This window comes from Citrobacter sp. Awk 2, assembly GCF_028069815.1.
Lineage (GTDB): Bacteria > Pseudomonadota > Gammaproteobacteria > Enterobacterales > Enterobacteriaceae > Citrobacter.
Genome location: NZ_JANEWL010000005.1, coordinates 1 through 57,671, shown reverse-complemented (window position 1 = coordinate 57,671; position 57,671 = coordinate 1). Strand labels below are relative to the sequence as shown.

Genomic DNA, 57,671 nt, shown 5'->3' with positions numbered 1-57,671 from the left:
TACAAAAAATGGTGCGACGACTACTTCTTTCTGAAGCACCGTAACGAGCAGCGCGGCATTGGTGGGCTGTTTTTTGATGACTTGAATACGCCAGATTTCGACCACTGCTTCGCCTTTATGCAGGCGGTCGGGCAAGGTTACACCGAGGCGTATCTGCCGATCGTCGAACGCCGCAAAGCGATGATCTGGGGCGAGCGCGAGCGCAATTTCCAGCTTTATCGTCGCGGACGCTATGTGGAATTTAATCTGGTGTGGGACAGAGGCACGTTGTTCGGTCTGCAGACCGGCGGGCGCACCGAATCGATTCTGATGTCAATGCCGCCGCTGGTACGCTGGGAATATGACTGGCAGCCGGAAGCGAACAGCCCGGAAGCCGCCCTTAGCGAATTTATTCAGGTCCGCGACTGGGTGTAATTGCCTGATGGCGCTACGCTTATCAGGCCTACAACCCGTAGGCCGGATAAGACGTAAAGCGTCGCATCCGGCACAATTCTTTCATCACGCCCACTGACGCATGCGCTGATGCAGCGTCAGCGAGGGTTTTTCCGCAAACAGCTGCTGGTAATCGGTAGCAAACTGTCCTAAATGCCAGAATCCCCACTGCATCGCAGCGTCTTTCACCGTCGCACTTTGCGACCACGGGCTAATAAGCTCCCGGCGCACAGCATTCAGACGAATACGCTTTAACCAGGCATTCGGTCCGATACCCAGGATCGCGTGAAACGCGTTTTGCAGCGTGCGACGACTCACATGTAGCTGGTTACACAAGTCGAGCACGGTCAGCGGTTCTGACATATTTTCCAGCACATATTCGCGCGCACGCGACAGCAGGCGGCGATAGCTCTGATGGCTGATGCTTTCAGCGGTCATAATCGGCTGAGCGTCTTCCAGCATCGTGCCCATCGCCAGCAACAGGTTATCACCCAATACTTTGCGCACCGCCGGCTGATGAAGGTTCTCAGGATTTTCACTAAACGTCGCCAGCGCCTGTTGCACAAAGCCCCATAACGCAGCTTTGTGCTGTTCTTTGACTTCCAGCGCCGACTGGTTGCGCAGCATATGCAGCACCCTTTCCGGGTTATGCAGGAAGTTGGCCTGACGCGCAATCGCCTCTTCCGAAATGACAACCCCCAGAATGGTGTAATCATCTGGTGTGCTCAGCTCAAACTCTGTTCCGCCTGGGCGGGTCGCAATTTCAGCACTGCCAAGGCATTGCGTACCAATAAACCCCTGCTCTCCGCGCGTAGCCGGAATACCAAACCAGAACGAATTCGGCCAAACCAGGCATGACTGGCGCAGCGCAAGACCGGTGTATTCACGGAACACCTGAATATCATCAAGCAGGATTTCCGTGAACTCGCCATGAAATTTTCCCGGATGCAGTTGATCATAAATCTGCTGCCAGGCAGTAATCGTCAGGGCATGCTCATACACATCTGTTGTTCGCCGTTGGTGAACGTTGTCCACCTCCACCTTCGGCGTAAGTTTAACGTCTTCGGGTAATGCTTCATGATAAAGATGGTGCAGGTTTGCAGTACGGGTCTTTTTCATGATCTTTTAAGCCGGAAGCTTCAATGAAGCCCCCGGCCCTCCGACAGGTTAATTTTTTAAGCGATAGCGACTACTGCGTTTACGCAACGCTCCGTCAGAAAAGAGCTGTTCCAGCGCATTTCTGGCTTTATCAAGTGACCAGCCAAAGTGCGCGGCCACTTCCCCTGCCGTCATTCCTTGACGGGTTGATGCCAATAACGCCAGGAGCTCATCAGAAGATTCAGATGTCACAGGCGCTTCCTGCGTCTTTTCCGCTTTGGCTTCTGGCATCATTTCTGGCTTCGGTGCGGATTTCTTCGGCGCACGTTTAAAACCGCCGATCAGCCACTGGGTGTCATCATCCGGCCGCCCTATCTCCTTACGGCTGATAACACGGCCTGTACGCGCAGCAGCAGCACTGCCAGCATCCAGCGCAGCACGGCACGCCGCCAGATCGCCTTCCACCACCAGCGTCAGCCTGCCAGGATCGAGCACTTCGTGGCTAAGCAGTCGCACGTTCGCAGCTTTCAGCATGGCGTCCGCAGCATCAACAGCCGCAACCATGCCATCCACTTCCAGTAATCCCAGTGCATTGATCATCACAACCTCTCTTACGCGCGTTGTACCGGATTACGGGCAATATCCAGAACGGCATCGGCAAAGGCGTTACACGCGGCTTTACAGGCGGCCTGACTACCGGTCAAAAACGCCGCTGAGTAGTTGGTTTCTGACGGTGGTGGAACGTAGGTCACCAGCTGTACATCGGCAGATTTCAGTGCAGCATCAATACCGAATGTCGCTTCCAGCGGCGGTGCCACCAGATAGGCCATGGGATCGCCAAGTCGACATCCCGCTGTCGCGGAAAGATACGACCCCGTGCGCGATACGACGTGCGCCAGGAAGGCGGTATTTTCTGCGTCATTTGCCCACTGGAACGCCGCGCCACTTTCAATATTGGCAACCATGGCGTCCAGGCCCGCGCGAACTTCAGCCGGGTTCGGTCCGCCGAGCATAATCAGCACTTCACCTGCCGTGGGAGAAGGTCCGTGTGCCGCACCGGCATACAATGAGCGGCCATAAACCACTTCCACCATCGCCTGTTTGGTCGCCTCGTCTGCGGCAATATACGCCACGTCATCAGAATCTGCTGTGATGAGCCCGAGGCTACGTATATGTGGCGGTAATTTAAGTTCGCGAGCAAAACCGTCATTTACCGAGGCAATCACGCGCATCGCGGTGACTGAGGGTCTTATCAAATCTAATGCTGGCATGATGCCTCCTTAACGGGTCATATTGATGCCGGATGCTTTTTGCTCCAGCATGCGCTTGGCCAAATCGACGATTACCGCAGCCGCTTCTACCGGAGGCGTACCGCCCTGGTGAATGTTCGAGATACAGGTGCGGTCAGCTTCAACGGTAGTCGCCACGCGCGGTGAATACACCGCGTAGCAGGAAAGGCTCTCCGACTGGCCTAAGCCCGGACGTTCCCCCACCAGTAGGATCACCGCTTTCGCCCCCAGCAGTTCGCCAATCTGATCTTCGATTTTTACGCGACCATAGCGAACAAAGAACGGCGTACCGACCTTCAGCCCGGCTTGTTTTAAACCCGACAGCAGCGGCGGCAGAATCTCTTCGTAGTTGGCGGTGATCGCATCGGTAGACAGGCCATCAGAGATAATCACCTGCACATCCGGGTTAGCCACACACTGCGATTTCAACGCTTCAATGGCTTCCGCACTCAGACGACGCCCCAGATCCGGGCGTGTCAGATACAGGTTTTTGTCACTGATTTCTGAACGAACTTCCAGCAACCCTTGCGCTTTCACCCACTCTTCCGGCACCTCTTTTAAGACCGTATCTTTCGAACGCGAATGGTCCGCCAGGAAACGCAACAACGCCTGAGTACGCGGGCGAGGACCGGCACGACCGGTGCACACGCGTGCTGCAGTACTGCGACGCAGTTCAGTCAACACGTCCGCACGGTGTGGATTTTCGACACCAATCCACGCTTTGGCTTCAGCAGAACCCAAGTCCATCGCACAGCTTTCACCTGTCGGCGCAGCACACTGTGTGGTGCTGCATTTCGCTTCCGGTGACGGTGCCTGAGCCTGCGGCTGTGACTCACCCATTGACGCCATTACGCTGCGTACAATTTCTTCAATCTGTTTTTGATCCATCGTGTGTCATCCCCGCGTCATCAGAAGAACAGTGACGGATCGCCCGCCCGTTTGGTCAGGCGACCGTTTGCCATAATGCCCATGGTTTCCAGCCAGCGCTCAAACTCCGGCGACGGACGCAGGTTCAGCAGCTGGCGCACGGTCGCGGTATCGTGGAATGCAGTGGTCTGGTAGTTGAGCATGATGTCGTCACCGAGCGGCATGCCCATGATGTAGTTGCAGCCAGCGGTGGCGAGCAGAATCATCAGGTTTTCGTTGAGGTTCTGGTCAGCATCAGCATGGTTGGTGTAGCAGCAGTCACAGCCCATTGAGATGCCGCTCAGCTTGCCCATGAAGTGGTCTTCCAGACCGGCACGAATAATCTGACGGTCGTTGTAGAGATACTCTGGTCCGATAAAGCCCACCACGGTGTTCACCAGGAACGGATCGTAGTGACGCGCCAGCCCGTAGTTACGCGCTTCCATCGTCACCTGATCGGCACCAAAGTTAGCGCCAGCAGAAAGCGCAGACCCTTGCCCGGTTTCGAAGTACAGGCAGTTTTCCCCGGCGATACGGTTAAACTCCGCACCCACGGCACGCGCTTCATCCAGCATCGCCAGCTCAACGCCAAACTCTTTTAAGCCTTTTTCACTGCCGCAGATACTCTGGAAAATCAGCCCGCCCGGCGCGCCGCGACGAATTGCTTCAATCTGCGTGGTGACGTGCGCCAGTACGCAGCCCTGGGTCGGAATATTAAATTTGTCGATGACGCCATACACGGTATCGAGGACGCGGCTTAAGTTCTCCACATCATCCGTTACCGGGTTGACCCCAATGACCGCATCACCCGCACCGAAGGAAAGACCTTCATAGATCTGAGCGGCGATACTCTGTACATCGTCACGGGTATCGTTCGGCTGCAAACGGCAGCTAAAGGTGCCCGGCAAGCCAATGGTGGTGTTCGCCTTTTTGATCACCGGCATTTTCTTGCCGCCGTAGATCAGGTCCGCGTTGGAACAGATTTTGGCCACCGCAGCAACGACTTCCGACGTTAACCCTTTGCGCGTAAACGCAATGTCATCGACAGAAGTTTCATCACTCAGCACATACTCGCGCAGCTCACTGATACTCCAGTTTTTGATGCGGTTATAGGCCGTTTCATTGACGTCATCCTGAATCAGACGCGTTACGCAGTCTTCTTCATAGGAAATCACCGGGTTATTGCGGATATCCGCCACCGTCATTTCCGACAACACCTGCTTGGCAGCCACACGCTCCTGCGAGCTTGTTGCGGCCACTCCTGCCAGCACATCCCCCGAACGCAGTTCGTTGGCTTTTGCCAGCACCTCTTTTACATCCTTAAACTGATAAACATTGCCGAACAATGTGGTCTTTAGTTTCATAAGTCGTTCCCTCAGGAAGGAAATGCGAGTGATTTCACCGTCACCGGCACAACCGATCCGCCAAAAAGAGGCGTACCAATGTCGATATAGTCCCCCGCCCGGACAACCACCTCATCGATGACTGCCAGCGGGTGTTGCTGTAACTGTGGGCGTAACAGCATGCCCAGGGCTTTACCAAAATCCTGCTCGGCTACCACCAGCAGGGGATGCGGATTCGGATAACGCGCGACGAAGGCCAGCAGCGCGTCAATCACCGTTAACAGCGCGGCGTAGCGCACCGGTAACGAACCGGGCAGCGCAAGCACATAAGCATCCGTTTGTGGATCCAGATCGAGCTGCATCAATGCCTGTTGCCAGGCAGCAACCAAATCGGACTCATCCACCGGAATCGCCACCGGCAGATTGCGCAGCGGAAGCTGAACACCCTCCAGCCAGATGGTGCTGCCCGAAAGCGACAGCGTATGCGCACCAGCACCAATCACCGTGGCGCGCACGGTTTGCGCCGGGAACTGCACGTTCATCTCACGCAGACGCGGGTGCTCATGCAACGCCGTGGCGAGCAGCGGCCCGATATCGGAAAAACAGAACGGATCGGCAGGTTGGTTGCGGTAGCATTCGCCCACTCCGCCGGACAACGTAATCACTTCCGGTTTCACGCCCGCAGGCAGCAGACCGGTTTGCATCAGCGCCTGCGCCAGTGGTGAAAGCGTGCCTTCAATCACTTCCACAATCAGCGCCGCCATCCGTCGCGCCACCTGAACCAGTTGCGTGGCGTTAAGCGAACGCGCATCGGTGCCAGGGCCAAAAACGTCATCGACAATCATCTGTCCCGGCTGATGCGCGTGAACCACGCGCCCCTGGCCGTCCGTTTCCAGCAGACGCCCTCCGACGTTCAGGCAGGCTGAACCGCTGACTTTCCCCGCGTCGAACAGCACGTAATTCGACGTCCCGCCACCGATGTCGATATTCAGAACACGGCACAACTTCTGCTCTGACAGGGTCTGGGCACCCGCACCATGGCCAGCAATCACCGATTCCAGATGTGGACCGGCACTGGCCACCACGAAATCACCCAACGACTGGGAGAGCATCATCACCGCCGGACGCGCATTGCGGGTTTTCGCACTTTCCCCGGTAATGATGATCGCGCCGGAATCGACGGTTTCTGGTGCGATACCCGCCGCCTGATACTGGGCGAGGATCAGCGCTTTCAGTTCGGCTTCTTTCAGCCCGCCCTGCTTATCAACGGGGGTAAAGAAAACCGGGCTTTGCCAGCTAATTTCGCGTTTGATAAATTCGTAGCGCGGCACCTGCGACACTGCCGCACGGTTAACCAGCTCAAGGCGAGAGAAGATCACCTGAGTGGTGGTGGTGCCGATATCGATACCGACGCTCAGTAGCTGGCGAGTATTCACGATTGCGCCTCCGGGTTGGTTTCTACTTCTGCTGGAACATCTTCATCTTTCGGTACCAACAGCATAGCCACACCAATCGCCGTCACGCCGCCAATCAGCTTGCCGACAATCATCGGGAAGATCATGGCGTTCATGTTCGCTGCGGCGAAGCCTAAGTGGTCACCCAGCGCGAAGGCCGCGGAGACCGCAAAGGCGCAGTTGATCACTTTGCCGCGGGTATCCATATTCTTCATCATGCCGAACATTGGGATGTTGTTCGCCAGCGTCGCCACCATACCAGCAGCCGCAATATTATTGATTTTTAACAGGTTACCGACGCTCATCAGCGGTTTTTCAAACCAACGAGTCAGCAGCAACACCATTGGGTACGCACCGAGCAGCACGCAGGAAATAGAACCGATAACTTCGATGGCGCGCATCACTTCACCCGGTTTGTCGCCCGGAGCCATGAAGATAGGATCAAGACCCGGGATCAGCTCCCAGCCGAGCAGGAATTTGACCACCGCAGCTGCCAGGCCGATGGTGATCAGCGCCACCAGGAATTTCGCGAAGATCTGGAAGCCGTTGATCATTTTTTCCGGGATGAATTTCAGTCCCAGCGCCACCAGCACGGCCACGATCAGCACCGGGATCATATTCATCAGGATCAGCGCGAAGGTGAACTCCACCGGCTGCCCGTTGATTTCGACGCCGGAGTACATCGCAATCAAACCGCCCGCAATACAACCAATCGGAATGGTGACGATACCGGCCAGCACGCCCAGCGCCAGATAACGACGGTCAGACGGTTCAATAATCCCCAGCGCAACCGGAATGGAGAACACCAACGTCGGCCCCATCATCGCCCCAAGGATCAGGCCAGAGTACAGCCACGCCGCAACGTCGCCGCCCGCCAGTTCTTTCGCCAGGAAGAAGCCGCCCATATCGCACGCCAGCAGCGTTCCGGCAAACATCGACGGGTTCGCGCCCAACATTTCGTACAGCGGAATAATTACTGGCCCGAGCACATGCGCCAGTACCGGTGCCAGCGCGGTCATACCAACCATCGCCAGACCCAGCGCGCCCATCGCCATAAAGCCTTCTTCAAACTGGCCGCCCGATCCCTCAATACTCTTACCGAACTTACCGAGGAAGCGTGCCGAACCGCCGAACTGCGACAGGATCCTGTCCACGGCGGCAATCAGCATAAAGAACATCATGATGTACATGATGATTTCGTTAATTCCCATAGCCCCTACTCCCTGTCATTTGTGATTTGTAGGCCGGATAAGACGTTTACGTCGCCTCCGGCATTAACGCCGTGTTATTGCCGGATGGCGGTGCGAGCACCTTATCCGGCCTACAGGCATTACCCGGCAGCCGCGTACAGGTCGATAATCTGTGCCTGTGTGGCGGTGCGTGGGTTACTGCGAATACAAATATCCTCCAGCGCGGCGTGAGCCCATGCGCTGTAATGCTCAGGCTTTGCCCCAACGTCAGAGAGTCGTTTGGTCTGGCCCACCTCGTTAATCAGATCGCTAACCGCACTGATGGCGTCACGATCGTCCGATTTCTTATTGGTTAATGCCCGCCCGATATGGCTGAAGCGTTCGCGACACACCATGCGATTAAACCCCATTACCGTGGGTAGCAGCATGGCATTAGCCTGTCCGTGCGGGATGTGCAGCGTCGCCCCCGGCTGGTGCGCCATTGCGTGGCATAAGCCCAGCCCGGCACTGGAAAACGCCATTCCGGCCATACAGGAGGCCAGTAACATGCTTTCGCGTGCCGCCAAATCCTGACCGTAGCCGACGGCCTTCGGCAGCGATTTGCCGATCATCGCAATCGCGCCAATCGCCAGGCTGTCGGTAAACGGCGTCGCGTTCAGCGCGCTGTAGGCTTCAACCGCATGGGTCAGCGCATCAATTCCGGTCATCGCCGTCACGTGCGCGGGCACACCTTCCGTCAGCGCTGCATCAAGAATCGCCACATCCGGCATCAGGGTTGCATGCGCCAGCACTTTCTTCAGCCCGGTTGCGGCATCAATAATCACCGTGACGTTGGTGGTTTCTGAGCCTGTTCCGGCGGTAGTCGGTACAGCAATCAGTGGCAACCGTGGACGTAACACGCTGCGTTCGTCCATGTCAGCCAGCGTCTGGGTCGGGTTGGTCACCAGCAGTGCGACCGCTTTGGCCGCATCCAGTACGGAACCGCCACCAAAGGCCACGACGCCGTCGCACTTCGATTCACGCAGTTGCGCGACCGCCGCGCAGACATCCGTGATGCACGGCTCGCCCACCGGGCACGGCCACAGCGTCATCGCCACACCTTTCATCGCCAGGCTACGCTCAAGCGAGGCCGTCATTCCCGCCTGATGCAGGAAGCTATCCACCATGACAAACATATGCGTCAGTCCGCGTGTTTGCGCTTCCTGCCCGCAGGTGCTGAGCGCACCCAACCCGCACAATGTGACAGGGGGAACACTAAACGTTTTAACGCGTTGCAGATTCAGGGTGTCGAATGCCTGAAAGAGCGCGGTCTGCAATTCAGCTTGCATAGATTCCTTCCGCTTTTTCTTTTCCGCTATTTGCAATCGCCAGCGGGGTCATGAACAGGCTGTGCTGAGGTAAGTGCACTTGCAGTTCCGGAAAACGCTTACGGAACAGCTCATCGACTCCCGGCTGCATGCAGGAACCACCGGCCAGCCATAAATCGGTAACTCCCTGTCCTGCAATATGGTGAGCTACGATTTCCGCCATCTTTTCGTAGACCGGCTTCACCACCGGCCAAATTTCTTTACCGTTGCTGCGCTTGTACTGCTCAGCTTCTTCGAGCTGAATGCGGCGATTTCCGGCCAGCGTCAGGGAAATGTGGTGTCCACCGGTCGCTTCATCGGCGGAGTAGGTCACTTTGCCCTGTTTAACAATGGCAATTCCGGTAGTACCACCACCAATATCCACGACCCCGGCGTTATCAAGTTGCAGCAGATCCGCAACCGCGGTCGGCTCGTCTAACACATGACTCACGTCAAGCCCGGCGGATTCCAGCACGTTGATGGAGATACGCGGGTCGGTTCCCGGTGGGAATGAGGTCGCCGCATGGGTAAAACGGCAACCTAACTGTTGTTCAAGCGTATCGAGATGGCGACGAACGATGGTCACCGCACCGAAGAAATCCCAAACGATGCCATCGCGCACAACATCAGCCCAGTCCAGACAGACCGCAACCGGCTGCCCGTCGCTGTCGACAACCATCGACACCACATCACATGTCCCCAAATCAACGCCCAGCCACAGCGGTGATTCGCTCACGGCAGGTGTCTGGTTACATAGCGTTGCCGCTTTTTGCAGTCTGGGTGTGAGCCAACGTTGTTCGTCGTGCGCCATCTCTTTCTCCCTATAGCCTGATGGACTAACTGTTATACGATGCGAAACGCATCCACCAACACACAGCGACGCAGACGCACAAACGTGCGCGCACTGGTCACCCCTTCCCCGGTTGGCGTGGTAATGGTCATCGTGGTCCAGCCTTCGCCGCCGAGTCCCAGGCCTGCAATACACGGCCCATTCTTGACGAAAATGCTGGTATCAATGGCGTTAGCCATACGGTTCATATTGTCGATGTTGCGTGAGTGCATTGCCGCCGTGTGGTGGCAACCGCCTTCAAGCGCGACGGCCAGATCAATGGCCTCATCAACGTTGGCAACCCGCACCACTGGCAGTACCGGCATCATCAGTTCGGTGACAGCGAATGGATGCGTGGCCGGAGTTTCGACGAATAACAACCGGGTTTGATCCGGTACGTTCAGGCCAATCGCCGCAGCGATTTTTCCAGCGTCACGCCCGACCCAGTCACGGCTGACCGTACCTTTGCCGCGCTCATCAACATTTTTCAGCAGCACCGGTTGCAGTTGCTCAGCCTGGGCCGCCGTCAGCTTGACCGCATGCTGGCTTTCCATCAGACGCATCAGTTCATCAGCGACGCTATCGACCACGATCAGCACTTTTTCGTCGGCGCAGATGATGTTGTTGTCAAACGATGCACCTTTGACGATTGACTGCGCCGCGCGTGCCAGGTCAGCCGTTTCATCAACCACCACTGGCGGATTACCCGCACCAGCGGCAATCAGACGTTTGTTGGTGTGTTTACGCGCAGCGTCCACTACGGCTTCACCGCCGGTTACCACCAGCAGGCCGATACCAGGGTACTTGAACAGACGCTGAGCGGTTTCGATATCCGGGTTGGCAACGGTGACCAGCAGATTCGCCGGGCCACCCGCAGCAACCACCGCCTGGTTGAGCAGGGTGATGGCGCGCTGAGAAACACGTTTAGCCGCCGGGTGCGGAGCAAAGACCACGCTGTTACCCGCAGCAATCAGGCTGATGGCGTTGTTAATGACGGTTGCCGCCGGGTTGGTGGACGGTGTCACCGAAGCCACTACGCCCCACGGTGCGTTTTCAATCAAGGTCAAGCCGTTATCGCCGGTCAGAACCTGTGGAGACAGGCATTCCACACCCGGTGTGCCACGGGCCTGAGCCACGTTTTTGGCAAATTTATCTTCAACGCGTCCCATACCGGTTTCACTAACGGCAAGCTCCGCTAATTCTCTGGCGTGTTTTTCGCCCGCTTCACGAATAGCGTGAATGGCCAGTTGGCGCATAGCGACGCTTTTCAGCCCCTGCTGGGCCAGTTTTGCGGCCGCCACTGCGTCATCCAGGGAGGCAAAAACGCCCATTTCTTGAACGGCACTAACGGGCTGGCTGCTGTCTTTCATTTTCAGCAGTACCGCTTTCACGACCTGTTCAATATCCTGTTGATTCATGATTTTCTGCCCTATTTATGGAAGATCACCTGACCACCTGCCACCACTTCATCGACAATGCCAATCACGCACAAATCGACAGGCGATGATTCGTTATGGTGCGCCTGACGGGCTGAGCTTCCGCTGACCAGCAGCACCCACTCTCCGTTTCCCGCTCCGATGCTGTCGATCGCAACAGCACACTGCCCGTCAGGATTTCCCTGGGCATCAATCATTTCCACCATCAGCAACTTATCGTGCGCGAGTCCCTGATGGCGTACGGTACAAACGATTTGTCCTGTGACGATTGCCAGTTTCATACCCGCCTCCGTGGCATATTTCAGGTAAAACCTCCCCCTACCCTCCGCAGAAGGTAATGTGAAAAGGAGAGAGGGTGACGCCAGCAATGATGTGGCGTCACATGGACTACTTACATGTCGTTGCTGTCGCCTTTAAAGCTGATCGGGAAGACTTCTTCCAGATCGCCATGCGGGCGCGGAATCACGTGTACAGAAACCAGTTCCCCAATGCGCTGTGCTGCAGCAGCACCCGCATCCGTTGCTGCTTTACAGGCCGCCACGTCGCCACGAACCATTGCAGTAACCAGACCACCACCGATTTGCTTCACGCCAACCAGTTTCACGCGTGCCGCTTTAACCATTGCGTCAGAAGCCTCAATCAGTGCAACCAGGCCCCGGGTTTCAATCATTCCTAATGCTTCCATTGTGCTTTCCTCTTAAGTAGAAGGGGTCCAGAACGGGACCTAAACAACCAGTGTTTGTGAGGCGTCTTCACGACTCACGTCAGTCTGGCGCGGCACTGCTGCCACCAACGCCAGTTCGATAATTTCCTGCACGCTACAGCCGCGAGAAAGGTCATGAAGCGGTGCGGCAAGCCCTTGAATCAACGGACCGACTGCACGATACCCTCCCAGGCGCTGAGCGATTTTGTAACCAATGTTGCCTGCCTCCAGTGACGGGAAGACCATCACATTGGCATTGCCGTGTAGCGGACTGGCAGGCGCTTTTTGCGCGGCGACATCCGGTACAAAAGCGGCATCAAACTGCAGTTCACCATCAACGGTGAGCTGCGGTGCGCGTTCACGAACGATGTCCGTGGCCTGCTGCACGTTGGCAACGTTGGGATGGCGCGCACTGCCATTACTTGAAAAGGACAGCATGGCGACACGCGGTTCTTCTCCGGTAATGGCCTGCCAGGTCTGCGCACTGGCAATCGCAATATCCGCCAGTTGTGCAGCAGTTGGCTGCGGCACCACGCTGCAATCGGCAAACCCTAATGACGGCCCGAGGTACTGCGGCAGCATCAGGAAAATCGACGACAGCGTTTTGCATCCCGGCTGTAACCCAATGATGCGTAGCCCTGCACGCAGCACATTCGCGGTTGATGACAGGTTGCCAGCAATACAAACATCGGCTTTACCTGCACTGACCATCGCGGCCGCGAACATTAGCGGATCGTTGAGTTTCTCAAGTGCATCTGGCGGCGTTTTCTCTCCCGCCCGAGCCAGCCAACGCAGCGCAAATTCCTCTCGCATTTGCGGGTTGCTTTGTGGGTCGATCACCTGAATACCGTCCATTGCCACGCGATGGCTGAGGGCAAACTGGCGCAGCGCGAACGGGCTGGCGACGAGAATGGGATGCGCCAGGCCGTGCTGATGCAGGTAGTTCGCGGCTTTCAGCACCCGAACATCCAGCGCATCCGGGAACACCACCCGAGCGGGTGCGCGCTGGGCGAGTTGACGAGCACGTTCAATGATCATTGCTTCTCCCCCAGTCGCTGTTGGATTTGGCTGACGCTTAGCGGATGCTTCGCCACACTCAGAATCATCATCACGTAGACCGTACTCGACAGGCGATTCAGCGCCTGCAGAATGTCCGGTCGCAATACTTCAAAACTGCGGGTGATAAACACCTGCGCCGCTACGGTTTCCGTTTCACGGACTTTGGTGCGCAGCAGATTGAGCAATGCAGAATCGCGTCCATGGCTGGCTTCAGGCACCAGATGATCGTGATCCAGATAGCGCAATGGCTGATGCGACAGGCGGTGCAAGTCTTCATCGCTTAAACCGACGATTGACTGCGCGGACAGCGGTTCGTCCATGGCATCGGCACGCATAATGTTGCCCAAACGTGAGCGGATATCCGCCAGCCATGGCTGCCACGGCTCCGCCAGTTCAATCTGCAGCCACACCGCCAGACCGATGGTGCTGTCCAGCGCCGCACGAAATCCCAGCCGCGGATCGCTTTTGGCGACCATCTTGTCCGCCGTCAGATGTGTCAGCGTGTCAGGCTTCTTCATCACCGGTTGATGGCACAGTTCGCAACTGGCCTGTGGATGCGTATCACTACTGGTTAAACCATGCACCGGCTGCGGCTGCTGTTCTTCGTCATCGATAAACAGACTTCCCTGCTCGTCGATAAATTTAATGCGCAGATGTCGACTTTCCAGCAGTTCCCGGGCAGACGGCGTCAAGCGAGCATCAGCGGGGAGGTGAATTTCAGCTCCTTCGCTAAGCGTGTGATTCGCTCTTAGCCATGCTTCGGTAATGAAATCCTTCATACATCCGCCTTAGCAGGACTGCCAGTTCGCAGGCCAGGCCACATACAGGAATTTCACAGTCGATGGCGTACCAAACTCGATGCTGGAGCCTTTCGGGATAAACATCACATCCCCGGCTTTCGCAATCATGGTTTCGCCTTCATGACGAACGTGCAGTTCGCCTTCCAGAATCATGTCGATTTCGTCGTAGTTCAGCGTCCATGGGAAAAAAGCGTTATCCCACTGCATGAAGCCGGCGGCCATACTGCTGCCGTCCTGGTCGGTCACTAAGTCGGTTAAGCCAACACAGTGCGGTTGAGCACCGTCAAAACGACCAAACTTCACGCTACTGCCGTCAATGACTTTCACGCCGCCTTTGCCGGTAACCGAGTTAAAGCTCGGCTGCATTCCGCCCTGCTCCAGCGACTGCTTCTCCTTCATGACTTTATCCATCAACTGCGCGACCAGGCTTTCGGTGAACTGCCCTTCCGGCAGTTGCGCGATGATGGTTTCGCGAATGCGCTGACTTTCCGATTTGCCATCATCCACTGGAGCGGCCGTTGCGGCGGTTGCTGCAACTGGTGCTGATTCGTCGCATTCAGTGATAGTGACGCCCAGCAGCTCCGCAACCTCGCGAGCCTCCGGGGTGATGATGCTGGCGCGCAGAACAACCGACAATTCCTGTTCGCCGCGTGCGTGGGCCGCACGAATATCGTTAGCTGTGATGAGTTTTTTCACCTGCCCTTTCCTCCTTTTGGCTGAGCTCAGTCAGATAATCCACCAGGTGCTGCACGCTGCGCGGGTCATGGCTATTGAGTTCAAAAATTGGCTCCTGGAACCCTATCCCGCGAAGTAGTTGTCGCGTTGCGGCGACGTCGGCATCCGGCATGTCCGTTTTACTGATAACGGCGATTTGTCGTTTACTGGCGCCGATATCCAACAGCCCGGCAGGTAAGCGACTTTCTTTATCATTTGCCGCGTGTATATAAATCAACGTATCAACATCTTGCAGCGTGGTAATTAAGGCGTGATACCAGCGCGGATGGCTAAAATATTCTCCGGGTGTATCGATATCACCGTTTTCATTAAACTCCACTGCCTGTGTTTTTCTGGCGAGGGAGTAATTTCCCTGGAGCGCATTAAAAAGCGTTGTTTTCCCCGCCCCGACCGTACCGACAAAAGCAATACGTTTCATCGCCGCCTCTGATTAACTTTTTGTCAGGTTGCACAAAGTGAAATTTAATACCCGACCCAGGCCGCTAACGGTCTGCAATAATGCTTCTTCGACCGCACCAACAGAGCCGTAGATCACCAGCGCGCCACTGAATCTATCGAGAAAACCGATATGTACATCTGCTGCCTTCATAGCCAAATCGCCGGCAATCATCGCGGTTTCTCCCGGCGTAAGCGTCATGATGCCGATAGCACCCGCTTCGGGAACGCCGATCTTTTTCGCCAGTTCTTCACCGGGGTGCGCAATCAGATGCGCCAGCGTGACCTGTTTTCCCGGCACAAATTCCTGAATGATGCGTTCTTTTTCCATTGCTCACCGCCTCTGCTAAAACTGTCCTCATCGTGGCAATTTTTTGTCAGAGTAAATAACAAAATTCGGCAAGTGGGTTTAAAAGGTGAAGTAGATCACTAAGAAATGAAAAATAAAAAGGCGCGGGAGAACCCCGCGCCGGAAATAATTAAAGTGAAATTACAGCGGTTGCGTTTGGGCTTCTACGACCGCCAGCGCCACCATATTAACGATACGACGAACAGAGGCAATTGGCGTTAATACGTGAACAGGTTTAGCGACCCCCATCAGCACCGGACCCACGGTAACACCTTCCGAACTGGAAACGCGTAGTAAGTTGTAACTAATACGGGCAGCTTCCATATTCGGCATCACCAGAATATTGGCTGAGCCTTTCAGCGGGCTGTCCGGCATCCGATCGTTACGAATGCTCTCTACCAGCGCCGCATCACCGTGCATTTCACCGTCGATCATCAGCTCAGGCGCACGCGCCTTAATCAGCTCCAGCGCGTCGCGCATTTTGCTGGCGGATGGGCAATTGGAAGAGCCAAAGTTAGAGTGCGACAGCAACGCCACTTTCGGTTCGATACCGAAACGACGCACTGTTTCTGCCGCCATCACGGCGATTTCAGCCAGCTGTTCCGGCGTCGGGTCATCGTTAACGTAGGTATCCGCAATAAAGGTGTTTCCGCTTGGCAGCAGCAGCGCATTCATCGCCCCTGCCGTATGGACACCTTCACGATGACCAAACACCTCTTTCACCACGCTGAAATGCTCATGGTAGTCGCCAATCGTACCGCAGATCATTGCATCTGCTTCGCCACGCTGCACCATGATCGCACCGATCACCGTGGTGTTGGCGATCACTGCGCGCTGCGCCTGTTCCTGGGTGATCCCCCGGCGCTTCATGATCTGGTAATACTCGCTCCAGTACTCTTTGAAGCGTGGATCGGATTCATTATTGACGATCTCGAAATCGACGCCAGCTTTGATCTGCAAACCCAACTTCTGGATACGCATTTCGATCACGCTCGGACGACCAATCAGGATCGGCTTCGCCAGGCCTAAGGTGATCAATTCCTGCGTTGCATGCAGTACACGCGCTTCTTCCCCTTCCGTCAGCACCACGCGCTTCGGCGCTTTGCGCGCCAGCGAGAAAATCGGCTTCATGAACAGGTTGGTTTTGTAGACGAATTCGGTCAGCTTATCGATGTAAGCGTCAAAATCAGCAATCGGACGCGTCGCCACGCCGGAATCCATCGCCGCTTTCGCTACCGCTGGCGCGATTTTGACAATCAGACGCGGGTCAAACGGTTTAGGAATAATGTATTCCGGGCCGAAGCTCAGATCCTGATCGCCGTAAGCCGAAGCCACGACTTCGCTCTGCTCGGCGTGCGCCAGCTCAGCAATCGCGTGAACTGCAGCCAGTTTCATCTCTTCGTTGATGGCGGTAGCACCCACATCCAGCGCACCACGGAAGATGAACGGGAAGCACAGGACGTTGTTGACCTGGTTCGGGTAGTCAGAACGACCGGTACAGATGATGGCATCAGACCGGACTTCTTTCGCCAACGGCGGCAGGATTTCCGGTTCCGGGTTGGCGAGTGCCAGGATCATTGGCGCACGGGCCATTTTCTTGACCATTTCCTGAGTCAATACTTTCGGACCCGAGCAGCCGAGGAAAATGTCTGCACCGTCAATGACATCATCCAGCGTGCGCTTACCATCATCCACCACTGCATAAGCCGCTTTGGTTTCCGCCATATTTGGTTCGCGGTCTTTGTAAATCACGCCTTTGGAGTCACAGACCACAATGTTGTGCTTCTGCATACCCAGCGCCACCAGCAGGTTCATACAGGCAATCGCCGCCGCGCCTGCGCCAGACACCACCATACGCACGTCAGAAATATTTTTCTCAACCACCCGCAGACCGTTAAGAATTGCGGCCGTACTGATAATCGCAGTGCCGTGCTGGTCATCATGGAATACCGGAATATTCATGCGCTCACGCAGCTTTTGCTCAATGTAGAAACATTCCGGCGCTTTGATGTCTTCGAGGTTGATACCGCCAAATGTAGGTTCGAGGGCCGCCACGACATTGATAAATTTATCCGGATCGAGTTCATCGACTTCAATATCGAACACGTCAATTCCGGCGAATTTCTTAAACAGAACGCCTTTACCTTCCATCACGGGTTTACCGGCTAGTGCACCGATGTTACCCAGTCCCAGCACCGCAGTACCGTTAGAGATAACCGCGACAAGGTTGCCACGCGCGGTATATTTGTAGGCCGCCAGCGGGTCTTTTTCAATTTCAAGGCACGGTGCAGCTACGCCCGGCGAGTAGGCCAGAGCAAGATCACGCTGTGTTGCCAGCGGCTTGGTCGGAGAAACCTGGATTTTACCGGGTACTGGAAATTCGTGGAAATCGAGGGCGCTTTGTTTTAACTGGTCATCCATCTTGTTGTTCCTTTCACGTATCTATCAAAAAAGTGGCGCGGGTAACCATTCTGCTGAGCCGCACATTATCACCTCAGTCAGCGGCACAAACTTTGAAGGCCTCCAAACTCTCACCATTCAAAGAAAGAATTTGTTATCAATTTATAACAGCTATGTTACCTGCTTAAGCCAGCAATACCATGCCTGTCTGCTATGCTTTTTGCTGACAACGCCCGCAATTTTCCCAAAAGTGTGAATCACAACACGCATCTAACGCTTTACTTTTCAAGGAGTATTTCCTATGACCCGTAAAGAGCTTGCCAATGCCATTCGTGCGCTGAGTATGGATGCCGTCCAAAAAGCTAACTCTGGCCATCCTGGTGCACCGATGGGCATGGCCGATATCGCTGAAGTGCTGTGGAACGATTTTCTCCACCACAATCCAACCGACCCCAGCTGGTACGATCGTGACCGATTTATCCTGTCCAACGGTCATGCCTCTATGTTGCTCTACAGCCTGCTACACCTTTCCGGCTACGATCTGCCGTTAGAAGAGCTAAAGAATTTCCGCCAACTGCACTCAAAGACGCCAGGGCATCCGGAAATTGGCTACACACCGGGCGTGGAAACCACCACGGGTCCACTGGGTCAGGGACTCGCAAACGCGGTTGGGATGGCCATAGCTGAACGGACGCTGGCTGCACAATTTAATCAGCCGGATCACGAAATTGTCAGTCACTTCACCTACGTCTTTATGGGTGACGGCTGTCTGATGGAAGGGATTTCTCACGAAGCCTGTTCGCTGGCGGGCACACTGGGGCTAGGTAAACTGATCGGTTTCTACGATCACAACGGTATCTCGATTGATGGCGAAACCAAAGGCTGGTTTACCGATGATACAGCGAAACGCTTTGAAGCCTATCACTGGCATGTGGTGCACGAGATTGATGGCCACGACCCTGAAGCCGTGAAGCAAGCAATTGTGGAAGCACAGCGCGTAACCGATAAGCCGTCACTGATTATTTGTCGGACGGTGATTGGTTTTGGCTCCCCCAATAAAGCAGGAAAAGAAGAAGCGCACGGTGCCGCGCTGGGTGAACAAGAAGTGGCGTTGACCCGTCAGAAACTGGGCTGGCATCACCCGCCCTTTGAGATCCCGAAAGAAATTTACCGGGCATGGGATGCACGCGAAAAAGGGGAAAAAGCGCAACAGAACTGGAATGCGAAATTCGCGGCTTACCAACACGCATACCCGGAACTGGCAGCAGAGTTTACCCGCCGGATGCGCGGCGAACTCCCCGACGAATGGGAAAAAACAACCCAGAAATACATTACCGAACTGCAGGCTAATCCGGCCAAAATCGCCAGCCGCAAGGCTTCGCAAAATACACTGAACGCCTACGGGCCAATACTCCCTGAACTGCTGGGTGGTTCGGCAGATCTCGCACCCAGCAACCTGACTATCTGGAAAGGCTCAGCATCTCTGAAAGAAGATCTCGCCGGCAATTATATTCACTACGGCGTGCGTGAATTTGGCATGACCGCCATTGCCAACGGCATCGCTCATCATGGTGGTTTTGTGCCATATACGGCGACCTTCCTGATGTTTGTTGAGTATGCGCGTAACGCCGCACGCATGGCGGCACTCATGAAAGCCAGGCAGATCATGGTCTATACCCATGACTCGATTGGCCTGGGAGAAGATGGACCGACGCACCAGGCCGTCGAACAACTCGCCAGCCTGCGCCTGACACCTAACTTCAGCACCTGGCGTCCGTGCGATCAGGTGGAGACAGCGGTCGGCTGGAAGCTGGCGGTGGAGCGTCATGACGGACCCACGGCGTTGATCCTCTCCAGACAGAATCTGGCACAGATTGAACGTACGCACGAGCAGGTGAAGCAGATTGCCCGCGGTGGCTATGTGCTGAAAGACAGTGGAGGAAAACCCGATGTGATCCTGATTGCCACAGGTTCAGAAATGGAAATTACATTGCTGGCGGCGGAAAAGCTGACGGGTGAAGGCCGCAATGTCCGTGTGGTTTCACTGCCCTCAACAGATATTTTCGACGCCCAGGATGAAGCTTACCGGGAATCGGTTCTGCCGGCAAACGTGAGCGCACGCGTGGCAGTAGAAGCGGGTATTGCCGACTACTGGTACAAATATGTCGGTCTGAAAGGCGCAATTGTCGGCATGACGGGGTATGGGGAATCTGCTCCGGCAGACAAACTGTTCCCTTTCTTCGGCTTTACGGTGGAGAACATCGTCGAAAAAGCGCATAAAGTGCTGAACGCCTGATGGCGACGCTCACGCGTCTTAGCAGGCCGACGAAATCTATCACCTTCAGCCCGTATAAGGCGCAGTCGCATCCGGCATTAAATTAACGCGTGATCCACAGCGTGGGCCAGGCATCGGGTCCATGCCAGTTATCACAACTTGGCTCTTGTGCGTAACGCACCAAACGAAAGCGCTGGCCGTCAAACCGCCAGCGAGTCTGGATCCCGCAGTCCGATAAACCTCGCCCTTTGGCGAGAGTGACCAACTCACGAGATTTCTCGTCAAACGTGGCATTGGTCAGCTCCATGTCGGTACTGTCTGCATCTGTTTTAAATGGCAGGCTCAGACGTACAGCGCGAGAGGTAAACGGTGTGGCACGAGAAACGGTCCATGCCAGATCGATCGTGTTGTATGCCCCTGCTTCGCAGCCTATCATCAGCAGAGCTTTATCGTCCGTTAAGGCGAAAACCCGCATCTCACGACGCATGGGATCGAGTGAACAGCGGATGCCATTGATCCGCCAGTTGCCATAATCCAACAGCTCGCTACGCTCCTGTTGAGTGAGTGGCGTTGGCGTGGAATTAACCACAGCCACACCTTTCAGGGCGGGAGCCGGCGGAACGCTGAGCGGCGGCTCGTCTCCTTTCTCAATCCAGGCGGTTTCACTACCGACGCGCTTTTGTTGCGCATCAATAAACAACAATGCTGCTTTCAGCCCAGACAGAGACAGCGTTTGCGTACCTTTTTGTAGGGTAATGGCTTTCGCATCCTGCACGGTTTGTAAAAATGTACCGATGGTAGCCGGATCATCCGTCATCAAATGCCAGGGCGTAATACGCCAGTGTTCACCGGCCAATAAGAGTGGTGCGCCGTCCAGCAGTAAGCGCGGCGCAATATCGGCCTCTTTGACATCAGGAGAATCCATACCGCCAAGTTCAATACGTAACACAGCATCGGTATGCGCCCCGGCACTGCGGCTCAGGGTCATCACCAGGCCGTGATGATCTCCCGTATTTCGCGCCACGCAGAAGTTTTGATTGTTGCAGGTCACCTGCCAATCAGAAAATGCCTGTTGCGCAGGTGCCGCCCACAGCAAGCGGGCCGGTAACAGGCCGAGCAGGAACAAGAAAATAATGCGATAGCGCATGGACGGTACAACCCCGAAATCAAAACACACAGCCCAGGCGGTATCTTCCTTGCGCGACTGATGAGGCTCAATAAGAATCGTCGGATTGGCCTGTATCTTTGTAAAGAAATATAAACTCTGACCGCTAATCCATAAGATGCGACGATTGCAGGTAGTTAAGTAAAAGCACCGTTTTCCCGTCGCGAATCTCGCCCGTTTTGATCATCGATAGTGCCTGTTCAAAAGGCAATTCCAGTACTTCAATATCCTCATCTTCAATACCGCCACCCGCATTTGCCCGTTGGCTGTCACTGTATTGCGCGATAAAAAAGTGAATGATCTCCGTCACGCCGCCCGGCGACATGTATAACTCAAAAAGTTTCCGTGCTTCGCCCACTTCATAGCCGGTCTCTTCAATAGCTTCTTTACGAATGCAAACTTCCGGTTCATCGTTGTCCAGCAACCCGGCGCAGGCTTCAATCAGTTGTCCACTTTCATTGCCGTTGACCCAGGTCGCAATACGAAACTGACGGGTCAGCACGACGGTTTTTTTCTCCGGGTTATACAGCAAAACTGTGGCACCGTTACCGCGATCGTAAACCTCACGTTTGTGGCGAATGACCTCGCCATTGCTGCGGGTCAGGTCATAGGTGATATTGCGCAGGATGAAGTAGTTATCAGAAAGGACTTTATCTTTGATGAGGGTAATTTTTTGCGACATACCGGCTCCACAGCAAGAAGTGAAAAATAATACTACGCCGTGAAACCGGGTTTGTCTTGACCTTAGGCTAATGAGATTTGACTGATTTTACGCCCAGCCAGTCAATGATGCCCTGTGCGGCATGTCGCCCTTCCGCCATCGCAGTAACGACCAGGTCCGCACCGCGAACTGCATCACCACCAGCAAAGATTTTCGGATTACTGGTTTGATACCGGTATGCACTCTCCACATTCGCTGCAATACGTCCCCAGTTGTCGACCTTCACACCCTGACTCTCAAGCCACGGCATACCGTGCGGGTGAAAACCAAACGCCATAATCACCGCATCAGCGGGCATGACAAACTCACTCCCGGCAACAGGGACCGGGCGGCGACGCCCCTGAGCATCAGGCTCACCGAGTTGGGTACGTAAAAAACGTACGCCGCTGACGCGTCCATCAGCCTTTAACATCAGTTCAACCGGCTGAACGTTAAATTCGAAATTGGCTCCCTCTTCACGCGCGTTCTTCACCTCTTTTTTCGAGCCCGGCATGTTGGCTTCATCACGACGATAGGCGCAGGTCACCTGACTCGCACCGTGACGTAACGCGGTTCGCACACAGTCCATCGCCGTATCTCCGCCGCCCAGCACGACAACATTCAGCCCTGCGGTATCAATAAAGGGCTCTTCCGGCAACGCATCCAGCCCCATCACCTGTTTGGTATTGGCAATCAGGAACGGCAGTGCATCATAAACGCCCGGCGCATCTTCATTTGGTAGATCGGCTTTCATCGAACGATAAGTACCAACCCCCACAAATACGGCGTCGTAATCGTCCAGCAACGAGGACAGCGCCACGTCTTTACCCACTTCACAGTTCAGTTCGAAATGAATGCCCATGGCGCTAAAGATTTCACGGCGGCGCGCCAGCAGCGATTTGTCCAGCTTGAAAGCCGGAATACCAAACGTCAGCAAACCGCCGATTTCAGGATGACGATCGAACACGGTGGCGCTGACGCCGTTTCGCGCTAACACATCAGCACAGGCAAGACCTGCCGGACCCGCGCCAATAATGGCGACACGTTTATCGACTTTCTGTACATGGCTTAGGTCGGGTCGCCATCCTTTGCTCAGCGCACGGTCTGAAATATAACGTTCAATATTGCCGATAGTCACCGCGCCATGTTCGTTCCGCACCGTGCAGGCCCCTTCGCACAGTCGGTCCTGCGGACAGACGCGTCCAGTCACCTCTGGCAGGCAGTTAGTCTGGTGAGAAAGCTCTACCGCCGCATCAAGGTTCCCGGCTTTTACCAGTTCAATCCACTGCGGGATGTGGTTATGCAGTGGGCATGTCCATTCGCAAATACTGTGCTCGCCACACTTCAGGCAGCGAGATGCTTCCCGCTCCGCCTGCGCCGTACGAAATGGCAGGTATATTTCATCAAAGCTGGTTTTACGGGCTTCTATAGCCAATTTATCCGGCTCACCGCGCGGTGGAGTCGCCTGCATCTGCTCGCGCCTGGTGAGCAAATGGGGCGTAAAATCGGTCGCGCTGGCATGCCAGGGCTGACTTTCAAGGTTCGCCGTACGCAGCCGGCGTGCTTTTGATAATCCGGTAAGCGAACTTTCCGTCACCAGTTGTAACGCCTGCGCCGGACAGTTCTCCACGCAAGCCGGACCCTCTTCACGCCCCTGACACAGGTCGCATTTGTGCGCTGTTGCTTTTACCTTTCCTTTAGCGACAGGAGTGAGTACGATCTGCATCGTACCAAAAGGACAGGCAACGACGCACGATTTGCAGCCAATACACTTTTGCGCATTCACCTGAACGCTGTCGTGCTCATGACTAATGGCCCCATTCGGGCAACTTCTGGCACAAGGGGCATCTTCACAGTGGTGGCAGGTGACTGCACTGCGCTGTTGCTGATGCTTGATGACGGTAATTCGGGGCTGAAAATGCCGTTTGCTCAGGACATGTTGCTCGTCATTGTGGGCCATGACGCAGGCGACCTCACAGGCGTGGCATCCCAGGCACTGTTGGCTATTGACCATAATAAAACGATTCATGGCTTCCTTCTTTTTTGGTTGCGAAAACCTTATTCTTTATATGACTGTTGTTATTAACCGACCCTGAAGAGGGCGGCAATGTTCATTTGCCCAGGAAGCACAACTATTTATCCAGAACCTGTGGCAGATCAATTTATTTCATCTAATATGAAATTGTGTTTCATTTAATAATCAGTTTCATGATTACTTTTTTAACATTTATCAAATACGCTGAATCGTTCAGGTTGAGTCGGAGCGTGGCGTGAATTGTGTGAGGGTGCGCAAGTGACGGTAAAGCGTCCGGTCTCGGCCAGCCTGGCTAAGGCTTTTTTCTATATAGTGTTGCTGTCGATTCTCTCAACGGGTATTGCACTGCTTACGCTGACCAGCAGCTTGCGGGATGCTGAAGCCATCAATATTGCCGGCTCTCTGCGTATGCAAAGCTATCGATTAGGTTACGATTTGCAAAGCCAGAGCCCGCAGTTAAACGCCCACCGTCAGCTTTTCCAGCAAGCGCTTAACGCGCCAGCATTGCAAAACCTGAATGCCTGGTATGTTCCGCAAGCGGTAAAAAGTCGCTATGGCCGCCTGCATGCTAACTGGCTGGAAATGAACGCCCGCCTGACCAATGGCGACTTGCAGTGGTATCAGTCCAATATCAACAACTACGTCGATCAAATCGATCTCTTTGTGCTGGCACTTCAGCATTATGCCGAGCGCAAGGTGATGTTGGTTTTTGGCATATCGCTGGCGGGGGGGATCGGCATCTTCACCCTCGTCTTCTTTACGCTACGGCGTATTCGCCAGCAGGTCGTGCGCCCGCTGAATAAGCTGGTGATGGCCAGCCAGCATATTGAACACGGTCGGTTTGATATCTCACCGCTGGATACACAACTCCCCAACGAACTGGGATTACTGGCGAAGACGTTTAGCCAGATGTCGAGTGAGTTGCATAAGCTGTACCGCTCGCTGGAAGCCTCCGTCGCCGAGAAAACCCACGATCTCCACGAAGCCAATCGCCGCCTGGAAGTGTTATATCAATGTTCCCAGGCACTGAATACCAGCCAGATTGACGTGTACTGCTTCCGCCATATTTTACAGATTGTCCGCGAACATGACGCCGCGTATTTTCTGGAGCTCACCGTCGGTGATAACTGGCGAATCAGCGAAGGAACAGCAAGCCCTGAACTGCCGATGCAGATCCTGCCCGTCACGATGCAAGATACGGTGTACGGTGAACTGCACTGGCAAAGCCCGAATGTGAATGCTTCCACACCTCTGCTCAACAGCGTATCAACTATGCTCGGGCGCGGGCTGTACTTCAACCAGGCGCAAAAGCATTTTCAGCAGTTGCTGTTAATGGAAGAGCGAGCAACAATCGCCCGCGAGCTCCACGACTCGCTGGCGCAGGTACTTTCTTATTTACGTATTCAGCTTACGCTACTGAAACGCTCTATTCCGCAGGATAACGTTCCGGCGCAAAGCATCATGGCGGACTTCTCCCAGGCGCTGAATGATGCTTACCGCCAATTGCGCGAGCTGCTTACCACCTTCCGCCTGACGTTACAGCAGGCCGATTTGCCTTCCGCCCTGCATGAAATGCTGGAAACGCTGCAAAATCAAACATCTGCTAAACTGACTCTCGATTGTCGACTGCCAACACTGGCACTGGACGCGCAAATGCAGGTGCATCTGTTACAGATCGTCCGTGAAGCCGTGCTGAATGCCATTAAGCATGCCAATGCCAGCGAAATTGCAGTCAGTTGTGTGACCGCGCCGGATGGTAATCATACCGTTTATATCCGTGATAACGGTGTCGGCATCGGTGAGCCTCATGAGCCTACGGGGCACTACGGTCTGAATATCATGCGTGAGCGCGCAGAGAGACTCAGCGGTACGTTGACCTTCTCGCAACCTTCCGGAGGAGGCACGCTGGTGAGCATCAGCTTTCGATCGGCAGAGACCGACAGTCAGCTAACGTAAAGAACGGCAAAGCGTCGGAAAGCCTGAATTCAGGCCTGACGGCATTGGCACAAAAGGTACGCTGTAAACGGGCATGATAATTTACATTATCTTCTTTTTTTCTCCACGTTTGCTCCGTACCTTGCCGCTACAGTGAAGCAAGTCATACGCATAAATATACGCAGAAACACGAGGTCCCCTTTTAATGGCGAATTTTTTTATCGATCGCCCCATTTTTGCCTGGGTGTTAGCAATCCTGTTGTGCCTGACAGGAGCCCTGGCTATTTTTTCGCTGCCCGTTGAGCAATATCCAGACCTTGCGCCGCCAAACGTGCGGGTAACCGCAAACTATCCAGGCGCATCTGCACAAACTCTGGAAAACACGGTGACCCAGGTTATCGAGCAGAACATGACGGGTCTCGACAATCTGATGTATATGTCATCCCAAAGCAGCGGAACCGGTCAGGCGACGGTGACGCTTAGCTTCGTGGCAGGGACCGATCCTGATGAAGCTGTACAGCAGGTGCAAAACCAGCTGCAATCGGCGATGCGTAAACTGCCACAGGCGGTACAGGATCAGGGTGTTACGGTGCGAAAAACCGGGGATACCAATATTCTAACCATCGCTTTTGTGTCTACCGATGGTTCAATGGATAAGCAAGATATTGCCGACTACGTGGCGAGTAATATTCAGGACCCGCTTAGCCGTATTAACGGTGTTGGGGATATTGATGCTTACGGTTCACAGTATTCCATGCGTATCTGGCTCGACCCAGCCAAACTTAACAGCTTCCAGATGACCGCCAAAGATGTGACTGACGCTATTGAGTCACAGAATGCGCAAATTGCGGTTGGGCAGCTTGGCGGTACGCCTTCGGTGGACAAACAGGCGTTGAATGCAACGATCAACGCGCAGTCACTACTACAAACGCCGGAACAGTTCCGCGATATTACACTACGTGTTAACCAGGACGGCTCGGAAGTCAGACTAGGCGATGTGGCAACGGTCGAAATGGGGGCCGAGAAGTACGACTACCTCAGCCGGTTTAATGGCAACCCCGCGTCCGGACTTGGTGTCAAATTGGCCTCTGGTGCCAATGAAATGGCAACAGCGGAACTGGTCATCAACCGCCTCGATGAGCTGTCGCAGTATTTTCCGCACGGGCTGGAATACAAGGTGGCATATGAAACCACCTCTTTCGTCAAAGCGTCGATTATCGATGTGGTGAAAACGCTGCTCGAAGCAATCGCGCTGGTTTTCCTTGTGATGTACCTGTTCCTGCAAAATTTCCGTGCGACGCTTATCCCGACAATCGCCGTTCCCGTCGTCCTGATGGGTACCTTCTCCGTGCTTTACGCCTTTGGCTACAGCGTTAACACCTTAACAATGTTTGCGATGGTGCTGGCGATCGGCCTGCTGGTTGATGACGCTATCGTGGTGGTGGAAAACGTCGAGCGTATTATGAGTGAGGAAGGTCTCTCACCACGTGAAGCGACGCGAAAATCAATGGGGCAAATCCAGGGCGCGCTGGTCGGTATTGCTATGGTGCTGTCGGCGGTCTTTATTCCAATGGCCTTCTTCGGCGGTACGACTGGGGCCATTTATCGCCAGTTCTCGATTACTATCGTCTCCGCGATGGTGCTGTCCGTTCTGGTGGCGATGATCCTCACCCCTGCCCTGTGCGCTACGCTACTTAAACCGCTGCATAAAGGTGAGCATCATGGTCAAACAGGCTTCTTCGGCTGGTTTAACCGGATGTTTAACCGCAACGCTGAGCGTTACGAAAAAGGCGTTGCCCGGATCCTGCATCGCAGCCTGCGCTGGATACTGATCTACGGACTGCTGCTTGGCGGGATGGTGTTCCTGTTCCTGCGCCTGCCAACGTCCTTCTTGCCATTAGAAGACCGCGGGATGTTTACCACCTCGGTACAGTTACCGAGCGGCTCCACGCAGCAGCAAACATTAAAAGTCGTTGAGGAAGTCGAGAAGTACTACTTCACTCACGAAAAAGACAACATTATGTCCGTCTTCTCCACGGTTGGTTCCGGTCCTGGGGGGAACGGACAGAACGTGGCGCGCATGTTTGTCCGGTTAAAAGACTGGGATGAACGCGATACCACCACCGGTACCTCCTTTGCCATTATCGAACGCGCGACCAAGGCCTTTAACAAGATTAAAGAAGCCCGCGTCTTCGCCAGTAGCCCTCCGGCCATCAGCGGCCTTGGTAGTTCCGCGGGTTTCGATATGGAATTACAGGACCACGCCGGCGCAGGCCATGACGCGCTAATGGCTGCACGCGACAAATTAATTGAGCTTGCCGGGAAAGACGCTTCACTGACCCGTGTTCGCCATAACGGTCTGGATGACAGTCCGCAACTGCAAATTGATATCGATCAGCGTAAAGCCCAGGCGCTGGGCGTTTCCATTGACGACATCAACGACACATTGCAGACGGCGTGGGGCTCCAGCTACGTAAACGACTTTATGGACAGGGGCCGCGTGAAGAAGGTTTACGTCCAGGCTGCGGCAAAATACCGCATGCTCCCGGACGATATTAACCTGTGGTACGTGCGCAATAGCAGCGGCGGCATGGTACCTTTCTCCGCGTTTGCCACTTCGCGCTGGGAAACCGGTTCACCGCGTCTGGAGCGATATAACGGTTATTCTGCTGTTGAAATCGTCGGCGAAGCCGCACCCGGAGTCAGTACGGGTACGGCAATGGACGTGATGGAATCGCTGGTTCGCCAGTTACCAACCGGATTTGGCCTTGAATGGACGGCGATGTCGTATCAGGAACGGTTATCGGGATCTCAGGCTCCTGCCCTGTACGCCATTTCGCTGTTGGTCGTGTTCCTGTGTCTGGCTGCGCTGTACGAGAGCTGGTCGGTACCGTTCTCCGTTATGCTGGTCGTACCGTTGGGGGTCATTGGCGCACTGCTGGCGACCTGGATGCGGGGCCTGGAAAACGATGTTTATTTCCAGGTCGGCTTATTAACGGTAATCGGGCTATCGGCGAAGAACGCGATACTGATTGTTGAATTCGCCAACGAGATGAACGAAAAAGGGCACGACCTGCTCGACGCTACGCTGCATGCGTGTCGCCAGCGTTTACGTCCGATTCTCATGACATCGCTGGCGTTTATCTTCGGGGTACTACCGATGACAATCAGTAGCGGTGCTGGCTCCGGTGGCCAGCATGCGGTTGGGACCGGTGTAATGGGCGGGATGATTTCAGCCACCATTTTGGCGATTTTCTTCGTCCCTCTGTTCTTTGTGCTGGTGCGTAGACGCTTCCCGCTGAAGCCACGCCCAGAATAATCGGGCACAAAAAAGGCGACTTACGATGAGTCGCCTTTTTCATCCTTTTCAGGATATGAATTTCTTCCAGAAAATTATTTACGAAGCATCACTTCGATAAAGTCTTTCCAGTTCCCCAGTTCACGTTCAATCATAACAACCTCTCTTATTATTATGGGCATTCTACGAAATCATCCTCATTAAAAGAAGATAATTTAACCGATGGTTGTGATTACATCCTCCAGTACTTGGGGTCATGTCATCACTATGCGCTATACCCATAAATTTTATGTGACTCACTGCAATATTTTGAAATATTCACACATAATCTACGACTTTGCCAATTTTGATGGAAAAACAGACTGATGCAAACAGGTTAATTCTGAAATACCGCTCGACGTGAAATTTTGGAACTTTCAGGAATCATTATTCACCGTTGTTCAACAATGTTATATTTTTCTATAACGAATGAATGACAATATGTATTATCAGAAACGCGACAATACAAGAATAAGTATTCAAAATACGTTAATAAGGATTCACATGATCACCCTCTACGGCATTAAGAATTGCGATATAATTAAAAAGGCCCGACGCTGGCTGGAAACGCAGGGTATTGACTACCGCTTCCATGATTATCGTGTCGACGGTCTGGACAACGCGCTGTTACAGTCCTTTATCAACGAGTTAGGCTGGGAGGCACTGCTCAATACGCGGGGAACCACCTGGCGCAAACTGGATGAAGCAACGCGTAATCAAATCACTGATGCCACTGCTGCCGCCTCATTGATGATTGAAATGCCTGCAATTATCAAACGCCCATTGCTCTGCGAGCCGGGTAAGCCTATGCTGCTTGGTTTCAGTGAATCCAGTTATACTCAATGGATTTCGGGCAGCGGGAAGGCAACCAGCGAATGAGCCACAGGAGCTTACTAAAGTCAGTGACTGGAGTGAGTGAATGCCATCGCCGCACATGCAGCTTGAAAGATGACGAGTATTTGCAGTTTTTTAATGAGGTATAGTCTATGTCGTGCCCGGTTATTGAGCTGACACAGCAGCTTATTCGCCGACCTTCCCTGAGCCCGGATGATGCCGGGTGCCAGGCGTTAATGATTGAACGTCTGCGTGCGGTAGGTTTTACCGTTGAGCGAATGGATTTTGGTGACACACAGAATTTTTGGGCATGGCGCGGAAAAGGTGAGACCCTGGCATTTGCCGGTCACACCGACGTAGTGCCCGCAGGCGATGTTGATCGGTGGATCAATCCGCCGTTTGAACCGACCATTCGCGACGGCATGCTGTTCGGGCGCGGTGCGGCCGATATGAAAGGTTCGCTGGCGGCAATGGTCGTGGCGGCAGAGCGATTTGTCGCCCAACATCCGAACCATCAAGGGCGTCTGGCATTTTTGATAACGTCTGACGAAGAAGCCAGCGCTAAAAACGGCACCGTGAAGGTCGTTGAAACGCTGATGGCGCGCAATGAGCGGCTGGATTATTGCCTGGTCGGTGAGCCGTCCAGCACCGAAATCGTCGGTGACGTGGTAAAAAATGGACGCCGTGGTTCCCTCACCTGCAACCTGACTATTCATGGCGTACAGGGACATGTGGCCTATCCGCATCTGGCTGATAACCCGGTGCACCGGGCGGCGCCAATGCTCAATGAGCTGGTGGCGATTGAATGGGATCAGGGCAATGAGTTCTTCCCGGCAACCAGCATGCAGATTGCCAATATTCAGGCAGGCACGGGCAGCAACAACGTCATCCCTGGCGAACTGTTTATTCAGTTCAACTTCCGCTTCAGTACCGAATTAAACGACGAAATGATTAAGTCGCGGGTACTGGAACTGTTGGACAAGCACCAACTGCGTTACACAGTAGACTGGTGGCTTTCCGGCCAACCGTTCCTGACCGAACGCGGTAAACTGGTGGATGCAGTGGTGAACGCCATTGAGCACTATAATGAGATTAAACCGCAGTTACTGACGACAGGCGGGACATCCGACGGGCGCTTTATTGCCCGCATGGGGGCACAGGTGGTGGAACTTGGGCCGGTCAATGCCACCATTCATAAAATAAATGAATGCGTCAATGCCGCCGACCTGCAGCTGCTTGCCCGTATGTATCAACGTATCATGGAACAACTCGTCGCCTGATGAGTGTTCCTGCAAGAGGAAATGAGCATGGACTGGCTGGCAAAATATTGGTGGATTTTAGTGCTGGTGTTTCTGGTGGGGGTACTGCTGAATGTGATCAAAGATCTTAAGCGTGTCGACCATAAGAAATTTCTCGCCAATAAGCCGGAGCTTCCCCCGCATCGTGATTTTAACGATAAATGGGACGATGACGATGATTGGCCGAACAAGGATCAGCCGAAGAAATAATTTGTAGGCCGGATACCACATCTTACGTTGCTATCCGGCACTATCACTTACTGTCATGCCGGATGGCGGCTTCGCCTTATCCGGCCTACAGGTTAAATCATCTCAATCACATCATCATCGTGAGGCTTACCACCGCTCAGCGCTTCATCAAAGTAGTGCTTCGGTACGGTAAAACGCAGATGATCGAGCGCAAACTGCATGCTGTGTTCATCGATGGCGTGCCCCAGATTTTCGACGATATCCAGCGTCACATCCCCACCTGCACGAATTAACGCTTCCTGCGCAGCAACGGCATGAGATAACTCAATCACCCGATCTTCACCGCCGTGAATCAAATGCACCGTGGTGGCGGTGGTAGCCGCTTCCGGCAAGGTGGCGTAACGACCATTAAAGGCAATGACCCGCGATGCCAGCTCCGGCTCAGCTTTGATACTCTCGAGTGACATAATCGCCCCCTGAGAAAAACCAATCAACGCGGTAGCCTGAGGTGAAACACCACTCTGTTTCTGCCAATAGCGAACGGTTTCGATAAACACCGGCATGATGGCATCAATACGCGCCTGACGGTTCTCTTCTGTTACACCCTGAACCGAAAACCACTGACGCCCACCGGCTGCGCCATAAGGCTCAGCGCCACCAATACTGACAATCAGCGCGTCCGGAAACAGTGGTGCAAACCAGGAACCAATTTCGCCCATGGCTACCGGATTATCGCCGACACCATGAAACAGCAACAGCAACTGTTGAGCGGGTTTATCGGGACTTTGAACAACAAAATGGTCATGTTTCATGGCGATCTCCTTAACTGATGAGAATTATTCTACGCCGCTTAACCGTAATGACCATGCCAGGAAATTGAAGATGTTAGTGAAAAAATTGCCATTGCATAATGCGATTACGTAACTGTTGCTGACGTTCGATATCCAACTGCGCTAACGCCTGCGCCGCCTCTTCACGCTGAACCAGCAACAACGCTTTGCGCCCCGATACCTTCAGCCGCTTGCACAATTCCGCGTCACTGCATTGTTCCTGTAAACGCCCTCGCAGCGCCGGGAGAGGCTGTTCACAGTGCTGGAGCAGACGACTCAGACAACCGAGTGATGTGAGTAACGGCCGATGCGCGAAGGCAAACCCTGCCAGCTCATCCCAGTCATCATCATTAAGCGTAGACGCTTTCAGTGGAACGACCGGGATACACTCATCATTCCATTGTGCGAGGATCGCCGCATCACGACGCAATCGCTGATGCTCCCGCTCAGCCAGGCGCTGCCCTGCATCACTGATAGGAAGCAACGCCATTGCCGTATAGCACCCGCTGCTGGCTTCACGATGATTCCCCATCCGCACCATGACAAAACCGCAGCGCTGCCAAAAACGCCACAACTCGGCCGTATAACCAAAACTGACGGAAAGATAGTCACACTGCGAAGAATACTGATGGGCCTGCATAATCAGTTGCTGCCCGATACCTTCCCGCTGACGAGCAGGATGAACCGCAATACGGCTAACCCGCCGGCCAACCAGCGTTGCGGCCAGCGGATCGCTGCCATGCGCCGCCAGTGACTGCGCAACCAGGTTGCCTCTTGGCCGACGATATCCCGCCCACACAGCCTGACTTAACGCTGTGGATAGGCCACCCTCATCCACCAGCCAAACAGCGCCCGCAACAGCGTCCACGCCCGATGCCTGAAGAAAATGCTGCCCCGGCGCATCCATCATCCGGCGCAGATCCAGTGGTGAAGTGCGATAATGCGCGCCGGAGAGCAATTGATAGACCGCCAGCGGTAGCGTCGGGTTGGTATGCCAGACATTCGCATCAAATGCGCTGAAGCGAATCTCACCCTGTGGTGCATGAGTAAAGGTTTCATCATCAAACACCAGCGCATCGCTGACAATTTTTTCCAGTGGGCATCCCTGTGCCCAACGCACTGGCTGTTGTAATTCATAGCGTTGCAGATTTGGGAAGCGAGCGCAGAATTTCAACAAAAACCCTCTGCCGGTTCCCTCATAGCCCTGAACGGTTGTCGTTAACAGCGTGCGGGGAAAACGTGAAACCAGCTGGTGCAGAAGCGGTGCAGGAATAGCAGCCGCTTCATCAACAACGAGCCAGTCAGCCGTTACAGCACTGGCTAACAGCGCGTCCGGCGCCATAAAGCAGTAGCGTTCCCCGGCAAATTGCGCCAGTACATCCGTTGCCGCTTTCGCCGGTGCGGTAACGATGGCCGTCCCCTTCATACGCGAAATCAACTGCCCGGCCAGCGCAGATTTGCCCCGACCACGCGCGGCGGTCACCGCAACCACACCCGGAGGCATATCCAACAGGTGATGTAAAATCGTCGCCTGTTCCGGCTGGGGATCGCCATTTGCCGGCTGCCAGTCTGCTCGCACAGGAAAATGCGGATAGGATTTCGCCTGATGCTGTTGCCAGTGCAGCATTTCCCCTTCACGAGTCACTGCTCGCCTGAAGTGTTCAACAAAGTGTGGTGTTGGGATAGGTTTGGCGCAGTCGCTCCAGCGCAAGGAATCCACGTCCGGAGACGTTTGCCAGGCCTGCCAGGGTGGGGTCAGCAACACCAGCCAACTCCCGGCGCGGAGCGTGCCGCTGAGTGCGGCAAATGCCGCGGCGTCAAACCCCTGTCCGGCATCAAAAACGGCATGGCGAAATTCGCGCCCTAACAGCGTTTGTAGCGCCTGGGGTGTGCAACCAGACTCAGCGGGGGCTGTCGCCCCCACCCACAGCCAGTCGCCGGGTAATGTATTGCGTAGCGCTAACGCTTGGGCCTGGCACCAGTTTTCTTCGCCGCTGATTATCAGCAGACGACGAATCCCTTCTCTGGCCATGCGTTCTGTGAGCGCACTTAGTGCAGCATTGTCAGACATCCCTGCCTCAATATCTTAAATGCCTTTGCCAAAGGTATTACATTGTCCCGGATCGCCACTGTCAAAGCCGCGTTTAAACCAGGTATAACGTTGCTGCGAGGTGCCGTGAGTAAAGCTATCGGGCACAACGCGCCCTTGCCCTTGCTGTTGTAAACGATCATCACCAATGGCCTGAGCGGCGTTTAACGCCTCTTCCAGATCGCCGGATTCAAGTACACCCTGCTGCTGCATACTGTGTCCCCAGACACCCGCAAAGCAATCCGCCTGCAGTTCCATACGAACAGAAAGGCGATTCACTTCGGCCTGAGAGGCATTCTGCTGCATCTGACGAACTTTCGGTTCAATACCCAGCAGTTTCTGCACATGGTGGCCCACTTCGTGCGCGATGACATAGCCCTGAGCAAAATCGCCATCAGCGCCCAGCTTATTTTTCATGTCATCATAGAAGGAAAGATCGATATATACCGTGCCGTCCGCTGGGCAATAAAACGGTCCCATCACGGACTGGCCCGCACCGCAGCCGGTACGCGTCGCACCACGATACATCACCAGCTTCGGCTGTTGATAGGTGCGCCCCATTTTTTCAAACTGCTGACCCCAGGTATCTTCGGTCGTAGCCAGTATCACTGAGGTAAATTTTGCGGCTTCATCATCATTTGGGCTGATGGAGCGTGTGGTTTGCTGTTGCGAAACAGGCTGACCGGTCATGAGTCCGGTGAGATCCACACCATAATAGCCCGCGACAAGCACCACAATCAGCAGAATGATACCGCCTTTACCACTCGGCAAACGAAAACCGGGCCCCCCCATAGAAGGACCACCACCGGCGCTATTTCGTCTGTCTTCCACATTGTCACTTTCACGACGCCCTTGCCAGCGCATAGTCACCTCAACTTTTTATTCATTATGTTGATGATCGTAGGCGGTTCGGAACAGGATTACCATAAGAAACAGTAATCAAAATCGGGGGGATTGATGAGCCGGAGAGCGATCGCCGGCTCAGGGAGGCGTTAGTCTAACTTCACACCCAGACGATGCGCGACAGCTTCATAGGCTTCGATCAGGCCGCCCAGACTCTGGCGGAAGCGATCTTTGTCCATTTTATCCAGCGTTTCTTTGTCCCACAGACGACTACCGTCCGGTGAGAATTCGTCGCCCAGCACCACTTCACCTTTATACAAACCAAACTCAAGTTTGAAGTCGACCAGAATCAGGCCTGCATCATCGAACATCTTTTTCAGCACGTCGTTGGCTTTGTAGGTCAGCTCTTTCATACGTGCCAGATTCTCTTTGCTCACCCAACCAAAAGTTTCGCAATAGGAATCGTTAATCATTGGATCGTGCATAGCATCATTTTTCAGGAACAGATCAAACAGCGGCGGATTCAGTTCAATACCTTCCTCAACGCCTAAACGCTTAACCAGTGAGCCTGCCGCGCGGTTACGTACCACACATTCAACCGGCACCATCTCCAGTTTTTTCACCAGACATTCGGTATCGGAAAGCAGTCGCTCCATCTGGGTAGGAATGCCTGCTTCTTGCAGTTTGGTCATAATGAAATGGTTGAATTTGTTATTCACCATACCTTTACGGTCAAACTGTTCAATGCGCGCGCCATCCCCTGCTGACGTATCATTGCGGAATTCGAGCACCAACAGGTCCGGGTTTTCCGTGCTGTATACGGTCTTCGCTTTACCACGATACAACTCAGCTTGCTTTTGCATCTTTATTACTCCTGGGTGTGAATTAACGATAAATATTGCGTTTTTCTGCTGACGCACACGTTTGCGTATCATATCAGAAAAAAAGGGCTGGAGTTATCCAGCCCTTTATTTTTACTTACTGAACGCTGCCTGGAAGACGGCGACCAGCGCGTCGTTCTGGCTTTGCGTCAGGGTATGTCCCTTCGGATCGATAAACTGCAAACTACTGCGGTTGTCTAAATCACCGACCTGCAGTTTGTAGTCGCCGGATACCAGACCCGGATCGCTTGCGCCCAGCTCCTGCCAGTTACTGTCTGACAGTGGTTTGTAAGTCACCGCGATGCTGCCCTGAGAACGGGTGCTATCGGTCACTTTCATGCCCACTTTTTCCAGCGCTGCCGGCAGACGCTGCCACACCACGTTGAACGGCCCACGTACCACCAGCATCGGTAAACCGGTGTCATCAGCCGCACTCTGAACGTCCATCGTCGCGGCAGAACGGTTCTGCGCGGCATTCGCAGCGTCAGTGGCGTTCTTATCCAGACCAGCAGAGATAACGTTCATCATCTCAGCGCTATAGCGCTGCATGGATGCCGGATCGGCTACCGGTTTACCCGCCTGCTCGAGGTTAATCAATTTCACCGTCACCGCCTGCTGATAGCCCTGCGGTTTAACCGAGATTTGATAACGTCCACGGTACTGTTCGTCTTCATCCAGACGGTTCCAGTCAACCCAATCGGTGGTCAGCGTCTGGCTGGCATCATCACGTTTCGCGATGGTGTAGTTTTTAGACTGAACAACGCTCACGACCTGCGGCCACAGCGTGTTGCCACGACCATTTTCCACCAGCAATGTCGCCGTATCGCCCGCAATCTGAGTGCGGGCACCAGTGACTAATGCTAACGGCTGAGCCGGTGGGCGAATGTCCAGCGCTTTACCCACGGCACCGCTGCCGTTGGTTACCGGGATGTTATAATCGCCGGTCATAACCGGCAGAATCATCCCAGCTGGCGCGTGAAGCTCAGCAAGCGGTGCGGCCTCCAGATAGGATTCATCACCGCTCACCTGGCGCTTATAGCGCGAGTCAGAACTACAGGCCGCGAGCAACATAACAAGCGAAACACCCGCAACCTTGGCCAGGCGCGACTTTTGTACTGAGTAAGCCATCAAATCTCCCTAAACTTTACAGCAAACCGGCATGCTTAAGCGCCGCTTTGACGATATCACGAGCATTGTCCGTGATTGGCGTCATCGGCAAACGTAGCGTATCGGTCGCCACAAGTCCCAACTCCTTACATGCCCATTTCACTGGGATAGGATTGGGTTCGACAAATAGTTTATTGTGTAACGGCATCAGACGTTGGTTGATCACCCGCGCTTCGGCAAAATGCCCTTCTGCCGCCAGTTTGCACATTTCAGCCATATCGCGTGCCGCAACGTTAGCCGTTACGGAAATCACGCCATGACCACCGAGCTGCATGAAGTCCAGTCCGGTCGCATCATCACCGCTGAGCAGAATAAAATCGTCTGAAACCAGCTCTTTGATCTGGTGAACACGACTTAAGTTCCCTGTGGCCTCTTTGATAGCGACAATATTTTTTACCTTCGCCAGGCGACCAACGGTTTCCGGCAGCATATCGCAGCCAGTACGGGACGGCACATTATACAGAATTTGCGGCAGGTCAGTATGTTCCGCGATGGCTTTGAAATGCTGGAACAAACCTTCCTGAGTTGGGCGGTTGTAATAAGGCGTCACCGTCAGGCAGCCGACAACACCGCTGTCGTTGAAACGCTGCGTCAGACTAATGGCTTCTGCGGTCGCATTGGCGCCCGTTCCGGCGATAACCGGAATACGCCCATCGGCCAGCTCCAGCGTCATCATTACCACATCGCCATGCTCATCATGACTCAGGGTAGCGGACTCACCGGTGGTGCCAACCGAAACGATCGCCGAGGTGCCGCTGGCGACATGATAATCAATCAGTTTTTTCAGGCTCGACCGGCAGACTTTACCTTTCTCATCCATCGGCGTAATAAGCGCGACAATACTTCCCGTGAACATGGGCCATCCTCTGTGCAAACAAGTGTCTCAATGGTACGTTTGGTACGACAATAAAAGCAAGCGACCATAGCCCTTCTGATTGTTGTATGCATGTTTTTTTTATGCTTTCCTTATGATTACCTCACCGCTCAAAGGAAGAACAGGTTTGACATCGTCATCGCAACACTATCTGGTCATTACTGCGCTGGGTGCTGACCGCCCGGGAATTGTGAACACTATCACCCGTCATGTCAGCAGTTGTGGCTGTAATATCGAAGACAGCCGACTGGCCATGCTGGGTGACGAGTTTACGTTTATCATGTTGTTATCCGGAACCTGGAATGCCATCACCCTGATTGAATCAACTCTGCCTTTGAAAGGCGCAGAGCTGGATTTATTGATTGTGATGAAGCGTACGACGGCTCGCCCCCGCCCGGCGATGCCCGCCACGGTATGGGTGCAGGTCGATGTCCCCGACTCTCCTCATTTGATTGAGCGCTTTACCGCCCTTTTTGACAGCCACCAAATGAATATTGCGGAACTGGTTTCGCGCACACAGCCGGCAGAAAACGGCAAGGCTGCACAATTGTTTATTCAAATTACCGCACATAGTCCTGCGTCACATGATTCGGCAAATATTGAGGATGCGTTTAAAGCACTCTGTACAGAACTCAATGCGCAAGGCAGTATTAACGTCGTCAATTACTCACAGCATGATGAACAGGATGGAGTTAAGTAATGAACCCACTGAAAGCCGGTGATATTGCACCGAAATTTAGCTTGCCGGATCAAGACGGAGAACAAGTAAATTTAACCGACTTCCAGGGACAGCGTGTTCTGGTTTATTTCTACCCGAAAGCCATGACGCCCGGCTGTACCGTACAAGCCTGTGGCTTGCGCGATAACATGGATCAGTTAAAAAAAGCCGGTGTTGAGGTGCTGGGAATAAGCACCGATAAACCAGAAAAGCTTTCCCGATTTGCGGAGAAAGAAGTGCTTAACTTCACGCTCCTGTCTGATGAAGATCATCAGGTTTGCGAGCAGTTTGGCGTCTGGGGTGAAAAGTCATTTATGGGTAAGACCTACGATGGCATCCACCGCATCAGCTTCCTGATTGATGCCGAAGGCAAAATTGAACATGTGTTTGATGATTTCAAAACCAGCAATCACCACGACATCGTGCTGAACTGGGTTCTGGAAAACGCCTGACCGTGAAATGCCGGATGGGCGGTGTGAACGCCTTATCCGGCCTACAAATGCACGCACGTAGGCCGGATAAGACGCTTTAGCGTCGCCATCCGGCAGATAACCACCCGGTTACTCAAACGTCCCTTTAACGCACGCCTTTTTCTCTTTCACCACGGCTTTCCCCTTCGCCCACAGGTCATTCACTTCCAGCGCGTCGTTCAGCACCAGAATGTCCGCATCGCATCCCACCGTCAGACGGCCTTTATGCGCAAGCCCAAGAAACTCCGCGACTGTGCGTGTAAGCGGGCAAAGCGCCTGTTCCAGCGGTATCGCATGAATCTGCACCAGTTGACGCACCGTTTCCGCCAGTGATTCAAATCCTGCGACGCCAATCCCTATCAGATTACCGGACGCATCAAATTCCGGTTGGCTACCGTTGCCATCCGAGCTCAGGGTAATACGCGATAGCGGCACTTCGTGGCGCAATGCTGTAGCGATCGCCGTTGCCGGATCAACAGGCTCATCAATACTGCTGGTGATATCGATATAGCCCCCTTTCCGGGCATAGTCTAACGCCGCATGGAACAACGGTTCCGCGCGATTAACATGCGTTGGCAACAGTTTGGTCATCGGTACATCGCAACATGCCAGAATTTCATACAGCGGTTCCAGCATGCGCGGACTGTCCCCCATATGAAATACGCTAATCCCGGGTTTTTGCCCTAATAACCCACCAACACGCGACTGAGCCACCATGTTCGCCAGCGCCGTTGCATTTGGGGCAGAGGAGCGATGATCCGAAACTGCGCATTTCACGCCAATCACTTTGTCAATTAGCGCGACATCGCGGTCAATACTGCCGGTTATCGTAGGTGAAGGTAGAGAATATGCCCCAGTGAGCATCCAGGCGCTGATCCCCTCAAATTCCAGAGCACGGGTTTTCGCCAGCAACGACTCAGGATGACGGGTAATACCGTCCGTTCCCAACAATCCCACGACGGAAGTGATACCGGCTTCAACCAGTCGTGACAGACGTACTTCCGGCGTGCGGGTGTGCGGTCCCGCTTCCCCACCACCGCCAATCAGATGGACGTGTTGGTCGATAAAGCCGGGACAAACAATTGCCCCTTCAAGATTGATGCACTCACAACCGGGAAAATCTTCTGCCGCAATAGACGGGGCGATGGCGACAATTTTTCCGCCAGAAACCAGAATATCCTGTTGGCCTAAATCTTCAGGTGCGTATACGTGTCCATGCTGGAACAACGTCAAATTAAGAATGGAACAGTTCATAACCTTCCTTGTCAGGCAATAACCTGCATAACCCAAATAGAGAGCAGCGCATTAATCACACAGACTGCAATAATCAGCGGGTAGTAGCGAGGATGGACTCCCGCCGTTCCCAGACAACGTCCAACATTTTGTACCGGATTCCCCATCAGGTAGATAGCCGGTAGCAATACCGTAGCATCATGTCCTGAAAGCGTACCTGCGACAACCAGGCTTGCACAAACGCCGACGCCACCGCCCATACTCATCACCGCCGCCAGCAGCACGGTGGCAGACTCCCCCGGCAGTCCCCACAACGCCATGATCGGTTCACATACCCTGCCTACGATGTCGAGTAACCCCGTCACCTTCAGCGCCTGAATAATCACAAACGCCATCACCACGTTAGGTAGCAAGCTGGTCGTGGCAATGGTAAACCCGCGTCGTGCGCCATCGATAAACATATCCATGACATTTTTACGTACGTGCGTTGTCATCTCAGGCCTCCTGCTGCGTACGGCGATTTTCCAACTGCGCAATCCATAAGCGCAGCAGGTTAGCCCCCACAAACTTGAAGACAAGGATCACCGCCAGCGGCGTAATTACCGGAACGGTAACCATCGTAAACAGCGCGGCTCCCGAGGAAAAATAGTTGGTAATACAGGCGCTACCGCTGGTTTGCCAACAAGCAAAGATGGCGCGTTCCTGCTCGGTAATGATCCCCGCTTCGGCCATTTCCTTAGTCATCCCGGCCGCCGCATCGGTATTTTGCAAATTCGCGATCAGCGCCAACGAGCATACACCCGGGATACCGAGTAAAGGTCGTAGAACAGGCGTCATTAGCTGTTGTGCCGCGCGCAGCCCTCCAAGCCCTTCGGTTACGGAAATAATCCCGAGAGAAAGAATGACGGAAGGAGCCAATTCAAGTGCGAATAAAAAACCATCTTTTGCCCCCATACCGCCCGTACCGCGAAAAGAGACCGCCGTTTCGCCAGCCGTGTTAATTTGCCCAAACGCACCGTTGAGGAGGGTGAAATCAAACACCCGCCACCATTCGGTACTTTTCGCAAACATGCCGGAAAAAAGGACAATTGTGATAAAAAAAGCGAGATAGCCGCCCCATCCCACTTTTTGCTGCGTGTGTGTGTTGTGACCCATTTAATTCTCCTGTTGGTCTTATTCCTTGCGTGACGAAAAACATCACGAGGGCCAAGTTAAAGACAAACGCGGAGAAAAACGATACCGGAGGAAATTATTCAGAAAGAGTGGATAGAGGTCAGACAAGTTCAGCTCCGGCGGCATTGCGCCGTCGGAGCTGACGGATTAGCGATCGTCAACCGTCTGACCATCCGGCCAGGCATGCACCACGGCTTTGATTAGCGTCGCCAACGGAATGGCAAAGAATACCCCCCAGAATCCCCACAGACCGCCGAAAATAACGACCGACAGAATAATCACCAATGGATGCAGGTTTACGGCTTCGGAGAAGAGGACGGGAACCAGCAGATTGCCGTCCAGCGCCTGGATTATCAGGTACACGGCGAAACAGCTCCAGAACTCCGTTCCGAGTCCGAACTGAAACAACGCCACACCAACGACCGGAATAGTCACCACAAACGCGCCGATGTACGGGATTAGCACAGAGAACCCCACCAGCACTGCCAACAGCAGAGAGTAGTTAAGACCAAACATCAGGAAGCCCAGCCAGGTTGCAACACCGACCACCACCATCTCCAGTACTTTACCGCGGATATAGTTGGTGATTTGCTGGTTCATCTCTTTCCAGACCTGTCCTGCCAGTCCACGATTTCGCGGCAGCACCCGGCGCACAGCATTCAACATCTGGCTTTTATCCTTCACCAAAAAGAACACCATCAATGGGACAAGCACCAGATACACCGCCAGTGTCAACAGCCCAACCAGAGAAGCCAGCGAATATTTCACCACTGAATCGCCCATGGTGAGCATCCGGGAACGCATATTCTCGGCCATCGCATCAATGATGCCCGCATCCATAAGCGCCGGATAACGTCGCGGTAAGGTGGCGGCAAAGTCAGACAACTTGTTGAGCATGCCAGGCATATCGCGGATCAAATAGATGCCTTGCTGCCATGCGACAGGCATTACCACAAACGCCATCAGCAGCAAAATTCCGACAAACACCACCAGCACAATTGACGTCGCCCAGCGCCGCGAGCAACCGATATTTTCCAGCCGGGCGGTAGGCCATTCCAGCAGATAAGCCAGCACAATCGCGACCAGCAGCGGCGCTAACAGACCGCTAAAGAAGAACAGGATGCCAAAACCGGCAACCAGAATAATCAGCAAAGCAATAGCCTCTGGGTCGCTAAAGCGGCGGCGATACCATTGCGTCAACATTTCGAGCATAAAACCTTCCCTGAACCTCAATAGCGGGATTGCGATCCCGAATTGTATCGAAATGTCACAAAAAAGACTTCGCTTTTTATGACTGATTACGCAAAGTGAAAAGACATTTTTCCTGGGTGTTCATCGTCAGGTTTCGCAGTTACACTCGCTAAGCTTGCGGAGTGTGAACGATACTTCGCGGCATTGGTCAAATGGCTATCTCAAAAAAGAATACAGGACAGAGGTTATGTTCAGGCAGTTGAAAAAAAACCTGGTTGCTACCCTCATTGCTGCACTGACCGTCGGTCAGGTCGCGCCCGCATTTGCTGACACTGCGGATACCCTACCTGATATGGGAACCTCGGCAGGGAGTACGCTTTCTATTGGACAAGAAATGCAGATGGGCGATTATTACGTTCGCCAACTGCGCGGTAGTGCGCCGTTAATTAACGATCCGCTGCTCACCCAATATATTAATGCTCTGGGGATGCGCCTGGTTTCGCATGCAGACTCCGTAAAAACACCCTTCACTTTCTTTTTAATTAACAACGATGAAATAAACGCCTTCGCTTTTTTTGGCGGCAACGTGGTATTGCACTCAGCACTGTTCCGCTATTCCGATAACGAAAGCCAACTGGCGTCGGTAATGGCGCACGAAATTTCTCACGTCACGCAGCGCCACCTGGCGCGAGCGATGGAAGATCAGAAACGTAGCGCACCGCTGACATGGGTCGGCGCATTAGGTTCGATTTTATTAGCGATGGCCAGCCCGCAGGCAGGTATGGCGGCGCTAACCGGTACGCTGGCGGGTACTCGCCAGGGGATGATTAGCTTTACTCAGCAGAACGAACAGGAAGCAGACCGCATCGGTATTCAGGTGCTGCAACGTTCAGGATTCGATCCCCAGGCCATGCCAACATTCCTGGAGAAACTGCTCGATCAGGCCCGTTACTCTACACGTCCCCCGGAAATTCTTCTGACTCACCCCCTGCCAGAAAGCCGTCTGGCAGATGCGCGTAACCGCGCCAACCAGATGCGCCCGGTCGTCGTGCAATCTTCAGAAGATTTCTATTTGGCCAAAGCGCGCACCCTGGGCATGTACAATTCAGGCCGCAACCAGTTAACCAGCGATCTACTGGATAACTGGTCAAAAGGCAACGTGCGCGAACAGCGCGCTGCGCAGTACGGTCGGGCGCTGCAAGCGATGGAAGCCAGTAAATACGACGAAGCACGTAAAGCGCTTCAGCCGCTGCTCGCGGCAGATCCGAATAATGCATGGTATCTTGACCTGGCAACAGATATCGATCTCGGTCAGAAGAAAACCAGCGATGCCATTAATCGCCTGAAAAACGCTCGCGATCTGCGCGTGAATCCCGTATTGCAACTCAACCTGGCAAATGCGTATTTGCAGGGGGGACAAGCTAAAGAGGCTGCCACCATCCTGAATCGCTATACGTTTAACCATAAAGATGACACTAACGGCTGGGATCTGTTGGCGCAAACGGAAGCGAACCTGAATAACCGCGATCAGGAGCTGGCCGCGCGTGCTGAAGGGTATGCGCTGGCGGGCCGTCTTGATCAGGCGATCTCGATGCTCAGCAATGCCAGTGCTCAGGTGAAACTCGGCAGCCAGCAGCAGGCCAGATACGATGCCCGTATCGACCAGCTGCGCCAACTGCAAGAGCGCTTTAAACCGTACTCGAAGATGTAACCATTGAATACTTGCCGGATGGCGGCGCTGTTGCGTCTTATCCGGCCTGCGGCAGGCACATTTGGTCGGCCGAATCGTCATGCAAGGAGAAGTCATGTCAGACGCGATTAAAATTTACCATAACCCACGCTGCTCAAAGAGCCGTGAAACGCTGGAATTGCTAAAGTCTAACGGTGTAGAGCCAGAAGTCGTGCTCTATCTGGAAACCCCGGCTGATGCAGCGACACTGCGTGAATTGCTAAAGATGCTGGGAATGTCCAGCGCGCGTGAACTGATGCGTCAGAAAGAAGATCTCTACAAATCGCTCAACCTGGCGGACAGCAGTTTGAGTGAAGATGCGCTGATTCAGGCGATGGTCGAAAACCCGAAGCTGATGGAGCGCCCGATTGTGGTAGCGAAAGGTCAGGCCCGGATTGGTCGCCCACCTGAGCAAGTGCTGGAAATCGTCGGCTAATCTTAAGACTGCCGCAGTTTTTCGGCTGCGGCACTACAGCTTCAAAATTTCTTTTACGAAGGGAATCGTCAGCTTGCGCTGAGCGGTGATCGAAGCATGGTCCAGTTGATCCAGCGTCATAAACAGCGTACGCATTTCTCGATCCAGACGCTTAAGCAGAAAACGTCCTACATCTTCAGGCAGTTCGAACCCACGTAATCTGGCACGTAATTGCAAAGCCTGTAGCTTGTCTTCATCGGAAAGCGGCTGAAGCTTGTAGATTTGCCCCCAGTCCAGACGTGAGGCGAGATCCGGCAGCCCCAGATTCAGCTGTCTCGGCGGGCGATCGCCGGTGATCAGCAGGCGGGTTTTCCCTGATTCCAGGATGCGGTTGTAGAGATCAAAGATCGCCATTTCCCAAAGAGAATCGCCGGCGACACACTCGATATTATCGATGCATACCAGCGACAGATGCTCCATTCCGTCAAGCACCTCGGGTACGAACCAGGTTCGTTTATCGAGCGGCACATACCCTACCGCATCACCGCGTGCAGACAGTTCTGCACAGGCTGCATGCAGCAAATGACTACGGCCTGCGCCTTCACGCGACCAAAGATAAATGTACCCGCTATGTTCCTGACGCAGCACGTTTTGCAGTGCAGCCAGTAAAGAGGAGTTATCCCCCGGCCAGAAACTTGCGAAGGTTTCATCGTCAGGAAGATAAAGTGGCAGAGAGAGCTGTGCCGGTGTGTTCAGAGATACCTCAACCCAGGATTTCATAAAATCGAGATGAGTTTAACACAGAAATACGTCGTGATAGAACCGGGCAGCAGTGCTGCCCGGTCAGAGACTTACTGTTGCGGGCTATCCGCATCCTTAGCATCAAGGACGACTTCTTCCGGACGCAGCAGACTGATGACTTTGAAAATCAGGCTCAGGCAAACGCCGACGATGGTCGCCAGCGCCATACCTTTCAGTTCCGCAGCACCAATGTGAACCTTCGCGCCACTTACGCCGATGATCAAAATAACAGACGTCAGAATCAGGTTTTGCGCCTTGTTATAATCGACTTTTGATTCGATTAACACGCGAATACCGGAAGCGCCGATGACGCCGTACAGCAGCAACGATACACCGCCCATGACCGGCAGCGGGATAATCTGGATTGCCGCCGCCAGTTTACCCACACAGGAGAGCAGAATGGCGAAAATCGCCGCACCGCCGATAACCCAGGTACTGTATACGCGAGTAATCGCCATAACACCGATATTTTCACCGTAGGTAGTATTAGGCGTCGAACCAAAGAAGCCGGAGATCACCGTCGACAGGCCGTTGGCAAACATCGAGCGGTGCAGGCCAGGGTCACGAATCAGATCTTTTTTCACAATGTTGGCCGTGACGACCAGGTGGCCTACGTGCTCGGCGATAACGACTAATGCCGCAGGCAGGATGGTCAGAATCGCAACCCACTCAAAGCGCGGTGTGTAGAACGTTGGCAGAGCAAACCAGTGCGCTTGCGCAATGGGTGTGGTGTCCACAACGCCCATCACAAAGGAAAGCGCGTAACCGGCCAGTACACCAATCAAAATCGGGATAATCGCCATAAAACCGCGGAACAGCACAGAGCCAAATACCGTTACGGCCAGCGTCACCATTGAGATGATGATGGTTTTCGAGTCTGGTAATTGCCCTTCAGCAGGCAACAATCCCGCCATGCCCGCAGCAACACCCGCCAGCTCCAGACCGATGACGGCAACGATTGCGCCCATCGCAGCAGGCGGGAACATCACATCCAGCCAGCCGGTGCCAGCTTTCTTCACGATGAAAGAAACCAGGCAGAACAGAACACCGCACATAATAAAACCGCCCAGCGCCACTTCATACCCTAACGGCAGCAGCAACAGTACCGGGGAGATAAACGCAAAGCTGGAACCCAGATAGGCTGGAATTTTACCTTTACAAATGAAGAGATACAGCAACGTACCAATGCCGTTAAACAGCAGGACGGTAGCCGGGTTGATATGAAACAGGACTGGCACCAGTACCGTTGCACCAAACATGGCGAACAGGTGCTGCAAACTAAGCGGGATTGTCTGTAAAAGCGGCGGTCTTTCACTCACCCCGATAGCACGGCGCGTCATAGTGTTTTCCTCTGAGTATTGTGTGTTAGTAGCGATTGGGTTGTTTTATTCAAAAAAAAGCCGACTCTTAAAGTCGGCTTCTTTTTATTTATTCATTTACTTGGTACCAAAAATCTTATCGCCGGCATCGCCGAGTCCCGGAATAATGTATCCATGCTCGTTCAGCCCCTGGTCGATAGATGCGGTGTACAGCTCAACATCCGGGTGTGCTTTTTCCAGTGCTGCGATACCTTCTGGTGCCGCAACCAGGACCAGTACTTTAATGCTGGTGCAGCCTGCATTCTTCAGCAGGTCGATGGTCGCGATAACGGAACCACCGGTTGCCAGCATCGGGTCAACGATCAGCGCCATGCGCTCATCGATGTTAGAAACCAGTTTCTGGAAATACGGAACCGGCTCCAGCGTCTCTTCGTTACGGTACATCCCCACCACGCTGATACGCGCGCTCGGAACGTTCTCCAGTACGCCTTCCATCATACCCAGTCCCGCACGCAGGATGGGGACTACGGTGATTTTTTTGCCTTTGATTTGGTCTACTTCAACCGGGCCGTTCCAACCTTCAATGGTCACCTTTTCGGTTTCCAGACCTGCAGTTGCTTCATAAGTCAGCAGACTGCCAACTTCCGAGGCGAGTTCACGAAAGCGTTTAGTGCTGATGTCGTTTTCACGCATCAGTCCCAGCTTGTGTTTGACGAGTGGGTGTTTGACTTCCACGATCTTCATACTCTTCTCCTTTCCTCAGACGAGTGGCAACCACAAAAAAAATCGCCGGATTATACCGCTTTTCGTCTCTGGCGCAACACTGGATACGCTTGATATGGATCAACCAAAGTCATTTGCGTCTGGAAGATGAGTATAAAACAAGCCCCGCAATATGGGCGGGGCTTAATATCAATGCACTGAATTTTATAGAAATTCAGCGTTGCTCCGGATGATATTTTGATACCATGAAAAAGATTTCTTAGGAGAGCGTGCTAATGTCCCACTGCCGTCATTATTTTTGTCGACATAAATAAATCCGTAGCGTTTTTTCATTTCGCCGGTTCCCGCTGACACTAAATCAATACAGCCCCATGGCGTGTAGCCCATAAGATCCACACCATCTTCCACCACCGCTTTTTTCATCTCACGAATATGGGCTGCCAGGTAGTCGATGCGGTACTGATCGTTTACCGTGCCGTCACTTTCCTGTACGTCAATCGCGCCAAACCCGTTTTCAACAATAAACAGCGGGAGCTGATAATGATCCCAGAACCAGTTCAGCGAATAGCGCAGACCAACGGGATCAATCTGCCAGCCCCAGTCTGATTTCTGCACATACGGATTGGGCACCAGGCTTTTCGATTCGTCGTAATCCAGCTGCGGGTTATCTGCCGTTGCCTGCGTCGCGAAGGACATATAGTAGCTAAAGCCGATATAGTCGACGCAGCCCTGAGCCAGTATTCGTCGGTCTTCTTCGGTAATATCGAGTTTGAAGCCGCGGCGCGCAAAGTAGTTCAACAGATGCTGCGGATACTTGCCCCGAGCGTGAACGTCGGTAAACCAATATCGACGGTGCATCGCGTTCATCGCCATCATTATATCGTCTGGCGCACAGGTCAGTGGGTAAACAGGACACATAGCGATCATGCACCCAACTTGCAATGCCGGGTTGATTTCGCGTGCAACCTTTACTGCCAGCGCACTCGCCACCAGTTCATAGTGCGCCGCCTGGTACATGACCGGTTCGCGGTCTTCACCCGGCTGATACTTAAGGCCGGAGTTGGTAAACGGAGCGAAATCTTCGTGGAAGTTAGCCTGGTTGTTGATTTCATTGAACGTCATCCAGTACTTCACTTTATGCTGGTAGCGGGTGAAAACCACCCCGGCAAAACGGACAAAGAAATCGATCAGCTTACGATTGCGCCAGCCACCGTATTCCGTCACCAGGTGATAAGGCATCTCGAAATGCGACAGTGTAATCACCGGTTCGATGCCATACTTCAGGCATTCATCAAAGAGATCGTCGTAGAATTGCAATCCGGCTTCATTGGGCTGTGCTTCATCGCCTTGCGGGAAAATACGCGTCCATGCAATAGAGGTACGAAAACACTTAAATCCCATTTCAGCAAACAGCTTAATATCATCCTGATAGCGATGATAAAAATCGATGGCCTCGTGGTTAGGGTAATTTTTACCTGCAATCACGCCGTCGGTAATTTCACGCGCTACCCCATGGGCCCCAGCCGTCATCACATCGGCAACGCTAATCCCTTTACCGCCCTCCTGCCAGCCGCCTTCCAGTTGATGAGCGGCCACAGCACCGCCCCACATAAAATCTGCTTTAAACCCAGGCATACGTTTCCCCTATCATGATTGCACTGTTCAAACGCACCTGATGTGGTACGTAACAGAAAACAGAAACCGGTTTCAGTACGATACTGTGCATTCAGCAGGCAGGTTTCAAGCACAAGACTGAACCCGGTTTCATTTTCGTGGCTCAGTTCAAACAAATAGATAAATGACTGTAAAATGCTGAAATACTCAGCAGATAAAAGTCACTGTAAAGCAGGCTCGCAAACGTTTGCTTTCCCTGTTAGAATTGCGCCGAATTTAATTGCTACCGCAAGTTAACGCGTGGGGACCCAAGCAGTGACCGATAAAACCTCTCTTAGCTACAAAGATGCCGGTGTTGATATTGACGCGGGTAATGCTCTGGTTGATCGAATCAAAGGCGTAGTAAAGAAAACTCGTCGCCCGGAAGTAATGGGTGGTCTGGGTGGCTTCGGTGCGCTGTGCGCATTGCCGCAAAAATATCGTGAACCGGTACTGGTTTCCGGCACAGATGGCGTAGGGACAAAACTGCGTCTGGCAATGGATCTGAAACGCCACGATACCATCGGCATTGATCTGGTGGCGATGTGTGTGAACGACCTCGTGGTTCAGGGCGCTGAACCGCTGTTTTTCCTCGACTACTATGCAACGGGTAAACTGGATGTGGACACCGCAGCCAGCGTAATCAACGGCATTGCCGAAGGTTGCCTGCAGTCTGGCTGTGCGCTGGTCGGTGGGGAAACAGCTGAAATGCCGGGGATGTATCACGGTGAAGATTATGACGTGGCAGGTTTCTGCGTTGGCGTCGTCGAAAAATCAGAAATTATCGACGGTTCAAAAGTGGCTGATGGCGATGTGCTGATTGCGCTCGGCTCCAGTGGCCCGCACTCTAACGGCTACTCCCTGGTACGTAAAATTGTTGAAGTCAGCGGTTGCGACCCAGAAACCACCGAGCTTGAAGGCAAGCCGCTGGCGGACCATTTACTGGCGCCAACACGCATTTATGTGAAATCCATTCTGGAACTGATCGAGAAGGTTGATGTGCATGCTATCGCACACCTGACCGGCGGTGGTTTCTGGGAAAATATTCCGCGCGTACTGCCAGACAATACTCAGGCCGTCATCGATGAATCCTCATGGCAGTGGCCAGCCGTCTTCAACTGGCTGCAAACTGCGGGTAACGTCAGTCAGCACGAGATGTATCGCACCTTCAACTGTGGGGTCGGCATGGTCATTGCCCTACCGGAATCCGAAGTAGAAAGTGCACTCGCGCTGCTGAAGGCAAAAGGTGAAAACGCCTGGAAAATCGGTATCATCAAAGCGTCTGATTCCGAACAGCGTGTGGTCATTGAATGAAAAACATTGTGGTGCTCATTTCCGGCAACGGAAGCAATTTGCAGGCAATAATCGATGCCTGCAAACAGAAAAAAATCAGTGGCACCCTACGTGCAGTATTCAGCAACAAGGCCGATGCGTTCGGCCTTGTTCGCGCGCGAGAGGAAAATATTCCGGCACATTCCCTGGAAGCAAGCCACTTTGCCAGCCGCGAAGCATTCGACCGCCAGCTGATTCAGGAAATTGATGCCTATGCGCCAGATGTCGTCGTGCTGGCCGGCTATATGCGCATCCTCAGCCCGGCGTTTGTCGCTCACTATTCTGAACGACTGCTGAACATCCATCCCTCTTTATTACCCAAGTATCCAGGCCTACATACCCATCGTCAGGTACTGGAAAATGGGGATGAAGAACACGGAACTTCAGTCCATTTCGTCACCGATGAACTGGACGGCGGACCGGTTATTCTCCAGGCCAAGGTGCCGGTATTTGCAGGTGATAGCGAGGATGATATTACTGCCCGGGTTCAGGCGCAGGAACATGCTATTTATCCGCTGGTCGTCAGCTGGTTTACCGACGGTCGCCTGAAGATGCGCGATAACGCCGCATGGCTGGATGGCAATCGTCTGCCACCCCATGGTTATGCGGCAGACGAATAATCGGCTCATCAATCTGTAAAGCCGGATGGCGGCATAAATGCCTTATCCGGCCTACGCGTTATTCTCCCCTTTCTCTTCGCTATCAGACGGTTTATTGTCATATTTTTCTGGCACAGTTGGACATCTGAGAGCAATGCTCGCCATAATAAATCGGTAGTGTCCCGTGAATGAAACGGAGTAAAAGTGGTAATGGGTCAGGAAAAGCTATATATCGAGAAAGAACTCAGCTGGTTGGCGTTCAACGAACGCGTGCTCCAGGAGGCAGCTGATAAATCAAACCCGTTGATCGAACGGATGCGTTTCTTAGGCATCTATTCCAATAACCTTGACGAGTTTTACAAGGTGCGTTTTGCCGAACTGAAGCGCCGTATCATTATTAGCGAAGAACAGGGTTCTAACTCTCATTCCCGCCATTTGTTAGGCAAAATCCAGGCCCGCGTATTAAAAGCCGATCAGGAATTTGACGGCCTGTACAACGAATTACTGCTGGAGATGGCACGCAACCAGATCTTCTTGATCAACGAACGCCAGTTGTCAGTAAATCAACAGAGCTGGTTACGCCACTACTTCAAGCAATATCTGCGTCAGCACATTACGCCAATCCTGATTAACCGCGAGACGGATTTAGTCCAGTTTTTAAAAGACGATTACACTTATCTGGCCGTGGAAATTATCCGCGGAGATACGATTCGTTACGCTTTGCTGGAAATTCCATCCGATAAGGTTCCTCGCTTTGTGAATTTGCCGCCGGAAACCCCGCGCCGTCGCAAACCGATGATCCTGCTGGACAACATTTTACGTTATTGCCTTGATGACATTTTTAAAGGGTTCTTTGATTACGATGCGCTGAATGCCTATTCGATGAAAATGACCCGCGATGCCGAGTACGATTTGGTGCATGAGATGGAATCGAGCCTGATGGAGCTCATGTCCTCCAGCCTGAAACAACGTCTGACCGCAGAGCCTGTACGTTTTGTTTATCAGCGCGATATGCCCAATGCGCTGGTTGAAGTACTGCGTGAAAAACTGACGATCTCTCGCTACGACTCCATTGTCCCCGGCGGGCGTTATCATAACTTCAAAGACTTTATTAATTTTCCCAACGTTGGCAAAGCTAACCTGGTGAACAAACCCCTGCCGCGTCTGCGCCATATCTGGTTCGATAACGAGAAGTTTCGCAACGGCTTTGATGCCGTACGAGAACGCGATGTGTTGCTTTATTATCCGTATCACACCTTTGAACACGTTCTTGAACTGCTGCGTCAGGCCTCATTTGACCCGAGCGTGCTGGCGATAAAAATTAACATCTACCGTGTGGCGAAAGATTCGCGCATCATCGACTCGATGATCCATGCCGCGCATAACGGTAAAAAAGTAACCGTAGTGGTGGAACTGCAGGCGCGCTTCGATGAAGAGGCCAATATTCATTGGGCTAAGCGCCTTACCGAAGCGGGGGTTCACGTCATCTTCTCCGCACCAGGGCTGAAAATTCACGCCAAGCTGTTCCTGATTTCGCGCAAAGAAGGCGATGAAGTCGTGCGCTATGCACATATCGGCACCGGGAACTTCAACGAAAAAACAGCGCGTCTGTATACCGACTACTCGCTGCTGACTGCCGATTCGCGCATTACCAACGAAGTCCGCCGGGTGTTTAACTTCATCGAAAACCCATATCGCCCGGTAACGTTCGATTATCTGCTGGTTTCACCGCAGAACTCACGGCGCCTGCTGTACAGCATGATCGACAAAGAGATCGCTAATGCACAGCAAGGGCTGCCTTCTGGCATTACTCTGAAGCTGAATAATCTGGTCGATAAAGGGCTGGTTGACCGCCTGTATGCGGCTTCAGGTTCAGGTGTCCCCGTTAATTTATTGATCCGCGGTATGTGCTCACTGATCCCGAATCTGGAAGGCATCAGTGACAATATTCGCGTTATCAGCATTGTTGACCGCTATCTCGAACACGACCGGGTCTATATCTTCGAGAACGGGGGCGATAAGCAGGTGTATCTCTCCTCTGCTGACTGGATGACAAGAAACATTGATTATCGTATCGAAGTTGCCACACCGCTTCTTGACCCGCGTCTTAAGCAGCGCGTGCTGGATATTATCGATATCCTGTTCAGCGACACGGTGAAAGCCCGCTTTATTGATAAAGAACTGAGTAATCGCTACGTACCGCGCGGAAACCGCCGTAAGGTTCAGTCACAATTAGCGATTTACGACTACATCAAATCACTCGAGCAACCTGACTAACTCTATGCCAATACACGACAAGTCTCCACGACCGCAGGAATTTGCTGCGGTCGACCTTGGTTCAAACAGTTTCCATATGGTCATTGCCCGCGTGGTTGATGGCGCAATGCAAATTATCGGGCGACTGAAACAACGCGTACATCTGGCGGACGGCCTTGGCGCGGACAACAAGCTAAGCGAAGAAGCGATGGAACGCGGCTTAAGCTGTTTGTCACTTTTCGCTGAACGTCTGCAGGGATTTCCTCCCTCCAGCGTCTGCATCGTGGGAACCCATACTTTGCGCCAGGCGCTAAATGCGACCGATTTTCTTAAGCGAGCAGAAAAGGTCATCCCCTACCCGATCGAAATAATTTCCGGTAACGAAGAAGCCCGACTGATTTTTATGGGCGTGGAGCATACGCAGCCAGAAAAAGGCCGTAAGCTGGTTATCGACATCGGTGGTGGTTCGACAGAGCTGGTGATCGGTGAAGATTTCGAGCCTAAACTGGTCGAAAGTCGCCGTATGGGTTGCGTCAGTTTTGCCCAGATGTACTTTCCGGGTGGAGCGATCAGCCGGGAAAATTTCCAGCGCGCCCGTATGGCGGCAGCGCAAAAGCTGGAAACGCTCACCTGGCAGTTTCGAATTCAGGGCTGGAACGTTGCACTGGGAGCTTCAGGCACCATCAAAGCCGCGCATGAAGTGCTACTGGAAATGGGGGAGAAAGATGGATTTATCACCCCTGAACGTCTGGACAAGCTGACAACTGAAGTCCTGAAGCATGCTTCCTTTGAGGCACTCAGCATGCCGGGGCTGTCAGAAGAACGAAAGGCGGTTTTTGTTCCCGGTCTGGCGATACTGTGCGGTGTTTTTGATGCCCTCGCTATTCGTGAACTCCGACTCTCCGATGGCGCGCTGCGTGAAGGCGTACTGTATGAGATGGAAGGCCGTTTTCGCCACCAGGATGTTCGTAGCCGTACCGCCAGCAGTCTGGCAAACCAGTACAATATCGACAGCGAACAAGCCCGACGTGTACTGGAAACGACCATGCAAATGTACGATCAGTGGCATGAGCAGCAACCTAAACTGGCAAACCCGCAACTGGAAGCGTTGCTCCGGTGGGCGGCGATGCTGCATGAAGTCGGGCTGAACATCAACCACAGCGGACTGCATCGCCACTCGGCTTATATTTTGCAAAACAGCGACCTGCCAGGTTTCAACCAGGAGCAACAGCTGATGATGGCGACCCTGGTTCGCTATCATCGTAAAGCGGTTAAGCTGGATGATTTGCCCCGCTTTACGCTGTTCAAGAAAAAGCAGTTCCTGCCGCTAATTCAGCTGTTGCGACTTGGGGTATTGCTCAACAACCAGCGCCAGGCAACCACTACGCCACCGACGCTCACGTTGATTACCGACGATAACCACTGGACGCTACGCTTCCCGCACGACTGGTTTAGCCAGAACGCGCTGGTGTTGCTCGATCTGGAAAAAGAGCAGCAATACTGGGAGGCCGTCACAGGCTGGCGCCTGAAAATTGAGGAAGAAAACTCACCCGATATCGCTGCGTGAGTGATCGGCAGGTGCCAGCGTGACTGGCACCTGTTCTTCCAGAGTTTTATGCAGCGGCCGCGGCTCACCAATCAGATAGCCCTGCAAATAATCAATCCCCAGAGAAATCACCGCACTACGTATTTCTTCGCTTTCAACATACTCCGCGACCACCAACATTTTTTTCATCCGCGCCAGGTGGCAAATCGAGGCCACGATTTGGTAGTCGAGACTATTTGAGACAATGTTACGGATAAAGCTTCCGTCAATCTTCAGGATGTCAGCGCTCACATTTTTCAACCGTGCATAGCTGGCATAGCCGGTACCAAAATCATCGATCGCAATCTGACAGCCCAGAACTTGCAATTGCAGCAATGTTGCCTGCGCCTGTTCCGCATTGGTTAACGCATTGCTCTCTGTAACCTCAAAGATCAATTGCCATGCTTCAACCTGATACTTCGCCAACAACTGGCTGATTTCGTGAGGAAATTTGGCTCGACATACGGACGTGGGTGATAAATTGATCGCAAAACGATGAGCGGGCATTTTCTCCCGATTCTGCGCCATAAATTTCAGCGTATTTTCAATGACCCACAGATCAATGCTGGATGACAACCCAAACTCATGGGCTACCGGTAAGAAATTATCAGGAGCAATCGTTTCACCTTCATCGCCCTGAAGGCGCAACAGGATTTCATGATAAACATCGCCCCGCACGCCAAAAATCGGCTGTGCCATCAGGAAGAAGCGATCATGCTCCAGCGCCTGCTGCAAACGGTTCATCATCGCCACTTTATCTTTCAGATCCCGCTGCAGGTGCATTACGCCACGTCGCTGCAAATTCTCCGGCATATTGGTTGCCAGCGAGAGCTCGGCGATAGTGCTTAACTCCCCTAGCAACAGATAGATGTGGTTAACGGGTGAGCGAACATAGCAAAAACTGATCCCAACCTGCGGTTGTAGGGGCATACCATCCCAGACAAAACGAAACTGCCTGATATGTTTGTCCAGCGCTTCAATACGCTGCTGATGTGACTCAGTATTAAAACGCAGAATTAAATCATTACCGGATAATTGAAAAACATATTCGTCTTGTTCCAGCAACGGCGCTATCCAATGAGAAAGTTTTTGCTTGTACTGGATACGCAGCATAATACCGTAGTTTTTCACCAACAGTTCCATGCCCGGAATACGCAGAAAACAGAGCACTGACCATGGCGCTTTTTTCAACGTTCGGTTCAATGCCCGCAGATTTGGCAAATGCACCATCGGATCAAAATATGCCAGACGATGTGTGCGTCGGGTGACAAATCGCTGACGCGTTGCCAGCACGGCAATGTAATTTACGATGAAAGAAAAAACGAGGTAACTCGAAGAGGTAATTGCAAGTTGTGTATCGTAACCCGAATACCAGGGCATATAGCGCTGATAATAATGAATGGCAGTTATCAACACGACTGTCCATATCATTGAAATAAATCGGTAACCGTAACGCATTGCGCCCCATAACATGACGGGCAGTAACAGAGACAAGGTATAATTTGTGCTGAATATCGAACTCTGTTCATTTAACGGCATACACAGCAGAGCCATCAATAAAGTCAATATTATCAACCAGACAGCAAACTCTGTTCGCGTTACTTTGGTGTCAAACTGCTGCTTTAATTGCGAAAAATAGCCCCGTATATGCAGCGGATTACGAATGGTTCGGATTATAAAATAGCACAGAGGAATACCAACAAGGTTCCCGACCAGCATAGCCTGGTAGTTGATCAACGTTCCTGTATTAAAGGGCATAACGCCCACCATGCCTGATTTGCTCTCGTATACGCCAACAAACGCAGCAAACTGAAAGAGGAGCAGGAATAGCGTTGCCGGACAGAAAACCTGCCAAAATATTCGCTGAAACATCAGATGGGAGTCGCCATGCGCCACGTTGTTTCGCCGGGGAGCAAAAACTTTATATCCACCCCAACTAAGCACCATTGTAACTATAAAGTGCGTAATAATTGACAGCGTTTCAAATAACCCAACCTGCGGATATTTGTACCAACCGATGGCAATGATTATTCCTGGCAGTGCCGCCCAACTAAAAAACAACATCAGGCTAATCGTCAGCGCTAAAGGCAGGTAGAAAAGGATGACAGTACCGGTACTAATATGTGCGTAGGTATTGGCAGTGCTCAATAACGGCAACAGTAAAGATGGTAAGATGAGGGGTAGCGCCCACCATTTATCTCTAATACTTATATAGTTT

Annotated in this window: 52 protein-coding genes (1 of these 52 running past the window's edge); 15 read left to right on the top strand and 37 right to left on the bottom strand. The window is 53.2% G+C overall.

Annotated features, from left to right (window positions below; all coding sequences use genetic code 11):
• Window positions 1–414, top strand: the final stretch of a protein-coding gene (hemF, locus tag NNO02_RS02670) for an oxygen-dependent coproporphyrinogen oxidase (protein WP_271454152.1). 486 nt of this gene lie to the left of the window's left edge; only the last 414 of its 900 coding nucleotides appear in the window; its start codon lies off the left edge, out of view; it ends in the stop codon at window positions 412–414.
• Between the two features lie 84 nt (window positions 415–498).
• Here the strand turns inward: hemF and eutR are convergent, their stop codons facing one another.
• The 18 genes from eutR to maeB all read right to left on the bottom strand — a co-directional run bounded on the left by eutR (window position 499) and on the right by maeB (window position 17,825).
• On the bottom strand, window positions 499–1,551 hold the full coding sequence (gene eutR, locus NNO02_RS02665; RefSeq protein ID WP_271440178.1) for an HTH-type transcriptional regulator EutR: 1,053 nt from the start codon (window positions 1,549–1,551) through the stop codon (window positions 499–501).
• A gap of 48 nt (window positions 1,552–1,599) precedes the next feature.
• Window positions 1,600–2,130 (bottom strand): ethanolamine utilization microcompartment protein EutK, encoded by a 531-nt coding sequence (eutK, locus tag NNO02_RS02660; RefSeq protein WP_271454151.1) that lies wholly within the window; start codon window positions 2,128–2,130, stop codon window positions 1,600–1,602.
• An 11-nt stretch (window positions 2,131–2,141) separates the two neighbouring features.
• On the bottom strand, window positions 2,142–2,801 hold the full coding sequence (gene eutL / locus NNO02_RS02655) for an ethanolamine utilization microcompartment protein EutL (RefSeq protein WP_198903394.1): 660 nt from the start codon (window positions 2,799–2,801) through the stop codon (window positions 2,142–2,144).
• Window positions 2,802–2,810: 9 nt separating this feature from the next.
• Window positions 2,811–3,707, bottom strand: a complete 897-nt coding sequence (gene eutC / locus NNO02_RS02650; protein WP_271440177.1) for an ethanolamine ammonia-lyase subunit EutC — start codon at window positions 3,705–3,707, stop codon at window positions 2,811–2,813.
• Between the two features lie 20 nt (window positions 3,708–3,727).
• Entirely contained in the window at window positions 3,728–5,089 is a 1,362-nt protein-coding gene (gene eutB, locus NNO02_RS02645; RefSeq protein ID WP_003038029.1) for an ethanolamine ammonia-lyase subunit alpha, read from the bottom strand.
• An 11-nt stretch (window positions 5,090–5,100) separates the two neighbouring features.
• Window positions 5,101–6,504, bottom strand: coding sequence for an ethanolamine ammonia-lyase reactivating factor EutA (gene eutA, locus NNO02_RS02640; RefSeq protein ID WP_271454150.1), 1,404 nt, complete (start codon window positions 6,502–6,504; stop codon window positions 5,101–5,103).
• Window positions 6,501–7,733 carry an ethanolamine utilization protein EutH gene (gene eutH, locus NNO02_RS02635; protein WP_003835043.1) on the bottom strand — a complete coding sequence of 411 codons (1,233 nt, stop codon included), beginning with the start codon at window positions 7,731–7,733 and terminating at the stop codon, window positions 6,501–6,503. Before eutH ends, eutA begins: the two co-directional genes overlap by 4 nt.
• 119 nt (window positions 7,734–7,852) lie before the next feature.
• Window positions 7,853–9,040, bottom strand: a complete 1,188-nt coding sequence (eutG, locus tag NNO02_RS02630; RefSeq protein WP_271448581.1) for an ethanolamine utilization ethanol dehydrogenase EutG — start codon at window positions 9,038–9,040, stop codon at window positions 7,853–7,855.
• Window positions 9,030–9,869 (bottom strand): ethanolamine utilization protein EutJ, encoded by an 840-nt coding sequence (eutJ, locus tag NNO02_RS02625; RefSeq protein WP_202038106.1) that lies wholly within the window; start codon window positions 9,867–9,869, stop codon window positions 9,030–9,032. Before eutJ ends, eutG begins: the two co-directional genes overlap by 11 nt.
• A 32-nt stretch (window positions 9,870–9,901) precedes the next feature.
• A complete protein-coding gene (locus tag NNO02_RS02620) occupies window positions 9,902–11,305 on the bottom strand; it encodes an aldehyde dehydrogenase family protein (RefSeq protein ID WP_271454149.1) in 1,404 nt (467 codons plus the stop codon).
• An 11-nt stretch (window positions 11,306–11,316) separates the two neighbouring features.
• On the bottom strand, window positions 11,317–11,604 hold the full coding sequence (eutN, locus tag NNO02_RS02615) for an ethanolamine utilization microcompartment protein EutN (RefSeq protein ID WP_137384744.1): 288 nt from the start codon (window positions 11,602–11,604) through the stop codon (window positions 11,317–11,319).
• A gap of 110 nt (window positions 11,605–11,714) precedes the next feature.
• Entirely contained in the window at window positions 11,715–12,008 is a 294-nt protein-coding gene (gene eutM, locus NNO02_RS02610; protein ID WP_003835054.1) for an ethanolamine utilization microcompartment protein EutM, read from the bottom strand.
• A gap of 39 nt (window positions 12,009–12,047) precedes the next feature.
• Window positions 12,048–13,064 (bottom strand): phosphate acetyltransferase, encoded by a 1,017-nt coding sequence (gene pta / locus NNO02_RS02605; protein WP_271454148.1) that lies wholly within the window; start codon window positions 13,062–13,064, stop codon window positions 12,048–12,050.
• Window positions 13,061–13,864, bottom strand: a complete 804-nt coding sequence (gene eutT / locus NNO02_RS02600; protein ID WP_271440172.1) for an ethanolamine utilization cob(I)yrinic acid a,c-diamide adenosyltransferase EutT — start codon at window positions 13,862–13,864, stop codon at window positions 13,061–13,063. Before eutT ends, pta begins: the two co-directional genes overlap by 4 nt.
• A gap of 9 nt (window positions 13,865–13,873) precedes the next feature.
• Window positions 13,874–14,581, bottom strand: coding sequence for an ethanolamine utilization acetate kinase EutQ (gene eutQ, locus NNO02_RS02595; RefSeq protein ID WP_271440171.1), 708 nt, complete (start codon window positions 14,579–14,581; stop codon window positions 13,874–13,876).
• Complete coding sequence (gene eutP, locus NNO02_RS02590; protein ID WP_016153958.1) at window positions 14,559–15,038, bottom strand: ethanolamine utilization acetate kinase EutP; 480 nt, start codon at window positions 15,036–15,038, stop codon at window positions 14,559–14,561. The genes eutQ and eutP overlap by 23 nt, the downstream gene beginning before the upstream one ends.
• A 12-nt stretch (window positions 15,039–15,050) precedes the next feature.
• The gene (gene eutS, locus NNO02_RS02585) at window positions 15,051–15,386 is read right to left on the bottom strand and encodes an ethanolamine utilization microcompartment protein EutS (RefSeq protein WP_137384748.1); all 336 of its coding nucleotides are present in this window, start codon (window positions 15,384–15,386) and stop codon (window positions 15,051–15,053) included.
• A gap of 159 nt (window positions 15,387–15,545) precedes the next feature.
• Entirely contained in the window at window positions 15,546–17,825 is a 2,280-nt protein-coding gene (gene maeB, locus NNO02_RS02580) for an NADP-dependent oxaloacetate-decarboxylating malate dehydrogenase (RefSeq protein ID WP_271440170.1), read from the bottom strand.
• Between the two features lie 280 nt (window positions 17,826–18,105).
• Between maeB and tkt the strand changes: the two genes are divergently transcribed.
• Window positions 18,106–20,100 carry a transketolase gene (gene tkt / locus NNO02_RS02575; protein ID WP_271454147.1) on the top strand — a complete coding sequence of 665 codons (1,995 nt, stop codon included), beginning with the start codon at window positions 18,106–18,108 and terminating at the stop codon, window positions 20,098–20,100.
• Between the two features lie 82 nt (window positions 20,101–20,182).
• On the opposite strand, the gene NNO02_RS02570 is transcribed toward tkt, so the two are convergent.
• The 3 genes from NNO02_RS02570 to aegA form a co-directional block, all read right to left on the bottom strand.
• Window positions 20,183–21,226 carry a DUF1176 domain-containing protein gene (locus tag NNO02_RS02570; protein WP_271454146.1) on the bottom strand — a complete coding sequence of 348 codons (1,044 nt, stop codon included), beginning with the start codon at window positions 21,224–21,226 and terminating at the stop codon, window positions 20,183–20,185.
• Between the two features lie 124 nt (window positions 21,227–21,350).
• Complete coding sequence (gene nudK / locus NNO02_RS02565; RefSeq protein WP_061068315.1) at window positions 21,351–21,926, bottom strand: GDP-mannose pyrophosphatase NudK; 576 nt, start codon at window positions 21,924–21,926, stop codon at window positions 21,351–21,353.
• 67 nt (window positions 21,927–21,993) lie between these two features.
• Complete coding sequence (gene aegA, locus NNO02_RS02560) at window positions 21,994–23,973, bottom strand: formate-dependent uric acid utilization protein AegA (RefSeq protein WP_271454145.1); 1,980 nt, start codon at window positions 23,971–23,973, stop codon at window positions 21,994–21,996.
• 264 nt (window positions 23,974–24,237) lie between these two features.
• Between aegA and narQ the strand changes: the two genes are divergently transcribed.
• On the top strand, window positions 24,238–25,935 hold the full coding sequence (gene narQ, locus NNO02_RS02555) for a nitrate/nitrite two-component system sensor histidine kinase NarQ (RefSeq protein ID WP_271454144.1): 1,698 nt from the start codon (window positions 24,238–24,240) through the stop codon (window positions 25,933–25,935).
• Between the two features lie 184 nt (window positions 25,936–26,119).
• On the top strand, window positions 26,120–29,233 hold the full coding sequence (gene acrD, locus NNO02_RS02550; RefSeq protein WP_271448590.1) for a multidrug efflux RND transporter permease AcrD: 3,114 nt from the start codon (window positions 26,120–26,122) through the stop codon (window positions 29,231–29,233).
• Between the two features lie 74 nt (window positions 29,234–29,307).
• On the opposite strand, the gene ypfM is transcribed toward acrD, so the two are convergent.
• The gene (ypfM, locus tag NNO02_RS02545) at window positions 29,308–29,367 is read right to left on the bottom strand and encodes a protein YpfM (RefSeq protein WP_001386977.1); all 60 of its coding nucleotides are present in this window, start codon (window positions 29,365–29,367) and stop codon (window positions 29,308–29,310) included.
• A 388-nt stretch (window positions 29,368–29,755) separates the two neighbouring features.
• Between ypfM and NNO02_RS02540 the strand changes: the two genes are divergently transcribed.
• The 3 genes from NNO02_RS02540 (at window position 29,756) to NNO02_RS02530 (ending at window position 31,593) form a co-directional block, all read left to right on the top strand.
• Entirely contained in the window at window positions 29,756–30,130 is a 375-nt protein-coding gene (locus NNO02_RS02540; RefSeq protein ID WP_271454143.1) for an ArsC family reductase, read from the top strand.
• Between the two features lie 107 nt (window positions 30,131–30,237).
• Window positions 30,238–31,365: a succinyl-diaminopimelate desuccinylase gene (gene dapE / locus NNO02_RS02535; RefSeq protein ID WP_137384763.1), complete on the top strand. Its 1,128-nt coding sequence runs from the start codon at window positions 30,238–30,240 to the stop codon at window positions 31,363–31,365.
• Window positions 31,366–31,392: 27 nt separating this feature from the next.
• On the top strand, window positions 31,393–31,593 hold the full coding sequence (locus NNO02_RS02530) for a YpfN family protein (protein ID WP_003835080.1): 201 nt from the start codon (window positions 31,393–31,395) through the stop codon (window positions 31,591–31,593).
• 92 nt (window positions 31,594–31,685) lie between these two features.
• Here NNO02_RS02530 and ypfH read toward each other — a convergent pair whose 3' ends face one another.
• From ypfH to dapA, 6 genes are all read right to left on the bottom strand, one after another.
• Window positions 31,686–32,384: an esterase gene (gene ypfH / locus NNO02_RS02525; protein ID WP_271454142.1), complete on the bottom strand. Its 699-nt coding sequence runs from the start codon at window positions 32,382–32,384 to the stop codon at window positions 31,686–31,688.
• Window positions 32,385–32,457: 73 nt separating this feature from the next.
• Window positions 32,458–34,473, bottom strand: a complete 2,016-nt coding sequence (locus NNO02_RS02520; protein ID WP_271454141.1) for a tRNA(Met) cytidine acetyltransferase TmcA — start codon at window positions 34,471–34,473, stop codon at window positions 32,458–32,460.
• Window positions 34,474–34,488: 15 nt separating this feature from the next.
• Window positions 34,489–35,355 carry a KPN_02809 family neutral zinc metallopeptidase gene (gene ypfJ, locus NNO02_RS02515; RefSeq protein WP_202038085.1) on the bottom strand — a complete coding sequence of 289 codons (867 nt, stop codon included), beginning with the start codon at window positions 35,353–35,355 and terminating at the stop codon, window positions 34,489–34,491.
• A 128-nt stretch (window positions 35,356–35,483) separates the two neighbouring features.
• Window positions 35,484–36,197, bottom strand: a complete 714-nt coding sequence (gene purC, locus NNO02_RS02510; RefSeq protein WP_003835086.1) for a phosphoribosylaminoimidazolesuccinocarboxamide synthase — start codon at window positions 36,195–36,197, stop codon at window positions 35,484–35,486.
• Window positions 36,198–36,308: 111 nt separating this feature from the next.
• A complete protein-coding gene (bamC, locus tag NNO02_RS02505) occupies window positions 36,309–37,343 on the bottom strand; it encodes an outer membrane protein assembly factor BamC (protein ID WP_271454140.1) in 1,035 nt (344 codons plus the stop codon).
• Between the two features lie 16 nt (window positions 37,344–37,359).
• The gene (gene dapA / locus NNO02_RS02500) at window positions 37,360–38,238 is read right to left on the bottom strand and encodes a 4-hydroxy-tetrahydrodipicolinate synthase (RefSeq protein ID WP_271440159.1); all 879 of its coding nucleotides are present in this window, start codon (window positions 38,236–38,238) and stop codon (window positions 37,360–37,362) included.
• Between the two features lie 145 nt (window positions 38,239–38,383).
• Here dapA and NNO02_RS02495 point away from each other — a divergent pair, with 145 nt between their 5' ends.
• Window positions 38,384–38,956 carry a glycine cleavage system transcriptional repressor gene (locus NNO02_RS02495; RefSeq protein ID WP_003037954.1) on the top strand — a complete coding sequence of 191 codons (573 nt, stop codon included), beginning with the start codon at window positions 38,384–38,386 and terminating at the stop codon, window positions 38,954–38,956.
• Window positions 38,956–39,426 carry a thioredoxin-dependent thiol peroxidase gene (gene bcp, locus NNO02_RS02490; RefSeq protein WP_137384768.1) on the top strand — a complete coding sequence of 157 codons (471 nt, stop codon included), beginning with the start codon at window positions 38,956–38,958 and terminating at the stop codon, window positions 39,424–39,426. Before NNO02_RS02495 ends, bcp begins: the two co-directional genes overlap by 1 nt.
• Before the next feature lie 108 nt (window positions 39,427–39,534).
• On the opposite strand, the gene iadA is transcribed toward bcp, so the two are convergent.
• From iadA to NNO02_RS02470, 4 genes are all read right to left on the bottom strand, one after another.
• Complete coding sequence (iadA, locus tag NNO02_RS02485; protein WP_271454139.1) at window positions 39,535–40,698, bottom strand: beta-aspartyl-peptidase; 1,164 nt, start codon at window positions 40,696–40,698, stop codon at window positions 39,535–39,537.
• Window positions 40,699–40,709: 11 nt separating this feature from the next.
• Window positions 40,710–41,171, bottom strand: a complete 462-nt coding sequence (locus NNO02_RS02480) for a YjiG family protein (protein WP_271440253.1) — start codon at window positions 41,169–41,171, stop codon at window positions 40,710–40,712.
• Window position 41,172: 1 nt separating this feature from the next.
• On the bottom strand, window positions 41,173–41,832 hold the full coding sequence (locus NNO02_RS02475; RefSeq protein ID WP_271454138.1) for a nucleoside recognition domain-containing protein: 660 nt from the start codon (window positions 41,830–41,832) through the stop codon (window positions 41,173–41,175).
• A gap of 165 nt (window positions 41,833–41,997) precedes the next feature.
• Window positions 41,998–43,062 carry an AI-2E family transporter gene (locus NNO02_RS02470; protein ID WP_005121878.1) on the bottom strand — a complete coding sequence of 355 codons (1,065 nt, stop codon included), beginning with the start codon at window positions 43,060–43,062 and terminating at the stop codon, window positions 41,998–42,000.
• A 226-nt stretch (window positions 43,063–43,288) separates the two neighbouring features.
• Here NNO02_RS02470 and bepA point away from each other — a divergent pair, with 226 nt between their 5' ends.
• Window positions 43,289–44,752 carry a beta-barrel assembly-enhancing protease gene (gene bepA, locus NNO02_RS02465; RefSeq protein WP_271454137.1) on the top strand — a complete coding sequence of 488 codons (1,464 nt, stop codon included), beginning with the start codon at window positions 43,289–43,291 and terminating at the stop codon, window positions 44,750–44,752.
• Between the two features lie 94 nt (window positions 44,753–44,846).
• The gene (gene arsC / locus NNO02_RS02460) at window positions 44,847–45,206 is read left to right on the top strand and encodes an arsenate reductase (glutaredoxin) (protein ID WP_137384773.1); all 360 of its coding nucleotides are present in this window, start codon (window positions 44,847–44,849) and stop codon (window positions 45,204–45,206) included.
• A gap of 33 nt (window positions 45,207–45,239) precedes the next feature.
• Here arsC and NNO02_RS02455 read toward each other — a convergent pair whose 3' ends face one another.
• From NNO02_RS02455 to NNO02_RS02440, 4 genes are all read right to left on the bottom strand, one after another.
• Window positions 45,240–45,941 carry a DnaA inactivator Hda gene (locus tag NNO02_RS02455; protein WP_211924219.1) on the bottom strand — a complete coding sequence of 234 codons (702 nt, stop codon included), beginning with the start codon at window positions 45,939–45,941 and terminating at the stop codon, window positions 45,240–45,242.
• Window positions 45,942–46,036: 95 nt separating this feature from the next.
• On the bottom strand, window positions 46,037–47,326 hold the full coding sequence (gene uraA / locus NNO02_RS02450) for a uracil permease (RefSeq protein WP_003835107.1): 1,290 nt from the start codon (window positions 47,324–47,326) through the stop codon (window positions 46,037–46,039).
• A gap of 96 nt (window positions 47,327–47,422) precedes the next feature.
• Entirely contained in the window at window positions 47,423–48,049 is a 627-nt protein-coding gene (gene upp, locus NNO02_RS02445; protein ID WP_003835110.1) for a uracil phosphoribosyltransferase, read from the bottom strand.
• 183 nt (window positions 48,050–48,232) lie between these two features.
• On the bottom strand, window positions 48,233–49,663 hold the full coding sequence (locus tag NNO02_RS02440; protein ID WP_271454136.1) for a 6-phospho-beta-glucosidase: 1,431 nt from the start codon (window positions 49,661–49,663) through the stop codon (window positions 48,233–48,235).
• Between the two features lie 294 nt (window positions 49,664–49,957).
• Here NNO02_RS02440 and purM point away from each other — a divergent pair, with 294 nt between their 5' ends.
• The 4 genes from purM to ppx all read left to right on the top strand — a co-directional run bounded on the left by purM (window position 49,958) and on the right by ppx (window position 55,435).
• The gene (purM, locus tag NNO02_RS02435; RefSeq protein ID WP_271440153.1) at window positions 49,958–50,995 is read left to right on the top strand and encodes a phosphoribosylformylglycinamidine cyclo-ligase; all 1,038 of its coding nucleotides are present in this window, start codon (window positions 49,958–49,960) and stop codon (window positions 50,993–50,995) included.
• Window positions 50,992–51,633: a phosphoribosylglycinamide formyltransferase gene (gene purN / locus NNO02_RS02430; RefSeq protein WP_271440152.1), complete on the top strand. Its 642-nt coding sequence runs from the start codon at window positions 50,992–50,994 to the stop codon at window positions 51,631–51,633. Before purM ends, purN begins: the two co-directional genes overlap by 4 nt.
• Before the next feature lie 189 nt (window positions 51,634–51,822).
• Window positions 51,823–53,889 (top strand): polyphosphate kinase 1, encoded by a 2,067-nt coding sequence (gene ppk1, locus NNO02_RS02425; RefSeq protein ID WP_202038075.1) that lies wholly within the window; start codon window positions 51,823–51,825, stop codon window positions 53,887–53,889.
• 4 nt (window positions 53,890–53,893) lie between these two features.
• A complete protein-coding gene (gene ppx / locus NNO02_RS02420; RefSeq protein ID WP_271454135.1) occupies window positions 53,894–55,435 on the top strand; it encodes an exopolyphosphatase in 1,542 nt (513 codons plus the stop codon).
• Here ppx and NNO02_RS02415 read toward each other — a convergent pair.
• A complete protein-coding gene (locus NNO02_RS02415) occupies window positions 55,415–57,664 on the bottom strand; it encodes a bifunctional diguanylate cyclase/phosphodiesterase (protein ID WP_271454162.1) in 2,250 nt (749 codons plus the stop codon). The two genes, ppx and NNO02_RS02415, sit on opposite strands and share 21 nt — an antisense overlap.
• Between the last annotated feature and the right edge of the window lie 7 nt (window positions 57,665–57,671).

What these genes read in the sequence shown, in the direction of transcription:
- eutL (WP_198903394.1), bottom strand. Translation starts at nt 2,801, where the DNA reads ATGCCAGCATTAGATTTGATAAGACCCTCAGTCACCGCGATGCGCGTG.
- eutK (WP_271454151.1), bottom strand. Translation starts at nt 2,130, where the DNA reads ATGATCAATGCACTGGGATTACTGGAAGTGGATGGCATGGTTGCGGCT.
- NNO02_RS02520 (WP_271454141.1), bottom strand. Translation starts at nt 34,473, where the DNA reads ATGTCTGACAATGCTGCACTAAGTGCGCTCACAGAACGCATGGCCAGA.
- eutH (WP_003835043.1), bottom strand. Translation starts at nt 7,733, where the DNA reads ATGGGAATTAACGAAATCATCATGTACATCATGATGTTCTTTATGCTG.
- NNO02_RS02480 (WP_271440253.1), bottom strand. Translation starts at nt 41,171, where the DNA reads ATGACAACGCACGTACGTAAAAATGTCATGGATATGTTTATCGATGGC.
- eutS (WP_137384748.1), bottom strand. Translation starts at nt 15,386, where the DNA reads ATGGAAAAAGAACGCATCATTCAGGAATTTGTGCCGGGAAAACAGGTC.
- eutP (WP_016153958.1), bottom strand. Translation starts at nt 15,038, where the DNA reads ATGAAACGTATTGCTTTTGTCGGTACGGTCGGGGCGGGGAAAACAACG.
- NNO02_RS02470 (WP_005121878.1), bottom strand. Translation starts at nt 43,062, where the DNA reads ATGCTCGAAATGTTGACGCAATGGTATCGCCGCCGCTTTAGCGACCCA.
- ypfJ (WP_202038085.1), bottom strand. Translation starts at nt 35,355, where the DNA reads ATGCGCTGGCAAGGGCGTCGTGAAAGTGACAATGTGGAAGACAGACGA.
- eutM (WP_003835054.1), bottom strand. Translation starts at nt 12,008, where the DNA reads ATGGAAGCATTAGGAATGATTGAAACCCGGGGCCTGGTTGCACTGATT.
- eutJ (WP_202038106.1), bottom strand. Translation starts at nt 9,869, where the DNA reads ATGGCGCACGACGAACAACGTTGGCTCACACCCAGACTGCAAAAAGCG.
- NNO02_RS02475 (WP_271454138.1), bottom strand. Translation starts at nt 41,832, where the DNA reads ATGGGTCACAACACACACACGCAGCAAAAAGTGGGATGGGGCGGCTAT.
- eutR (WP_271440178.1), bottom strand. Translation starts at nt 1,551, where the DNA reads ATGAAAAAGACCCGTACTGCAAACCTGCACCATCTTTATCATGAAGCA.
- NNO02_RS02440 (WP_271454136.1), bottom strand. Translation starts at nt 49,663, where the DNA reads ATGCCTGGGTTTAAAGCAGATTTTATGTGGGGCGGTGCTGTGGCCGCT.
- purN (WP_271440152.1), top strand. Translation starts at nt 50,992, where the DNA reads ATGAAAAACATTGTGGTGCTCATTTCCGGCAACGGAAGCAATTTGCAG.
- ypfH (WP_271454142.1), bottom strand. Translation starts at nt 32,384, where the DNA reads ATGAAACATGACCATTTTGTTGTTCAAAGTCCCGATAAACCCGCTCAA.
- dapA (WP_271440159.1), bottom strand. Translation starts at nt 38,238, where the DNA reads ATGTTCACGGGAAGTATTGTCGCGCTTATTACGCCGATGGATGAGAAA.
- maeB (WP_271440170.1), bottom strand. Translation starts at nt 17,825, where the DNA reads ATGGATGACCAGTTAAAACAAAGCGCCCTCGATTTCCACGAATTTCCA.
- pta (WP_271454148.1), bottom strand. Translation starts at nt 13,064, where the DNA reads ATGATCATTGAACGTGCTCGTCAACTCGCCCAGCGCGCACCCGCTCGG.
- tkt (WP_271454147.1), top strand. Translation starts at nt 18,106, where the DNA reads ATGACCCGTAAAGAGCTTGCCAATGCCATTCGTGCGCTGAGTATGGAT.
- nudK (WP_061068315.1), bottom strand. Translation starts at nt 21,926, where the DNA reads ATGTCGCAAAAAATTACCCTCATCAAAGATAAAGTCCTTTCTGATAAC.
- NNO02_RS02620 (WP_271454149.1), bottom strand. Translation starts at nt 11,305, where the DNA reads ATGAATCAACAGGATATTGAACAGGTCGTGAAAGCGGTACTGCTGAAA.
- arsC (WP_137384773.1), top strand. Translation starts at nt 44,847, where the DNA reads ATGTCAGACGCGATTAAAATTTACCATAACCCACGCTGCTCAAAGAGC.
- upp (WP_003835110.1), bottom strand. Translation starts at nt 48,049, where the DNA reads ATGAAGATCGTGGAAGTCAAACACCCACTCGTCAAACACAAGCTGGGA.
- dapE (WP_137384763.1), top strand. Translation starts at nt 30,238, where the DNA reads ATGTCGTGCCCGGTTATTGAGCTGACACAGCAGCTTATTCGCCGACCT.
- uraA (WP_003835107.1), bottom strand. Translation starts at nt 47,326, where the DNA reads ATGACGCGCCGTGCTATCGGGGTGAGTGAAAGACCGCCGCTTTTACAG.
- bamC (WP_271454140.1), bottom strand. Translation starts at nt 37,343, where the DNA reads ATGGCTTACTCAGTACAAAAGTCGCGCCTGGCCAAGGTTGCGGGTGTT.
- aegA (WP_271454145.1), bottom strand. Translation starts at nt 23,973, where the DNA reads ATGAATCGTTTTATTATGGTCAATAGCCAACAGTGCCTGGGATGCCAC.
- bcp (WP_137384768.1), top strand. Translation starts at nt 38,956, where the DNA reads ATGAACCCACTGAAAGCCGGTGATATTGCACCGAAATTTAGCTTGCCG.
- NNO02_RS02570 (WP_271454146.1), bottom strand. Translation starts at nt 21,226, where the DNA reads ATGCGCTATCGCATTATTTTCTTGTTCCTGCTCGGCCTGTTACCGGCC.
- bepA (WP_271454137.1), top strand. Translation starts at nt 43,289, where the DNA reads ATGTTCAGGCAGTTGAAAAAAAACCTGGTTGCTACCCTCATTGCTGCA.
- acrD (WP_271448590.1), top strand. Translation starts at nt 26,120, where the DNA reads ATGGCGAATTTTTTTATCGATCGCCCCATTTTTGCCTGGGTGTTAGCA.
- eutB (WP_003038029.1), bottom strand. Translation starts at nt 5,089, where the DNA reads ATGAAACTAAAGACCACATTGTTCGGCAATGTTTATCAGTTTAAGGAT.
- purC (WP_003835086.1), bottom strand. Translation starts at nt 36,197, where the DNA reads ATGCAAAAGCAAGCTGAGTTGTATCGTGGTAAAGCGAAGACCGTATAC.
- eutG (WP_271448581.1), bottom strand. Translation starts at nt 9,040, where the DNA reads ATGCAAGCTGAATTGCAGACCGCGCTCTTTCAGGCATTCGACACCCTG.
- ppx (WP_271454135.1), top strand. Translation starts at nt 53,894, where the DNA reads ATGCCAATACACGACAAGTCTCCACGACCGCAGGAATTTGCTGCGGTC.
- iadA (WP_271454139.1), bottom strand. Translation starts at nt 40,698, where the DNA reads ATGAACTGTTCCATTCTTAATTTGACGTTGTTCCAGCATGGACACGTA.
- eutC (WP_271440177.1), bottom strand. Translation starts at nt 3,707, where the DNA reads ATGGATCAAAAACAGATTGAAGAAATTGTACGCAGCGTAATGGCGTCA.
- NNO02_RS02530 (WP_003835080.1), top strand. Translation starts at nt 31,393, where the DNA reads ATGGACTGGCTGGCAAAATATTGGTGGATTTTAGTGCTGGTGTTTCTG.
- NNO02_RS02540 (WP_271454143.1), top strand. Translation starts at nt 29,756, where the DNA reads ATGATCACCCTCTACGGCATTAAGAATTGCGATATAATTAAAAAGGCC.
- ppk1 (WP_202038075.1), top strand. Translation starts at nt 51,823, where the DNA reads ATGGGTCAGGAAAAGCTATATATCGAGAAAGAACTCAGCTGGTTGGCG.
- eutT (WP_271440172.1), bottom strand. Translation starts at nt 13,864, where the DNA reads ATGAAGGATTTCATTACCGAAGCATGGCTAAGAGCGAATCACACGCTT.
- eutN (WP_137384744.1), bottom strand. Translation starts at nt 11,604, where the DNA reads ATGAAACTGGCAATCGTCACAGGACAAATCGTTTGTACCGTACGCCAT.